The organism is Paenibacillus sp. FW101-FHT12H11 (assembly GCF_058790355.1).
Genome location: NZ_JBYTCO010000016.1, coordinates 11,863 through 69,533 on the forward strand (window position 1 = coordinate 11,863; position 57,671 = coordinate 69,533).

The window sequence follows — 57,671 nt, forward strand, 5'->3', positions numbered from 1 at the left end:
GGGCTGCCCTGACACGAGACGGCCTTTTCGGCTCGCTCGCGGGTGGCTCGGCGCACTTTCGCCGACTTTCCAGCACGAGGCTGCCTTTTCGGCTCGCTCAGTCGGGCTCGGCGGGCTGCCCTGACACGAGACGGCCTTTTCGGCTCGCTCGCGGGTGGCTCGGCGCACTTTCGCCGACTTTCCAGCACGAGACGGTCTTTTCGGCTCGCTCAGCCAGGTTCGGCAGGCTGCCCTGACACGAGACGGCCTTTTCGGCTCGCTCGACCTGAATCAGGAGAGCTCACGGTCGTGAGACGCCCTTTTCGGGCATTTCCGCCAGCTCACTTTTTCGCATATGCCTCATTATATTCGCCAATGATCTGGTCGCCGCCGCTACGTTTCCAGCGCTCAATCTCCTGCGCAAAGGCTGCTTTGTCGAGTTTCCCCAGCATATAATTGTACGTCGCGTCGGAGATAACTTTGTACAGCTCGACGCCACGCTCGTCGTAGGTTTTCGACTCTAACCCTAGCGTCGGGTCCTTAACGATATATTTCTCGTTGTCCAAGCTGAGCTTATCCGCCAGCTGTGACAGGGACTCGCTCTCCGCGACCTGCTTCACCTGCGGATTGTTCAAGTCCGCGATCATGAGCGCATACAGCGCATTCACTTCGTTCACGCGAATCTTGGATGTCTCCTCCAGCAGCTGGACTTTGTCCCCAATGGTGGTGTAATGACGTCCCTCCAATCCATACTTCATCAGGTTCGCGACATCTTTATCCATCGACCGGTCAAAAAATTGCAGCACCTGCTTCAATTCCGCCTCCGTGCGAATCGCTTTTTTGGAGAACAGGTACAGCGCGCTGTAGTTCGGAATCGACCAGATCTTGAATCCCGTCGGGCCTTCAATATGGTTCACGAGGGTGAATTTTGCCGAAGGATTCACAAGCTGCACCTCGTCCGAAAGGCGCTGCACATCCTGCATGCTGCCAATATAGACGCCCGCAATGCCGCGAATCAGCTTATCACGCTGAACTTCTTTACTGGTGACGGCAAAATCCGAGTTAATGAGCTTTTCATCGTACAGCTTTTTCATGAAATTCATCGTATCCACATAAGCCTGCGTTTCGAACTCCGGCACCAGCTTCCCATTCGCAACGCCCCAATTATTCGGAGTGCCGAAGTAGGAGCTAAGCGTTTTGAAGGCGCCAAAAACCAAGTCATTTCGGTCCGTCAGCCCGATGGTATCATCCTTGCCGTTGCGATCGGGATCGCCATACGTGAAAGCTTTTAACACTTGATACAGCTCATCAACCGTCGTAGGCTTGGCCAGCTTCACATTGTTCAGCCAGTCCTCGCGAATAATAATCCCTTGCCGGGAGGACGGCCGCTCGGTATACAAGCCATAGATTTTGCCATCGACAGCCGCCTGTCCCAAAATCTCCTTATTCAACTGCTTCAAATTCGGATAAGCCGACAAATACGGTCCGATATCCCAAAAGGCGCCGGAGCGGATCGAATTTTTCATCAACATGTAATCCGTATATTTCACATAGGTTGCTTTTTTCAGCGAGTTCGTGGTGAGGGCTGTGTTCATTTTATCGGTGTATATGCCATCCGGAACCCAATTCAATTCCAGCTTTGTATTCGTAAGCTTTTCGATCTCCTGAACGAGCTCGGGGATAGGCGGATGCGGAAAATGAAGCGGTGCCATTATCGAAATAACAGGACGATCACTGCTCGCCTCATTGGCTCCCGTAGTGCTTCCTTTCGTGCAACCACTGATCAAAACAACCATCAGCAGACCATAGATAAAGAGACGACCGCGCTTAATACCTTTCCTGTTTACCTGTGTGTTCATGACCCTTCCCCCTTGATGCAGCAGCGTTTTGCGGTCATAATCAGAGAAAATGATTATCCGCCAGACAGATGATTATTGCTCTTAACGACAGACTTGACTACAATACATAGATACAGAACTTAGATACAGAAGTGATCATCCTAAGATAAGGTGTTGGCTGCGATGCCCAATTTAAGTTTTCTCAGCAAAATGACCATGTTCGGGTTCTTGCTCAGCACGCTCCCTGTTATTTTTATCGGCGCTTTTGCCTTCATGACCTCGTCGAATGAGATCCAAAAAAATGTCAACGAAGGAAAAATGCAGTTAATCACCCAAATCAACTCCAATGTAGAGCAGAAATTAACGACTGTCAACCATACACTTAATCAGGTCATCAACTCCACCGTGCTCAAAAAGGCGATGGATATGCCGCTAACTGTAAACGATTTCATGATGTATGACGATCTGCGCAGCGAAATTCGGTATATGCAATCTTTTGACACGAAGCTGGAAGATGTCATCTTGATCAATGCCCGCGAGAACTGGATGATTAAGAACTCGGGGTTGTACCGTTTTGACGGCTACCCCTTTTACGATAAATTGCTGAACCTGATGAACACGCAGGAGAACAGCACCTGGATTTTGAACCCGTCGAAGTGGTTTTTTACGGAGGAGAACGCTCGGAGCGTTACCTGCGATTACAGTATTTCACTGGTCAAAAAGCTGCCAACCACCGGTCTGGAGAAATACGGCTTGGCGATGGCCAACATTCCAGCCTGTTCCCTGCAGGATTTGATTCAAAGCGATACCAAACATCTGGAAGATATTCTGATTATGGACGAGCATAACCAGATTCTCATGCATCCGGACGCCAGTCTGATTGGCAAACCTATTGCGGAGGCCGGCCTGAAGGACCTGAGCCAGCTCAAGGCGCCTACGGGTCAATTCACAGCGGATATCAACGACAAGCGTTATTCGGTCAGCTATCTGCACTCGAACTTGAATAATTGGACTTATTTGTCCTTAACCTCCATCGACAGCTTGACCACAGAATCGCGTAAAATCGGAGTCTACACGATCTATATCTGCATTCTGATGCTGCTTCTGTCCATGCTGCTCGCTTGGCTCGGTTCGCGCAAAATGTACTCGCCCATTCAGCTCCTGCTCAATCAAATCGGGGGCCTCGTTACCGTGAACCAGAAGCGGAAAGCCAATGAGTTCCAGATGATCAGCGAGCACGTCCATACGTTGTTCCAATCCAAGTCCCAGCTGGAACGAGAGGTTCATCAGCATATTGGCCAGGTGCGGACCTTTTTCTTGATCAAAGCGTTCCAGGGCCATATCAAAACGAGCGAGCTGCCCGATAAATTAGCCCAATTCGGCTATACGAAACATATGGACGAATGGAAAACAATGTCCGTTATTACCCTGCAGATCGACTCCATCGACAATACACGTTATGAAAAAAGAGACATGGAGCTGCTGCTTTTCGCCGCGCACAATATGATTGAGGAGCTTATTCCTTCCGACCAACGTCTAGCTCCCGTCATTATCGATCAGACGGTGGTGACCTTGATTGGAAGCCCAGACAGCGAAGCTGCCGCTTTCCGCAATAAGGTCTACGCCCTCACGGAGCAGATGCAGCAGCACATCTTCAGCTATCTGAATCTGCATGTCAGCATTGGGATGAGCCTTCCCATCCATGCTTTTTCGCAAATGTCGATCGCCTACAAAGAAGGGCTGGAAGCTCTGAAGCATCGGATCAAGCTTGGCGAAGGGATCATCATTCAGTACGAGAATATTAACTCGGGCAAACATTTCTTAAATTTGAACTATCCGAAGCCGCTCGAAAATGAATTGATGGACGCCGTCAAGGTTGCCGAAAAGGATAAGTCCAAAGAGCTGCTGCGGCAGCTCCTGCAAGCCGTATTCGCTGCTCCGCTTTCGCCGCAGGAATATCAGATTCCGCTGGCTCGGCTGCTGAACAACCTGCTGATGGTGATGCAGGAATCCGGCATTTCCTTGAATCAGATTCATCCGAACAAGGGCTCGCTTTTCGAGGAACTGCTGAATTTGCATATGACAGCGGAAATCGAAGATTGGTTCTGGACAGAGGTCATCCACCCGCTGATCCGCATCTACCGAGACCGGCAGGATGCGCAGTATCACAATATTTCAGAGAAAATTATCGATCTTGTGCAAAAATATTACGATACCGACCTCACACTGGAGGACTGCGCATCCAGACTGCATTACAATGCGAATTATCTAAGCAGCATTTTCCGCAAAGAAACGAATTGCTCCTTCAGCGACTATTTGTCCGCCTACCGGTTCAACATGGCGAAGAAATGGCTGTCGGAGACGGATATGCCTATCAAGGATATTTCGTCCAAGCTGCGTTATAATAACTCGCAAAACTTCATTCGGTCCTTCCGCAAGCAAGAGGGGATTACCCCGGGGCAATACCGCGATAAGCAAAAAGAAGGCGCTGCTCTATAACTCCGAGCAGCACCCAACGCCAAAAGCCTCCGGAGCCACCAAACATCGTTGGTGGTTTCGGAGGCTTTTGCCTCTTCGTTAAACTAGGTGAGCTAGCTGGCTGTCCAGCTTTCTACTCGCTTGGATCTACAGCTGCCTTAAGCGCGGCACGGTTGTTCCATAAGAACGACACAACGCTGTTGCGTTCCTCAAAGAACGCTTCTTTTTCATCCAAGTAGTCTTTACCGCGACCATGTACGCTGAAACGATCATCGTTGTAATTCATCAGCGTCCACTGCCCCCCACGCTTGTTATCAGCGAAAACAAGGTATAGTTTCTGGCCCGAAGGATCCCACTTCGCATACGACGAAAAGTTGTCCAAAATCAAGCCAATGTCATCCTTCTTTTTAATTTGCATGATCTTATCTCCTTTTCATTTTGATTTAGGCATATTTAGTAGAACAGGAACATAGTAAACGAGAATGCCTGAAAATGTTGTCGGACTGTGTGGATGGTTCATGGGAACCTTTGTCGAATGGCAATCTTTCTGGCATTTCGTGAGACTGTCAGGCCTGTAAAAAGCGAAAAAAGCCGAGGACATTACGTCCTCCGGCTCATCATTCTTGCATTGCCCAGCTCCGCTTGGGGCTAACCGCGCAAAAGCCTACAGCCCCGCCGCCGCATAAACTTTATCAAAGCCCGCTTTGGAACGCTGCACCAAACTCTCCGGGGAATCCGTCGGCGGCGTCGCCGTCAAAATCTCCTGCGAAACAGCGCCTTTATAGCCGATTTTCGCCAAGCCTTGCAGGAAGCCTGCCAAGTCGATTACACCTTCGCCTGGGTACACACGTCCGTTATCCAGCACTTCCTCTACCGGAACGTCCGGCGCGTCGTTGATGTGGACGTGGACGATCTGCTCAGGGCGCAGCTTCTCGATGTCAGCTACTGTTAACCCGTTCGTGTACCAGTGGTACGCATCGAACAGCAAACCGACGTTGCTCTCACCGATCGCATCAATCCAATCCAGCGTCTCTTCGAGCGTCCAGATGAACGGATGTTTCCAGCGTGTGCGCAAGTGGTGCGGCCCCACGAACTCTAGGCCAAGACGGATGCCGTATGCGCCTAGGATTTGCGCGCAAGTGCGCAATCTGCGCGTAGCCAGCGCCATGAAATGCGCAGCATTCAGATCCGTCGATGGCAGAACGTACGTGCAGCAGCTCGTGCAGCCAAGCGCTGCAGCCGCTGCGGCTGCTTGAGTCAGCTTCGGCAGGTCGGCGCGGAAACGCTCCTCGGACCCGCGCCATTCCACCGGTAGACCGATGGAGCCAATAACAAGGCCATGCTTGTTCAGCAGCTCGCGCGCACCGTCTACGCTGTGGCTCTCCACTAGGGCAAGCGCGTCGATATCGACGGCTGCAAAGCCGTATTTTGCCGCTAGCTCGATGAACTGCTCATTACTCTCCAACTTGCCAAGTCCTGCTCCCGTTAACCCTCTAAGCATCGTGTTTCCCTCCCGAATTAGATGTCCCAGTTTAGTTTAACTTCATTCCCTGTGCGGGAAGATTCATAGATGGCATCAAGAATTAAATTGTTCGTGTAGCCGGATAAAGCGGATGTAATCGGTTGTTTGCCTTCCCGAATGCACGTTAGGAAATGTCTGCTCAGACGCAGGCGCTCTCCTTCGTCATTCTCAGGCTTTTTCAAATCGGTCTCGATAGCCCGATTGAACTTCTCTGTCAGCAGTTTGCCGGATGCTCCTTTATAACTTGCGCCGCCGTCAGAGCCCATCAGATGAATGAAAGGCGTGTTATCCGTATCCATATGAACCGCCCAGCTAACTTCCAACGTCAAGGTGCTGCCGTCTTCCATGCGGATGAGGGCCGTGGCCAAATCTTCCACATCATACGTGCCGTTCCAGTTTGGCGTCCCCCATGTACCAATCCCCTTCTTGCGAGGGCCGAATTCGGCATAAGTAGCGCCAAAGACGGAGACAGGCTTCGGATTGCCCATCAAGTAGAGCGCAAGATCCAACATGTGAACCCCAATATCAATCAACGGGCCGCCGCCCGATTCGTTCATTTTCGTAAACCATGTGCCCCAGCCCGGAATCCCTTTGCGGCGGAACCAGCCTGTTTTGGCTGTGTAAATTTTACCGAGCTCACCTGCTTCAACCTGCTCTTTGATCAGCTGCGGGACAGCTTCCCAGCGCATTTGGTGGCCGATCATGACCACTTTATCCGAAGCCTCGCTGGCTTTCAGGATCTGCTTAGCTGCTGCGGCATTAATGCCCATCGGCTTTTCAATCAGCACGTGCTTGCCGGCTTCAATAGCTTGTACAGCAAGGGAAGCATGATGCTGGTTAGGCACACCAATAATGACAGCGTCTACATTACTGCTCTGAATAAGCTCTTCAGGGCTAGCTGCAACGTGAGCAATGCCGTATTCTTGAGCTTTTGCTTGAGCTAAAGGCAAATAGGCGTCCGTAATCTCTGTAATTTCACAGGAATCCGCCAATTTCGAAAACTCGCGTATATGCACGCCGCCGATGTTACCGGCACCAATAATACCAATTCTAATTTTATTGCTTCCCACGTTCTGTTCCTCCTCATAAGTACATCCTGTACGACCTGCTTTTATGATAAAATAAAGGCAGTAGAAAAACGCACCTATATTTCGGAAAACGTCCCATTTCTTCGAAGGAGATTAGCTGAGTATGACGTATTTTCCCGACTATTTGAAAACGTACCCAAACATGCACTCATCCTTCCCTTTTCATATCAGCAAAAATACGCTGGGGCACGGCTTTCGCGCACACCGCCACGATTTCCTCGAGTTCTCCTATGTCATCGAAGGCACCGGGTCGGAAAGCATTAATGATGTCAACCATGAGATGAGGGCGGGCACTTTCACGTTCGTGCTGCCTTATCAGGTGCATGAAATTTTTACGGACCCCGGACAAAATCTGGTCCTGTATAACTGCATGTTCAGCATGGATTTGTTGATGGAATCAGGGAGCGATCCCGGTCTGTCGGGGCTTTTGGGTGAGATGACGGCCTTGCCCGCCTATGTCCAGCTGCATGGACAAGATCAGCAGCAGATGCTTGCTCTCCTTGAGGAGATGTACCAGGAATATAACGGCACGGAACGATACAGACAGACACTGTTAAAAGGCAAGCTGAAAGAAATTCTCATCCGCTTCGACCGCCATCGTTGGAAGCAAGCTCCCCTTGCGGAGGCAGCAGCGATCCCGCTCCACGGTGCGAAGACGCATCACTCCGTTTGGCCTATCATTCATTATATCCACCGCAACTATCAGGAGGAGCTGGCCTTATCGGACCTCGCGGCGAAGTTCGCGATGAGCGCCTCGCGGATCTCTGAAGTGATTAAGCAAACGACCGGCCAAACGTTCGTTCACTTCTTGCACGACCTGCGCTTGCGTCATGCTTGCAGCCTGCTCGTGTCCACGGAGATGAGCGTAACGGAAATTGCGCTTGAGGTTGGATACGGCTCGTACAAGACATTCTCCCGCATTTTCCGTGAAAGCAAAGGCATTGTGCCCAAAGATTATCGCAAGGCGGAGCATCATCGCCGGGTAACGTGAGCTAACGTGAGCAGGGAGTCGTCCAGTTAGGCCGGAAATGGTCTATCTTCTCCTCCAGGCGATTATACTTAACATAGTATATTTGAGTGCGAGGAGAGTGCTGATCTTGTCCAATGCGTTTGTAGCACGTTCTTTGGAAGAAGTGCGATTCTGGTCCCGAATTATGAAAGAACATTCCCTTTTTCTGAAGCTGGGTTTCCGCTGCGAAGATACGCAGCTCATTCAGGAAGCGAATCAATTTTACAGTATTTTTGAGCAAATTGAAGCTAGAGCCCATTCGTATACCGAAGCGACGGATCCCTCGCAAATACAGCGTTTTAACCTGGAAGCACACTCAGCCGCAACGCACATTTGGGCTTTTAAAAGAAAAGTTCTTGGACTGATCATTCAATGCAAGCTGCCAGGGGGCAATAATTTCCCCTTACTCGTTGATCATACGAGCCGAGAAGCCAACTATTTCAGGAATCGGCTGGAGGAATTAAACACGGGAAGACTGGATCCGTTACCTGACGCGATTATTCATGAAAATGTTTTCTTCCTGCGCATTATGGCGGATCATGCCAAGTTCATCGGACATCTGCTTGACCCGTCAGAGCGTCAATTAGTCGAGCAAGCCCGCAATTTCAGCCACGATTTTGATCAGCTGCTGTTTCAAGCTATCGACCTGAGCGGCATGAAGCCGCAATCGCAGACAGAGCCGCTTCTGGATCAATTCCTGGATCAGAACCGCGTTTCCGTCGTCTCGCTCCGCGACTTCAAGAAGACGGCCAGAGATTTAATCGAGGCCTGCAAAATCAAAAGCATCATCCATCCGCTGCTCGCGGACCATGTGTTTCGGGAGGCTGAGCGGTTTTTGTTTATCATTGATGCTTTTGAAGTGGCGCTCACGGGGAAACAACCAGGTGCCTAAAATAATACGGCCGCCATGGAAGGTAGGTATACCTTACCTTGGCGGCCTTTTGAATTTGGCGCGTGAGGGGCGGCGAAGGGGAACTGTGAGCCTTTATTTCAGCCAAATTAGCTGTTTTTCCGATCGAAGGGATCTGTGAGCCTCTATTTTTCCATAATCAGGTCATTTGGCTCTGTATCAGCTGAAATAAGATCCCCCAGTTCCCCCAAACTGCCATCCCCGACTCATCGGGTTTAAATAAGGTCCTGTAGTTCCCTCCCTCACACCCGTTCGAACATTACTCATCCCCCACACACGGGCCTCGCCGAAATAAACCGCCACGCATCAGGCCATACTACTCCAGTCCCCTAAGCTTTCTATATATTCCTTGACAGGAATATTCCAACCCAAGTATATTTAGAGTATGAATTCGACGATGCAGAGCTCTCGCCGAGCCCAACCGTTTACACATGGTCGAACTCTTGGTTGACGGTCCCCTCACCGTAGGGGAAATCGCCAATCGACCTGGGCTTAACCAACCCCAGGTTTCCAAGCATCTCCGCGTCCTCAGCGAGGCCTGAATCGTGGAGGTTCAACCGATCGAGATACTATTTTTAACTTATGGAGGTACTCACCCATGTCCGAAACTACAAACGCCCGCTCGTTAGTTATTACACGCACGTTCAACGCTCCTCGCGAGCTCGTTTTCCAATGTTGGACGAAACCCGAACATCTCAGTCACTGGTGGGGACCGACAGGGATGCAACTGGAAGTATCCACGTGTGATGTTCGCCCCGGCGGCATGTTCCATTTCAGCATGAAATCCCCTGAAGGCTTTCAAATGTGGGGTAAATTTGTATATAGCGAAGTTTCCCCTTCGGATAAACTTGTCTACACGAACTCGTTCTCCGATGCGGACGCGAACACGATCCGTGCTCCGTTCAGCCCGGTTTTCCCGCTTGAAATTTTGAATATCGTAGCCTTCGAAGAGCAAGATGGTAAAACGGTTGTTACCATTAGCGGCGGCCCCGTTAACCCAACCGAAGAAGAAGCTGCTTTCTACACGTCTATGATTGAGAACATGGAACAAGGCTTTGGCGGTACGTTCAATCAACTCGACGAATACTTGGCGAAACTTGCTTAATTCCCCATGCACCGGCTCACTTGAGCCGGTGTTTTCTTTTACCTGCACCTTTGGTTGGCGCCTTTGCCCACACCGCCGCCTGCCCCTTTACCAACCATCCCCTCCTCCTGGAATGTCCGCCAGACGTCACAAAAAAGCCCATCTCAACCGAATAATATAGTAAGCCGGATATTTTTCGGCAGCATTCGACTGAACCCAAAGGAGACTGCCTCATGTTTCGCCATAAAATCATGAAACCCAGTGCGGCGCTTCTGCTGACAGCTGCACTTTTTGCCGGCGCAACACCGGCGTCCGCGCTATATTCCCCTTCGGTGAACGCCGTGACCAAGCAAGTAACCGCTCAAGGCAAAACCTATAACGTAAGTGTCGTTACGGTCGATTTGACCGACCCGACCCTGGAGCTTGCTCCCGCCTTGGCTGACGGAGGAATTGGCCATGACGCTCCATTACAAGCGATCGCCGAGCGCGAAGGGGCTGTTGCCGCGATTAACGGTACATTTTTCAATGCCTATGAGTCTAACCCTTATATCCGCTACCCGAACGGGACGATGGTAGAAGCCGGTGAAGCTCTTCACTCCGGGGAAAATCAGACCTTTATTCTGAATCGGGATAAAGTGCCGGATATTCAGTTCGTGGACCTCGACATCGCCGTGCGGGTCAGTGAAGGGAACGGGACTTACCCCATTACCCCTTGGGGGGTTAACAAGTATTACGGTGAAGGCAGCACCGACCAAGTGATCTGGTATACGCCGGACTTTGGCAGCTGGATCAACTTCCCGAACGGGACCAAGGTCGTCATCGAGGATGGGCTCATCACTCGCATCACGAACGATTCCGTGCAGGTTCCTGCCGGCGGTTACGTGCTGTTTGTCGGGGGCAGCGCCAACAACCGGCAGCACATCCTGCCGAATCTGGATGTCGGAGATCGCGTCACGAAGGAGCTGCTGGCCAAAGGCGAAGGCGGCAGCTCTCTGAACGCCAAGTCGTGGCTCGCGGCGATCGGGGTCGGACCGAAGCTGGTCACCGGCGGCGTAGTCGATCTCGACGTCGCACGGGACGGCTTCTCCGACCCGAAGGTGACGCAATCTGCCGCAGCGCGCAGCTTCATCGGCATCGACGCGTCTGATCGTCTCGTGATGGGCACCGTGCCGAGCGCAACGCTTTCCCAGCTCGCCGCCATCACCCTTCAGCTTGGGCTGAAGGAAGCCATGAATATGGACGGCGGGTCCAGCTCCGGTCTGTACGCCAACGGCACCATGCTGACCTATCCCGGCCGCGAACTGAGCAATGCGCTCGTCGTGCGTAAGCTCGACAAGCCGAAGGTGCAAATCGATATCAACGGGCAGCCTGAGTATGACTATAGCGGCTTCATCGTCAATGAGACGACCATTGTCCCGATCCGACCCTTCATCACCGCGATGAATGCCGGTTTTCAGTGGGACGCCGCAACCCGGACGGCGACCATTACGAGCGGAGGCGTGACGATGAAGCTGAAGGACGGGAGCTCCACAGCGACGGTGAATGGCAAGTCGGTCTCCGTGCCGGTCCCGCTCCAGATTATGGGGGACAGCCGCATGTACGTCCCGCTCCGCCTCGTCGCGGAGTCGCTGAATAGCAAAGTGGACTGGAACAGCAGCTTATACAGGGCATCCGTGCGCCTGCCATAAGGAAGACACCATAAGACCTGAGGGCAAACAACCCTCAGGTCTTTTCCATCCCCACCACGTTTAACCCTTCCCAATCAGGCAAAAATAGGAAAGATCACTGAGATGCTACCAAATCGGGGGAAGAATTTCGCAATCTGAATTTTGCACAGTACAGCGAGCAGATTTTAGGGCGTTTCTTCGGAAAATCGGCAGCTCGCCTGATCGTCCGATGCCGAGCTCTCTAATGATAATGTCGCTGCTTTCCCCTAGAGTCTCGACAAGCTGCGCTATATTTTCAGGCAGATGAGGGGTTAACGATGGAGCGGCTGTCGTAGACATAGGATCACCCTGTTTGTGGTTTAGCTATTTGTACCCTTCCCTTATTTTGGATGCATTATGTATCCCATCAAGTCACATTTTTGCTCGCTGATTCATTGAGTTTTCCATCCCATAACGCTTATAATAAAACGAGAAAAAGTTTAAAAGAAAAGGTGTCATTTCATGAGCATATTAAATGTAGAAAGATTAAGTCACGGCTTTGGAGACCGCGCCATCTTCAACGACGTCTCGTTCCGCCTGCTCAAAGGGGAGCACATCGGACTCATCGGTGCTAACGGAGAAGGTAAATCTACTTTCATGAACATCATTACAGGCAAGCTTCAGCCGGATGATGGCAAGGTTGAATGGTCCAAGCGCATGCGCGTTGGCTACCTGGATCAACATGCTGTTCTGAGCAAAGGCATGAGCATCCGCGATGTCCTGAAGGGAGCCTTCCAATATCTGTTCGACATGGAACAAGAAATGAATGACATGTACGGCCGGATGGGCGATGTGACGCCGGAAGAGCTTGAACAGATGCTCGAGGATGTCGGTACGATTCAGGATACATTGACGAATCAAGACTTTTACATGATCGATGCCAAAATCGAAGAAACCGCTCGCGGGCTGGGCCTCACCGATATTGGTTTGGACAAAGATGTGAACGATTTGAGCGGTGGTCAACGGACGAAGGTGCTTCTGGCGAAGCTTTTGCTGGAGAAACCGGACATTCTGCTCCTTGATGAGCCTACCAACTATTTGGATGAGCAGCACATTGAATGGTTGAAACGTTATTTGCAAGAATATGAGAATGCCTTCATTCTTATCTCTCACGATATTCCGTTCCTGAACAGCGTAATCAACTTGATCTACCACATGGAAAATCAAGCTTTAAACCGCTATGTCGGAGATTACAATCACTTCCAGCAAGTACACGAAATGAAGAAACAGCAGCTTGAGTCAGCTTACAAACGCCAACAACAAGAAATTTCCGAGTTGAAGGATTTCGTTGCCCGTAACAAAGCGAGCGTGGCGACGCGGAATATGGCGATGTCCAGACAAAAGAAACTCGACAAGATGGAAGTTATTGAAATTGCGAAGGAAAAACCGAAGCCGCAGTTTAATTTCAAAGAGGGCCGTACGTCAGGCAAGCTCATTTTTGAAACGACGGATCTCGTGATCGGCTACGATCAACCGCTATCCAGACCGCTTAACTTGCGCATGGAACGTGGTCAGAAGATTGCGCTGGTCGGTGCCAACGGTATCGGGAAAACGACGTTGCTGCGGAGTATTTTGGGCGAAATCCAGCCGGTAACCGGCTCCGTTCAAAAAGGCGATAACCAGCAAATCGGTTACTTCCAACAGGAAATCAAAGACTCCAACAACAACACTTGTATCGAGGAAGTATGGAACGAGTTCCCTTCTTTCACACAATTTGAGGTGCGTGCAGCACTAGCGAAATGCGGTCTCACCACGAAGCACATTGAGAGTAAAGTTGTCGTCCTGAGCGGCGGCGAGAAGGCGAAAGTCCGTCTCTGTAAGCTGATCAACCGCGAAACGAACTTACTGGTGCTCGATGAGCCGACCAACCATTTGGACGTAGATGCCAAGGATGAGCTCAAACGTGCGCTGCAAGCCTACAAGGGCAGCATTCTTCTGATTTCCCACGAACCGGAATTTTACCGTGATGTTGTGACGGAAACTTGGAATTGCGAGTCTTGGACAACGAAAGTGTTCTAATCGAGCAAGAGGCCGTCTTCGAGTAGATTTTTCTACTTGAGGATGGCCTCTTTTGTATTATTTTGCTTCCGAATCTGCCACCGCTGCTTCCGAACCCGCCAAGCCATGCTTAGCATCCGCGTTTGCATATAACTCAGGTGAATAAGTATGCAGCGAAGGAAACGGCTCGCTCCAAGGCTCAGCGTACGATGTATCGAATACATCCAACGCAAGAAGAGCGAGCGCACCCGCCTGTTCAACCCATCTCGCAGCTTCCTCACCCTCTCTCCGTTACCGTTATCTATCTCGCATTCATTGTAGAAGAGATCCGTCGTTGGGTAATCAGTCCTCAGGCGGAATTCCGTCTCCGCTTTCAGCTTGATTTTGCGCTAAAGTCCCGGTCAAGTCGTAGGTTGCTTTCGTATGATACAAAGTGTATCATAAATATAAACTTACACATTCATGCGACGAAAGCGAGGACATCCAGCCTATGCCTGTCATCCGCCGTTTCTTCCAGAGCAAACTTCTCCTTTGGCTGCTATTTTTATGCTTAAGTGATGCTGTATTCACGGACATCGGCATGCATCTGTCCTTTATTGAAGAACTGAATCCTCTGATACGAAGTGTATATGAATGGCATGTCGCCGGGTATTACTTCCTTAAACTCATACTTCCCTTGATTCTCATGGCCTTCTACCCTTATATCCGGAAACGCTCCTGGGTCAAGCCCTGCCTATCCCTCACGGTGATCATCTACGGCGCCGTCAATGTGTATCACTTCGTCTGGTTATCCTATGGACTCACATACCTTGCTACCAACTAACGGCAACGAAAAGAACCCAGCAATCACTTCTGCCGGGTTCTTTTTTGGTCTTTTGCCTTATATCGTTGCGATGATTCGGTCAATCTCCAGCTGCACGCGCACAATCCCCTCTTTACATGTCTCCAAGTTGATTTCTTGCTCCATCTCTTTCTCGAGCACCAAGACAGCCGCTAACAAGGATTCGGCATAGAAATTCGCGGCCACTCCTTTCAGCGTATGCACCATGCGGCGAGCAACAGCATCTTCTTGATGGATGATAGGCGGAAGTAAATTCTCCGTGAAACAAGCATAATCTTGTTTAAACTTCTCAATCATGTATTGAAAGATATGGATCTTCTGATCGATATTCCGCAGCACACGCTCTGCATCCATCCCCTTAATCTGCAATAACCACTGCAAATCATGCCATTTCTCGAGCATATCGGCCAATTGTTTCTCATTGACGGGTTTAACCAAAATGCCATTAAGTCCAAGCTTTAGCATTTGCATCGTGTCTTTCACGAAACCGTTTGCAGTAAGCGCAATGATTGGAATCCGCTGCATTGGCTTAAGTTGTCTCAGCTTTTGCGTTGCCTCATAGCCATCCATCTCCGGCATATGAATATCCATAAGGATAAGCTTCCAGGCTTGCTCACCCACCCGTTCCAGAACCTCATAGCCATTCTGCGCAATTACCACCTCATAGCCCAGTTGCTGCAGAAGCTGCGTAATGACCAGTTGATTGATTTCATTATCTTCCGCCACCAAAATGTGCCCCTTGGACTGGAAAAGTGCCCCTCCTGCCATAGCCTCCTCTTTATCGCGATCACACCTCTTACGGGATGGCTTCTGCCCGCTCAGTACCTGCAGAACTTTGCGCAGTGACAACCTGCTTACCGGTTTCACCAGAACGGAATCCGCCTTCAACGCTTCAGGCAGCTCGCACATTTCTTCTCTGCCTTCCAGTGTCGTGAGCGCGATTACATGGGTTCGAGAGCGGTCCACCGCATTCAGCACACGCTGCCAAATCGCTTGATGCTGCATGGGATCCATTTGCATATCCAAGAAAATATAGCGGAACGCAGCATGTCCAGATCCTCCCTCTCCTTGTTCCAACGCCGCTAATAAGTCGGATACCGAGAGAACCGTCTTCGCCTCAAGCTGGAAGGAGCTCAGTAAATCGGATACATGCCGAGCCGCAATGGGATGATCCTCGGCAACGAGCACATGCTTGTTTTCTTGAGGCGGAACAAGCTGCCTGTAAGGAAGGTACATGTCATCCTCCGTCTGTTGATTTCGTCCGAACAACAGACTGAAGTAGAAACGACTTCCCGCCCCTAAAGTAGTCTCAACCCTGAGCACACCTCCCATGGACTGCACCAAATGCTGGCAGATCACAAGCCCAAGCCCTGTGCCTCCGTATCTCCGGCTAGTCGATGTATCCGCTTGCGAGAAGGGCAAGAATAGCTGTGACAACTGCTCCTTCGAAATTCCAATCCCCGTGTCCTCTACGGCAAAAGATATAATAATGCCTTCCTCCGCATATTCCTCAAGCTGCACTTGAAGCCGGATGTGGCCTTGCTCCGTAAATTTGATTGCATTATTCGATAAATTGATAAGTACTTGCTCTAACCGAAAAGAGTCGCCGCTGACGATATCCGGCAAATCCTCGGAAGTATCCAGCAAGATCTCGATTCGCTTGTTGCCGAGGGAGACGCTCGCCAGGTCGGCGACCTTTTGGAGTGACTCTTCCAAGGAGAAATCAACTTTCTCCAAAATTAATTTCCCCGCTTCAATTTTTGAAAAATCCAGAATATCGTTAATCGTCGCCAGCAGAACACTCGAAGAGGCGTCCATTTTACTCAAATAATCTTTCTGTAGAGGTGTTAACTCCGTTCGCTGCAGCAGAAGAGACAGCCCCAGAATACCGTTAAGCGGCGTACGAATTTCGTGGCTCATCCTCGCCAGAAACTGGCTTTTAGCCCGATTGGATTCATCCGCCTCTTCGCGCTTCTTGAGATCCGTAATATCGTGAACGGTCCCGGTGACCGCAATAATTTCCGTTCTTGTTTCATTGAAAAGGGGGGATAACGTGACATTATAGGTATGCTCAGTACCATCCGGCAGCAGAAAATTAATGGCGAATTGCTGCGTTTTGCCGTTGATGATCGATTGAGTGAAGGAGCGCTCCCATTTCGAAGGATTGTCCATGTGAATGACTTCGGTCAATTGCTTTCCTTTTACCTGATCAGACGTAAGTTGGTAGGTTTGATACATTTTAGAATTAGCAGAGGCAACGCTTCCATCCAGTCGAAATCGGAGAATAAAGTCCTCTGAATTTTCCACCAAAGTCCGGAACTGCTCGTCTCTAACCCTAACTTTCATCTGGGCTGCACGATGCTCCGACACATCCACCGCTGATCCGATGACCTCACTAACCGCGCCAAACTTAAAGATAGGCTGTAAAGTAACGAGGATCGTGAAGCCTTGACAATCATATTCATAGATGACTCTTTCGCCCGACCAAGCCTGTTCATAATAGGGCTGCAGAAATTCCGGAAACTTAGTCCCTAATATGCTGATTTCATGAGCCCTTTTCCCAATAAACTGACTCGGTCGCAAACCTAGCTGATAAAGTAATTGACCCTCAATCAATATATAGACAAAATGGCCCCTGTGCTTATGAAATTTAAACGTAAACCCCGGCTGTAAGCGAAGCATATCAATAAGTTCCTGCTCAACCTGCCGGATCAACAGCTTGTACTCCCGGGCGCGAATCAGATACCCCAGAAAACATGCTACAACCACTACACACACCATTTGGTAGGTGAGGTATGTTCCTATGACTTGAAGCGATGTATGGTACACGACCCACATCATCCCATAGTAGAACACATATAGAAAAGCTCCTCCAAATAACCATTTGGACCAATAAGTACGCATTTTTGAAAAAGTAAAGTTAGTCCCTATAACGGCCGCCAGTCCAATAAGGAAAATCGGCAGCTGGATAGAGTGCTCTATCGCAAAGCGCCATATCGATAGGATGAAAAAGGTAATGAGGATTGAAGGATATCCTCCCAAATAGGCGGCAAGCAGGAAACCTACACCGCGAAAATTAAGACCTATATGGCCATCAACCGTAATGCCAAAACTAACCAGAATCACAACCAGGATGCCATGGGTAAGACCCACATAAACTTTGTAGTACCACGTCGGCTTCTGATCCAATTTCGTCATAATGAAAAACTGTTCGACGAATAAGACAAACACGGTAATAATCGCAAAATTGGTAATCAAATCGCGCAGCAGAACAATCACCAGCCTATATTTAAATAACGATCTTGTTTGGTTTGTTTCGCGTATTAGAGTTCAGCATGTGCCCAATGCTTTCCGCTAGCACCGGCTTGCTGAAATAGTAGCCCTGCACGAAACGGCAGCCGCAGTCCCTCAGCACTTGAAGCTCCTCTTCGGTCTCCAGCCCCTCGGCCACTACGAGCAGATTTAAGTTCTTGGCCATTGTAATGACGGTGTTCACGATAGCCGCATTCACTTCCCGATGTTTCAATCCCTTAATAAACGACTGATCTATCTTCAACTTATCGATCGGAAAATCCTTTAAATAACCAAGCGAGCTATATCCGGTTCCAAAATCATCCATCGCAACGCGCACACCCAGCCTTTTCAGTTGACCCAGCGCATCTGCCGCCAAATTAACATCCATGCTCATGCTCTCCGTGATCTCGAGTTCCAGGTACTTCGGTTGTAAGCCTGTCTCCTCTAAAATCTTCTGAATCATCGCGCTGAGCCCGTTATCATTGAACTGTCGTCTGGATAGGTTGACGGCCATGAACAAACGGGGAAGACCCTCTTGCTGCCATTTCACGCTCTGTGTGCAAGCCTCTCTCAGCACCCATTCTCCGATCTCATGAATCAGGCCGCTTTCCTCCGCTACTGGGATAAAATCGCAAGGCGGCACCTGCCCCAAAGACGCACTGTGCCAGCGAATTAAGCTCTCTAAACCTACAATCCGGTTCGTATATACATCAACAACGGGTTGATATACGAGATGAAATTCCTCATTCGTAATCGCCTTACGCAAATGAAATTCAATATCCATTCGTCTTTGAAACTGGTCGTGCTTCGCCTGCAGCGAGCCAGAGAGCGCAGTTTCTACGATTCCTAAGGATTTGACTGGAGACTCATGCACGCTCTGAATGCCGTTTCGTATGGCCATTTTACAGCGTTCCAGGAAATAGATGACCATCGTTTCATGGGACATTGGCCCAGTAAGCATTTCTATATGAAAATAATCCGCAGCGCCTATCCTCATAGCCTGAATGGTCTGCATGGCACCTTCGGATGTATGTGTACTAAGCACTACAATAGGAATTGGACGATGATTCATAATGAGTTGAAGCGCATGAATCCCTGCCATGTCTGCCATTGCTAAATCGATGACCACCAAATCCGGCCTTCCAGCAAGCATACAATCCAATGCGGCATTCCCGTGTTTCGCCGTACCTGTCATGATGAACTGTTCATCTTTCTGAAAGATGGGCAGCAAGCTCTCGCTCAACTCATTAGAATCACTTACAATCAGGACTCCATACCTATTTAAAAGACCCACTTCATTTACACCTCCTACAAGCAATTTCACAATAAACCGTATTATCTCCTATTGTACTTTCCACTTATTAGGTAACTTACCTAAATGGTACGTTTTCTCATCCCTATTCGCTAACAATTTGCTAACAAATTCCCGATAAAAAGTGTATAAGAGCGATTTACACTTAATTTTCGACACCTTATAATAGGTTGAGCAAGTAAATTGTTAGGACTTTTGATCCCTCTGTTCATTCAGGAAAGAAATTAGAAAATAAACTTAGTTTGGGGGAGTTTATACTTGGACAGAGTGCTTTTAATTGAGGACGATGATATTATAGGTGAAATGGTCTGTATGTATCTGACAGAAGAGAACTTCTTAGTGCTTAGAGCCCATAATGGCCAGGAAGGCCTTGCCGCCCTTCGCGAATTCGAGCCGGATCTTATTCTATTGGACCTCATGCTTCCTGACTTTGAAGGCACGGACTTATGCAACTCCTTGCGAAGCTTAACGCCCGTTCCCATCATCATCATCTCTTCCAATTCCAAAGTCAGCGAGAAAGTTGAAGCGTTTACAGTAGGAGCTGATGACTACTTATGCAAGCCCTTCAGCATGCATGAGATGAAGGCCCGCATACAAGCCCTTCTGCGTCGATTCAAACAAGCTCATCCACCCGAAGAGCAGCTTGTCCAGCAAGTTGTTCCCGTACCGTCTGTTGATATGAACATTAATTTGGAAAAAAGAACGCTTTATGTGCGAGGCGAACCCATCGACATGACATTCTCCGAATTCGAGCTTATTCGGCTGCTGTACGAGCACCCTGAACGCGTGTACCGCCGGGAGGATTTGATTAACGCTTTGCGTGGCTTCGACTCCTATGTCAACGATCGTGCTATCGATGTACATATTACAAATTTACGCAGGAAAATTGAAGTCAACCCCAAAGAACCCAAATACATAAAAACAGTCTGGGGTGTAGGCTACAAATTTGTTTTATAAGCAAGAGGCTGTCTCCACGGTCCGAAACGACCTGGAGATAGCCTCTTATTTGATTTCCTTCAAATTTCCGGAGAGCCCAATTTGTCGGATAACCATGCAATCTGTTGAAATATGAATGCCATGAAACTTTTCCCATATTTTTAACATAAATTGGTTGACATAGAAATCATTAATCATTTATTATTGGATTTCTGAGACCTTTATTTGCTAGGAATAGTCAGATATACATCAGATGGCAACTAACTAAACAGGGATTCACAGTGCGATAACCATTACTAAAGGGAGTAACAGGTGAACTCTTATGAATAGTGATAAATTAATTTTGGATTTGGGCAGTCATAGCGCCAAAGTATTCAAGAAATCAGAGATTGGTATCGAACAAGTGGATGTCCTCACATGGGAGCTTTTGGAGAGCGAAGTCTGCCTTCCATCCATTGAAGATAAGCTCAAGTCCTTATTGTCCACACAAGGCTCCTTCTTGGAAGGCGCCCCCCTCGGAAACATTGAGGCCTTCGGGACGGAAGCGATGCGAAGGTCGCCGCACCTCTCTGAACATATGGAGGAGATTTGCAGAAATCTGCGAATTGCCTATCGGACGATCAGTCAGAAAGAAGAAGCGGAGCTGCTGCGCAAAGCGATAAGCGAATCGGATATCCCCAGCCACCTTGACGTCATCAATGCCGGAGGCGGCAGCATCCAGATTATTACCAAGGAGTGCGAAGCGCCTTATCTCATTCCTTTCGGCATTTCGGATCTTAATCAAGAATTCCAGTTACTTGGAGCGCCGCATCAAAGGCAAATAACGACCTGCATCAAATGGCTCTCCTCCCGCTTACCCGCATCACTGGGGCCGTTCGCTTACACCGGCGGAGAGAAAACGTATCTGCGCCATTTCGAGATCGAGCTTGAACAGGATCTCTACTGCTCAAGGAGCGACTTTACTCAACTTACCAGACAACTGGCTCATCTCGAGCTTTCAGCTTTAGAAAACAATTCCCCTTTCGATCCGAAATGGATGCGCGGCGCCATTGCCTCGAATTGTGTCGTCCTTGCCGGGCTAATTAAATCTGGCGCCAGCAAATTCATGCCCTCCGACCTGAATATCGCCCACGGTTTCATGAATCAATTATAATCGCGCTGCACGGTCCCTTTTTGACCAAATCTTTGTGTAAATTTGATGTTATCAAAACCTACCCGTTCACTGCGTATTATATAATACAGTGTACATTAACTAGTTATAATTACATCTACTGATAGGTGGGTACTTCCATATGGCACAAACGATGAAAGCAGCGCTGATTAAGACATACAGCGGGGTTTCAGGCATTGAATTCGGCGAAACGTTAATTCCCCAAATAGACAGTAACGAAGTACTCATCAAAGTGCATGCGGCCTCTATTAACCCCGCTGACTTATTATTTCTTTCCGGTAATTATGGCATTAAACGCGCATTGCCGTCGGTTGGCGGAATGGAAGGTTGCGGAACGGTCATTGCAACGGGCAATAGCCTCGTAGCCCGCATGTTGAAAGGAAAACGCGTAGCTTTCGTATCCGAAGTCTATGGTTCCTGGTCGGAGTATACGAAAGCAAGCGCCATGACCTGCATGGTTCTGCCCGACCACGTATCGGACGAGCAGGGCGCTGTCTTCTTCGTCAATCCGGCAAGCGCCATGGCTATGGTGAAGATTGCCAAACAGCATAAGTCCAAGGCCATCGTACAAACGGCAGGAGCCAGCGCACTCGGCAGAATCCTGGTGAAGCTCGGCAGAGAGAACGGCCTGGCCGTCATCAGTGTTGTCCGCAAGGATGAGCATGCGCAGCTCCTTAGAGAGATAGGCGGACAGCATGTCGTGAACAGCAGCTCCCCCGCCTTCGAAGACGAACTCAGACGGAAGTCTCATGACCTTGGAGCTACCGTATGCTTCGATGCCATTGGCGGAGACCTGACGGGGACCGTACTCTCGGCGCTGCCGGACGGCTCCACGTTGTTTCAATACGGCCTCCTGGGAGGCAGCACAACAACGATTAACGCAGATGATCTGGTTTTCCGCCGCAAGCGGATCACAGGCTTCTGGGCTTCCGACTGGGTGAAGACCCAATCTATCTTTGAGCTGCTCTCCCTGCAGGGCTCTATGAAGAAATCGGTCGGATCGCAGATCCAGACCGAGATTAGCCAAACGTTCTCGCTCTGTCAAACGGTAGATGCCATCCAACAGTACGCGGCTAACATGACCTCAGGCAAAGTGCTGCTGCGGCCTGTATAGAATTGCAAAGACTGTCCGTTGAGTAGAGTGATCTACTTGATGGACAGTCTTTTTCGTTGGGTGAGGTGCCGCGTGCCTATTCGCGTAGAATTGAGGAACTGCGGAGGCTGGCGGGCCAACTTAGAGGAACTACAGTCCGCTATTTCTGCAAATAGCGGGGATGCTTGGCCTGGAGGGGAACCACAGGGCGTTATTTCTCCACATTGGGCTAGGTTTCAGCCAAATGTGAAGAAATAACGGACCCTAGTTCCCCCTCCGCGGCCAAAAGGGCGCATTTCGTAGAAATAGCGCCCTGTAGTTCCGATTCGTTGGGGTGCTTAGTTGCCGCCCCCTCCCGCTAAAACTCCGTAATGATCGTGAGAATCACAGGTCTGCGGCCGGTTTTCTCATAAAAGAAACGTCCGAGCACTTCTTTCACATTAATTTTCAGCACATTCCATTGGTTTGGCGGGTCCTGCCCTGTCTGCAGCCTGTTCACCGTATCCGCGGCCAAAATGCTCGCTCGATCTATGAGATCCTCAGACTCACGCACATAGACGAACCCGCGCGAAATAATATCGGGTCCGGCTAAAATTTTGCCATCCGTTTTGCTGAGAAGGAGAACCACAATAAGGATCCCATCCTCCGAAAGCTGCTTCCGGTCACGTAAAACAATATTCCCCACATCGCCCAATCCATCGACCAGAGTGTTGCCCGCCGTGACCTTGCGGCTTTGCGTCGCCGCTTCATCCTTGATATCTACAACATCCCCATTGTTCAGGATGAAAATGTTAGCAGGCTCGACGCCAACGGACTCAGCCAAAATCCGGTGCTGATGAAGCATCCGATATTCGCCGTGAATCGGAATAAAATACTTCGGCTTCATGAGCGTCAGCATTAACTTGAGTTCTTCCTGGCTGCCATGGCCGGAGACATGCATGCCGGTCACTGAGCTTGAGCCGTAGATGACCTCCGCGCCAAGGCTAAACAAATTGTCTACCGTCTTGGAGACATTGCGCTCATTCCCAGGAATCGGCGATGAGGACAGGATGACCGTGTCCCCCCGATGGATTTCTACATTCCTGTAGTTTGAGCGAGATAGCCGGGATAACGCGGCCATCGGCTCCCCCTGGCTGCCCGTGCAGAGAATGGCGATCCGCTCGGAAGCCAAGCTGCCGATCTCTGCCGCCTCCACCAGCATCCCGTCGGGAACCGTCAAATAGCCCAGCTCGGAAGCTATTTTCACGACGTTGACCATACTGCGGCCCAGCAAGGCTAATTGACGATTCGTCGCTTGCGCGGCATCGATCACCTGCTGAAGCCTGTGGACATTGGAAGCGAAGGTGGCGATGAACACTTTTTGCTTCGCTTTATGAAAGGCCTCCTCGAGATGCTTTCCGACATGGCTTTCCGAAGGCGTATAACCCGGACGCTCCGCATTCGTGCTTTCGGATAAAAGCAGCATAACCCCCTTCGAGCCAATGTCCGCCATTTTATGAATATCCGGATATTGATTATTGACCGGTGTAAGGTCAAATTTGAAATCTCCCGTATGAACAACCGCTCCCTCGGGCGTATGAAAAACAACCCCAAGACAATCGGGGATGCTGTGATTGGTTTTGAAGAAAGTGGACGTGATGCTGCCAAGGTCCACCGTGGAATCGGAGGTGATCTCGAACAGCTTGGTATCTGCTAGCAAACCGGCCTCTCTCAGCTTCACTTCAATGAGCCCAATCGTTAAGCGTGTTGCATAGATCGGCACATTGATTTGTTTGCGGATGTATGGAATGCCCCCGATGTGATCCTCATGTCCATGCGTAATAACCAGAGCACGGACTTTATCGCTATTTTCAAGCAAATAAGTAATATCAGGAACAATGAGATCAACGCCCAGCAAAGTTTCGTCCGGGAATTTAGAGCCGCAGTCGATAACGACAATGTCATTGGCATATTGGACAACGTACATATTTTTACCGATTTCATTAATACCGCCTAAGGAGAAGACCGATAATTGCTGATCCAGCTTGGTCACCTTACTTACCCCCTGTGTCGCTTTCATTTGCGTTAATTTCCCACAAGTGATGTAAGGCTATACAAGAAGGTGTTATTCCTGCCAAGCAAAACGGTAACCAATCCCCGGCTCCGTCAAAATATAACGGGGTCTTGTCGAATCTTCTTCGATTTTCTTCCTCAAATGGCCGACGTATACCCGTAGGTATTGGCTGTCGGATTCATACTGCGAACCGCCCCATACTTGCTTGAGCAATTGGCGATGCGTCATTACGCGACCGTTGTTGAGGGCCAGCACTTTTAGCAAATCATATTCCGTAGGCGTCAATTTGAGCTTCTCTCCATGGAGTTCAACGATTCGTTGGGATAAATCAATCACCAGATCCCCTAATTTCAACACAGGTTCATCTTGCGTCTTCGCGATATGGCGCAGAGCAACCCGCATACGTGCCATAAACTCGCCCATGCCAAAGGGCTTAGTCACATAATCATCGGCCCCTCGGTCCAAGGCAGCCACTTTATCCTGCTCCTGGTCTTGCGCGGTAAGAATAATGATCGGGACCTGCGACCATTCACGAATATGCTGCAGCACGTCCATCCCTGTCATATCGGGTAATCCGAGGTCCAACACGATGAGATCCGGCCGAACCATCGTGGCCTGCAATAAACCCTCTTGGCCCGTTGCTGCTTCCGTTACATCGAAGCCATGCGCGTTTAACGTTACTCTTAGCAGCTTGCGAATTTGCGCCTCATCATCAATAATTAAAATTTTCGCCCCGGTTGCTGTCATGCTCATCCCCCTGTTTCTCAGCGAATTGTAACGGCAAACTGATATGAATAGCCGTTCCTTTGGGCTCATTTCTTTGGGCTACGATCTGCCCGCCATGGGCTTCCACGATGCTTTTACAGATCGCAAGCCCGAGTCCGGTACCGGGGATATGTTTCGTTAATTGTCCCCGATAAAACTTTTCAAAAATCCGATCCAAGTCCTCTGCCGCGATGCCCGCTCCCTCATCCCTGATGGTCAATTCAAGCGTTTCCCGGCGCTGCGCCGCTTCGATCACAATTTCGCTGCCCTCCGGCGAATACTTGATGGCATTGCTGATCACATTAATCAGCACCTGCTCGATCAGCACATCATCCAACGGGACGGAAGGTAGCTCCGGAGCAAGCCGAATGCTCACCTTCCTATGCTGCAAAGCATCCTTCAGCTGAGCGAGCGCGACTCCGACAATATCCTCGATCCCGCACCACATCTTATTCAACCGCAGCATGCCGCTTTCAATTCGAACCATGCCGAGCAAATTCCCTACTAGCCTATTCATCCTTGTTGACCCTTCACGAATCGTTAGCAGCAGCTCACGCCGGTCTTCAGGACTAAATACAGCTTCGCTTTCTAACAGCCCCGTCACAGAGCCTATGATGGTAGCTAGCGGTGTGCGCAGCTCATGAGAGAGCGAGTCAAGCAGCGCCGTTCGCAGCTTCTCAGACTCGGCAGTCAATTGCGCCACCTTCGCTTCATTCGCCAGCTTGACGCGGGAAATCGCAACAGCCACCAGATCCGAGAGTGCTTCTATGAAGCGAATTAGCTCCGGCATCTCCGTTAACGGCCGCTCACCGACATACACAGCTAATACGCCGTGAACTTGATGATCTGTTTCAAGCGGGACATAGAGTGTTGAGGACTCCCTCAACGAGTGTGTGCCACGCCCCGCGCTCGCATGATGATTGTAAACCCACGCCGCGATAGACAAGTGGGATTCATCTGTCACCCATTCCATCCCATCCTTGGAATAGGCCCCTACTTGCTGTTCACCCAATGGATTGGGTAATAGAATAGCAGCTCTTGCGCTTAATGCTTCGGAAACATGCTGTACAATCTGATTAAGAAGTCCTTCTAAATCGGAAATGGCCGTAATTTTACGGCTTAACGCATACAGGGCAGCCGTACTGGCTTCACTCTGCTGAGCTTGATGAATCTGATTGCGAAGCTTCGAAGCCAAGCTCGCCGTGAGAGCAGCAACCGATATAAAGACAATAAATGAGATCAAATAACGCAAATCCGCAACTGTAAGGCTAAATACAGGAGGGACAAATAAGAAATCTAAAGATAATACGCCGATTGCCGCTGCAAAAAAGGAAGGCCCCCTTCCCCAACGCACAGCACTAAAAAGAACGGGAAGCAGATAGAAAAGAGAGACATTCACCAAGCCTAAAAAGTCGCTAAAAGCTTTTAAAAATAAAGTGACCACAGCAATAAAAAGAGCTGTCATCACGTAGGATTTCCATCTGATCCAACTATTTGTTTTATTCATCATGCTCTCATTTTACCTTATTTTCTGCGGATTGCCATAGATCGTAATCGGCGACAATGAGCACATCCATTTGGGAAGCAAGCGGCAGCAGTTTCTTCACTGTAGCGTCTTTCCACACAATGATTTGCGTGGCCCCCGCCACACTTGCTTGAGAGGCAAACATAGCCGGGATGGCTTTACGGGTCATCACTTCTTGATACACAAACTCGCCCCCAAGCCTAACCGTCAGCTTCTCCAGCGTTTCCAGCTTAAGCTTCCATTGCTCGCCACTCCCCACTGCAATAAAACTTACGTACCAAGCTGCTTTCAGCCGGTGTGCGATTCGAAATCCCCGGCGAATGAGGCGGTCCGCTTGTGATATCTCCGTGATGCAGACGTAAATAACCTCTTTTCTCCGCCATGGGCCTCGAAGGGAGTTCTTGCGCTCCATAGATTCCAGACGTTCATCTACATCATCAGCAATTTCACGTAAAGCCAGTTCGCGTAGAGCAATCAGATTACCCGTTTTAAAAAAGTTGTTCAACGCTTGATCCACTTTGATCATCGCATAAATCTTGCCTTCCCTCATGCGAAGCTGTAAAGCTTCAGGAGCCACGTCGATTAATTGCACTTCATCGGCCGCCCGAAGAATGCTGTCAGGCACCGTTTCGCGAACCCGGATTCCGGTAATTTGCTCGACGGCATCGTTTAAGCTTTCCAAGTGCTGAACGTTAACCGTAGCGATGACGGATATGCCTGCTTCCAAAAGTTCCAGCACATCTTCGTATCTTTTTTTGTGTTTACTGCCGGGGACATTCGAATGGGCTAATTCATCAACTAAAATGACTTCAGGCCGCGCCTTAATAATGGCTTCCGTATCCATCTCCTCAAGCCTTACGCCTTGATAGGCAATTTCCGCCCGAGGCATAATGGCTAGTTCCCCGATCTGCTCAACCGTCTCTTTTCTCCCATGCGTTTCGAGCAGCCCGACCTTCACATCGATGCCCTTCTTGAGCAAATCATTGCCCTCCCGCAGCATGGTATATGTTTTCCCTACACCCGGGGCGGCGCCAATATACACTTTGAACCTTCCCCGTTTGATTTTCTCGATCTTGGCTTGAACCTCTTGCCTGCTCAGACGCTTATATTTGTACGGCTCCTTCGATACCTGCATGTGGGCAGGAAGAATGCGCTCCCCATCCCGTGCGGCACGATCAGCAACCAGGAACACATCGATATTCTTAACTCTTTTTAAAATGCCATTGATCACAGATCCTTGCCAAAAGGTTTGCCACTTGGTTTGTTTGGAATGCCCCAAGACAATACGGGTTACTTTATGATGGATGGCATAATCAACCAAGGCTTTAGGAATACAACGGCGAAATCTTAGCGGAAGCTCCTCGAACTTGCCGCCGACTTTCTCGACAAGCTTCATAATCGACCTGCGAAAAGCAGAGGCTTCCTTCGAAAGCGGTTTATTGAACTTACGCAGTGTCACAACATGAAGATCACCGTTCAACCGCTTCGCGATCTGTTGGCCTCGCCGCACATAAATGGAACCGTTCCAATGATATTGGGCGGTTACCAGGATGCGCTCTGTGGCGCCTGAAGGCCCCAGAATCCCCATCTGTTCGCGATGCGCTTCCAGCGAATCGTTAACGTCCTCTGCAACGAGACGCAAGGCTAATTCTCTTAATACGCCTAAGTTGCCTCTTTTGAATAAAGCGGTGTCTTTATTTCCCTTGAGATGCCCTTCTTCCAGTCGATTCAGAATCATTTCTGGCGTTGCATCAATTAAGCGAACCTCATCGGCCAGCTCCAGCGTATCTGCGGGCACACAGTGCCCCACTTCAATCCCCGTCAACTTATGTGCGACTTCCATCGCGGCTGCCAGCTCATACACATTCACAGTGGTTATCACACTAATATTGTTAGCTAGCAGATACTTGATATCATCCAGGCGCGTAGGAAAACGGGCATCCGGCCGATTCAGATGAGCCAGCCCGTCTACAAGCACAACTTCCGGATTTCTCTCCATTAAAGCGTCCAGATTTAAATCCTTTTGCTCGGTGCCGTCCTTCATCCAATGAATGCTCGGTACTCTTTCCAAATCTCCTAATTGTTCCACGGTTTCTGGCCTTTGGAGCGTAGATACCGCGCAGATGACCACATCAATCCCCTGCTGCCTGAGATTATGCCCTTCCCGCAGCATATGGTACGTCTTTCCTGAGCCGCTGACTGCGCCAATATAGATTTTCAAACTCCCGCGATGCAATTTGGAGATGGATAATAGAATTTCTTCCGGCGTTTTCCTTTTAAAACCATCCAATCCAGCATCCTCTCCTTTCTCCTCAAAATGACGCAGAAACCACTCTCGACCTATCGAGAGTGGTTGTCAGCCCCTTACAACTTCACTTGTTTAAGCAGCTCTATATTCAGTTCTGTTACATTCACCCTTGGCTCACCGAGAAAACCGAGCTGTCTGGTTTTTGTAAACTGATCAACGAGACCGTTAAGCACGTTCTCCGCAATTCCTGTTTCTTTACTAATTCTAGGCACTTGGGCTTTGGCCCCTTCCGGTGACAAATCCGGATCAAAGCCGGAGCCGGACAGCGTGACTAAATCAGCTGGAATGTCGGTTAGGCTAGGATTTTCCTTTTTCAAAGCATCTATCTTTTCTGCCAATGCCGCTGCATAATCGCTTGAAGCTACCGCCATGTTGGAACCGGAAGAAGCTTTGGGATCATACTTCGCCGTAGATTCCCTTGGGTGGAACAGCTTAGGGGACTCGAAGCTCTGAGCCAGCAATTCCGACCCGATTACCGTTCCGTCGGATTCAATCAGGCTGCCATCCGCTTGCTTGGGGAATAAGACTTGAGCCACGCCGGTCGTAACCAGCGGATAAATGAGCCCGCAAACGATCATGAACAATATAGATACACGAATTGCTATAAAAACCGATTTCATGACGCTATCTCCTCGTTTCTCTTTCTCTTTAAACGATATTTAATCCGTGAAGTATCATATCGATGATTTTAATCCCGATGAACGGTACGATGACCCCGCCAATCCCATACAGCAGCACATTGCGCGACAATAAGCGATCCGCTGACATTGCGCGATACTTAACGCCCTTCATCGCAATTGGAATCAGCAGCGGAATGATGATGGCATTGAAAATTAAAGCGGATAAAATAGCCGATTCCGGCGAGGCCAGATTCATAATATTCAAGGCCTGCAGCTGCGGCATCGCCAGGATAAACATCGCTGGAATGATCGCGAAATACTTGGCGATATCATTCGCGATGGAGAAGGTCGTTAAAGCTCCACGCGTGATCAGCAGCTGCTTCCCAATGGAAATAACGGAAAGCAGTTTGGTTGGATCCGAGTCCAGATCGATCATGTTAGCGGCTTCCTTCGCCGCCATGGTGCCTGAATTCATCGCCAAACCTACATCCGCTTGCGCCAGAGCAGGAGCATCATTCGTCCCGTCGCCTGTCATCGCTACGAGCTTGCCTTCTTGCTGTTCCTTTTTAATGGCAGCGATTTTATCTTCCGGTTTCGCCTCTGCAATAAACTCATCTACACCGGCTTCAAGAGCAATTGTTGCAGCTGTCAGCGGGTTATCGCCCGTACACATGACCGTTTTGATCCCCATCGAGCGCAGCTCGGCAAACCGCTCCTTCAAGCCCGGTTTTACGGTATCTTTGAGGTAAATAACACCGTAAATTCGCTCATTAATCGCTACAGCAAGCGGAGTGCCTCCAGCCTTAGCAATCCGGTTCGTAATGGTCTCCAGATCATTAGGGATTTTACCGCCTAAAGCTGTTACATATTTTTTGATCGCGTCAACAGCGCCCTTACGTACTTTAGAGCCTCCTACGAGATTAAGCCCCGACATACGTGTCTCAGCCGTGAACTCGACAACTTCCGCACCTTCATAAGCATTTGTTTGCCAGGATTCGCCAAGTTTATTGGCAAGCTCAACAATGGAGCGCCCTTCCGGTGTTTCATCTTTGACCGAAGCTTGAAGAGAAGCAAACGTGATGTCTTTGGCTGTCACGCCACTTACAGGAACGAATTCAGACGCCATACGATTCCCGAAGGTGATGGTTCCCGTTTTATCTAAAATCATCGTATCGATGTCGCCTGCGGCTTCAACCGCTTTACCGGACATCGCAAGCACGTTAAACTGCGTTACACGGTCCATACCTGCGATACCGATCGCGGATAAGAGACCGCCGATGGTTGTGGGAATCAGACAGACCAGCAGCGCAATAAGTGTGGAAATCTCCAGTTTTACATTTAAATATTGGGCCATTGGCACCATGGTCATAATGACGATCAAGAAGATCAGCGTTAATACAGCAAGCAGTGTTGTTAAAGCAATTTCATTCGGCGTTTTTTGCCGTTTCGCGCCTTCAACGAGTGCAATCATACGGTCTAAGAAAGATTCGCCTGGATCAGTCGTCACTTTGACAACGATATAGTCGGATGCTACCCGTGTACCGCCGGTTACGGACGAGAAGTCGCCTCCCGCTTCCTTAATAACAGGCGCCGATTCACCAGTAATGGCGGATTCGTCAATGGAAGCCAAGCCTTCAATAATTTCCCCATCGGAAGGAATGATCTCACCGATTTCAATACGAACGATATCACCCTTACGTAGTGTCGTAGAAGACACTTCCTTATAAGAGCCGTCCTTTTGAACCAGACGAGCTTTCGTATCGGACTTCGTTTTCCGCAGGGAATCTGCCTGAGCCTTACCGCGCCCTTCCGCCAGTGCTTCCGCAAAGTTAGCGAAAAGCAGTGTAAAGAGCAGAATCAGGAAGACCGCGATATTATAAGCCCTGCCTACTTCCGTCGAGCCGAATAGATCAGGTACAAGGGATAGCAGCAAGGTAATGACGGTTCCTACCTCAACCACGAACATCACCGGATTTTTAATCATTACCGCTGGATTCAGTTTCTTGAATGAATCCACGATAGCTTGATTGACAATTTCTTTTGATAAAGTTTTTTTACGTTCCACAGCCATGTAAATCCTCCCTCTCTATTACGTCTATCCTTAACGCGCTGCCAAATGTTCAGCAATCGGCCCCAATGCCAGCGCCGGGAAGAACGTTAGAGCACCGATAACTAAAATAATCATGATTAAAATCCCCATAAATAATGGTGTATTCGTCCGAAGCGTACCTGTTGTAACGGGCACAACACGCTTAGTAGCAAGTGAGCCTGCTATTGCGAGCATGGCGATAATGGAAATATATCGTCCAACCAGCATGACAAGACCAATGCTCATCGCATAAAAGTTCGTTCCAGCGCTCAAACCGCCAAAGGCAGATCCGTTATTGGCTGCACCGGAGGTAAAAGCATACAGAACTTCAGACAGGCCATGCATCCCTTGATTCGCTATGGACGTGACCGATTCAGGACGAATCAACGCCCAAGCTGTCGGTGCCAAAATAATGAGCGGATGCGTCAGAATCGCGATCGCAGCCAGCTTCACTTCTTTGCCATCAATTTTTTTGCCCATAAATTCTGGTGTACGTCCAACCATTAGTCCGCAAATGAATACGGACAAGATCAGATAAAGCAGTCCGTTTAATAAGCCGACCCCTTTGCCTCCAAACACGTTATTTAACATCATTTCCGCAAAAGGAACAATGCTTCCCAGCGGTGTAAGCGATTCATGCATCGCATTAACAGAGCCTGTTGTAGCTGCTGTAGTAACGGTTGTGAAAAGCGCCGTTTCGGATAATCCGAATCGAACTTCCTTGCCTTCCATATTGCCATGTACACCAAGCGCATCTACGGCAGAAATCCCTTTATACTCCGCGTAGAACACCGTGGAAAGCATGACTAGGAAGATGATTCCCATAGCAGCGAAGACGGTCCAGCCTTGCTTTTTGTTTTTGATCATTAATCCGAATGCGTAGACGAGTGAAGTAGGCAGCAGCATCATACAAATGATATGGATCATATTCGTAAATGGCGTTGGATTTTCAAAGGGATGCGCAGCATTCGTCCCGAACCATCCGCCACCGTTGGTGCCGATATGTTTAATTGATTCGAAAGAAGCAACTAAACCGCGAGTAATCGTTTGTTCTGCCCCTTCAATTGTTGTCGCTTGAACAGCGCCCAGCAAGGTTTGAGGCACACCTTGAAAAACTAGAACTAAAGCAACAATGAAGCTAAGCGGCAGAAATACGCGAGTAATCGCCCTTGTCATATCTACGTAAAAGTTTCCGAGATTGTCTTGACGGCCAACTAATCCGCGGATAAAAGCTACAGCTACGGCGAAACCGGTTGCCGCCGACGTAAACATCGGAAACGTTAGCCCTACCATCTGTGAGAGATAGGACAGTGTATTTTCACCGCTGTATGCTTGCCAGTTCGTGTTTGTAATAAAAGAAATAGCCGTATTAAAAGCGATTGTTGGTGATACATTACCTAGCCCATCGGGATTAAGCGGTAAAAAACTTTGAAGCCGAAATACCGCGTACATAAGGATCATCATGACAAAGTTGACGATTAATACAGCTCCTAAGTACTTCTTCCAGCCCATCGCTTCCTCTTCTTTAACACCCATTAGGCGATAGGACACACGCTCGAAGGGGCCGAACACACGATCCAAGCCACTCTTTTCATAACCAAACACTTTCACCAAGTAGCTGCCCACCGGCTTCACCAAAAGCATGATAATCACCAGCGTGATGACTACTTGCAACAATCCCATACCCATAGTAGGTTCTCCCCCTGCTTTACATAAGTTCTGATTTATCCATTAAAATTTCTCCGGCTTCACTAAAACAAAACCGAGATACACCATGATCGCTAGCGCAATTAGTCCAATGACAATCATTTGGTTGCCTCCTATAAGTTTTCATTCAAAAACTCGCATTGAAAGCATCATCCTGCCTACGCTTTTTCGCAAAATTTCATAAATCCCCAAAACCCCACAAAGGTTAATGCCATTAATAAGACCATTGTTACATCGTTGTACATCGCGCACCTCCTCCACACTCAGACAGATCCTAATTTATTGGTTTGTAATAGAGATGATAGAAGGAACTTCACATCACCGTTTTTGGAATAAATAACATAGTCAGCGCCTAGCCCTTTATAAATCAATCTTGGATTTACACTTTGGGTAATCACATACACCGGTCCTGACGTCCAACTGCGGCATATCTGAATGTAGCGGCAGCATAGCGTCAAACTTTCTTCGAACAGAATAATGCCCCCGATCGGATAATCGGGAATATGGGTGGATCCCGGTAATGACGTATCCACCTGGATGATTCTTTTTACTCCCTGCCCTTCTAGCTTGAGTTTTTCCATCTTGTTGTTCGTTAATGCAACATAAGGAAAACCATGCAACCTAATGTGTTTCATAAAGTCCTCGCCTGCCTTGGTTGGCGCAGCTATTAGCAGCAAATCGCTTTGCATGGCTTTCATCGCTTCCTTTCCTGACTCATTGTAACGCCGAACGGTATAAAAATGAGGTAAAGAATCCTTAGCCTGCATATAAAAAAACCATAAAAATGCGCATGGTTAGAAAGAAACATAAGCCTCTGAATGGTCAAAGATATAAGAACGATTCGATAGAACATCCAATTCTTTGTTGCCTATCGATTTATGTTGAAGCTTCTCTGACAGGTCTGTTAATGCCGACTCGATCACATGAGTCCGTACTTCTCCCCATGCCTCTTTTTTCTGACGGACATAGTGCAAACCATCCTCAAGGGAAAGCCCTTTGAGCTTCTGAAAGACAACAGCCCATTGAACGAAGTCTCCCTTCAGATTGACGCACGGAATTTCATAATCTCCTAAACCGCTTGTACCCAGGCTTGTTGAGATGGAAACCATGCCGCAATGGCAGTCGCGGCCGTGTCCAGGCAGAAGTTTGTCGGATAACTCATCATCAAAGCGATAGCATTCAATTCGGGTAATCTTGCATTCGGGAACCATGTGTAGATTCACTCTCCTCATTTGATGCTCTGAATCTTACGCCTTGGAGATCCGCCTTGTAAAACGTGCCGTGGCCTTCTTTTTGCCGTATAGAAGAATGGATACGCTTTCAAATAATTCATACATGAATTTTCGCTATTCAATCTTCGGTTTTCTTCTATTTACGCCATTTTTATCGTTTTTTTATGGGTTTCCCCACGTTTCTTTACCCCATTTTTATTCCTCTCAGCCTTACAATTAAGGAGCAAAACACACACATTATTGCTGTAGGTCTTACGTGCAAAGGAGAAATGACGATGGTTTCCGCTCCCCGTTATTATTTAGGGTTAATCCCCCAAATGTTAAATCCGATCCCCTTAACTTACGAGTGGTTCGGTGTCTTATGGTTAGAAGAGGCTAACCGTTTCCCTGTTATTGTCGGGTACTGGTTCTCCAAGGAGAAGTCAGACATTATTCAAAAAGCACAGCGAGCGGGTTATGCCAATTGGACCGAAATGTCGGAGCACTACGTGATCATGAACATGTACAGGTCCATACGAAATAAACAAAAAGAACAGGACTGGGAGAAGCGCTCCAGACTGTCTATTCGCATGAATTTCACAGCACCTTGGAAGAGTGTTCCCTCTGGCCTGTATGTTGTCAAATCAAGAGATACCTTTCCGCTGCATGCTTCCGCCATATGTAAAAAAAGATTTTTCCTTTGGTTAGAACACGCGGCGGTATGTGAAACCGAACAGGAGCTTCAAGCGTTCATCCGGAGGGTGCAAAGAGAGCACCACCTTGGGAAAAGAATCGAAACGGGGAGTCCTACGATGTAGGGAAGCCTGACATACAAAAAACGTACAGAAATGGCGTAATACCGCCAATTCCTGTACGTTTAGGAACAACTACTTTTTCAAATGATACGGTACCGTCGTCACAATGAGATCCCGCCTGTACAGCAGGAACGCGCGGATCAGCAAGCTGGACTGATTATGGAGTATGTGCTGCCAGTTTCGTTTCGGTATAAACTGGGGGATCAAGACGGTTACCCGGAAATTCGACTCGTTTGCCTTATGCTCTACGGTATCGATGAACTTCGTCAACGGCTGAATAATGCTACGATAGTGAGAATGCAGGGTGACTAACCGCACATCCGGCTGCCAACACTCCCATTTCTCTTGGAACTGCTTCTCCGCCTCCCGATCAAAGGCCACATACACCGCAATAATCTGGTCTGGCGCCAGCGATTTCGCGTAATTCATGGAATTTTCCACGACATGGGTAATTCCCGCGACAGGTACGATCATCACATTCCCCTTGATCGGGATAGAAGGCTCACATGTCGTGATCCGCAGCTGTTCACTCACGGCCTCGTAGTGCTTTTTGATTTTATGGAACGTATAAACAATCAAGGGGAGGAAAATAAATACCGGCCATACCTGCCCCAGCTTCGTGATAAAAAAGATCAGCATGACGGTGAAGCTAATCAAAGCGCCAATCAAATTGATCGTCAGTTTAACAATCCAGCCCTTGGGCTTTTCGCGCACCCATTTGACCAGCATCCCTGTTTGCGCAAGTGTAAAGGGAATAAATACACCCACAGCATATAGTGGAATAAGATGCTCTGTTCGCCCTTTAAACGCAATGATCAGAATGATCGACATAATTGCCAGAAAAATAATCCCGTTCGAATACCCTAATCGATCCCCTCGGATCGTGAACATTCTAGCGATATATTTGTCCCTGGCCAAATTAACGGCGAGTAAAGGAAAAGCCGAGTACCCGGTATTCGCGGCAAGCACAAGGATCAACGCGGTCGTGCCTTGGATGAAATAGTACATGTAATTTCTCCCAAAGGTTTGAGAGGCGATCTGCGAGACGACGGTTTCCTCCGCTTTAGGGGCAATGCCGTAGGCATAAGCCAAATACACGATGCCCGAGAACAAAATGGCAAGCAGCAATCCCATGGCCGCTAAGGTTTTGGAGGCATTCTTCGGTCCCGGGTCTTTAAAGTTCGGAATCGCGTTCGAAATTGCTTCCACACCTGTTAAGGCCGAGCTGCCCGATGCGAAAGCTTTCAATAACAAGAACAGGGTAATCCCGGCAACCGGCGTCCCTATTGGAGCATGCATCTCAGGTGTAACTGTGCCTGTCACCCCTTTATACAAGCCTACACAGATTAAAATAATCAGCGCCAAAATAAATAAATAGACAGGATAGGCCAAGATGGAGGCAGATTCGGTAATTCCTCTTAGATTCAAAATTGTTATGGCGACAACGAGCAAAGTAGCAATATCCACATTGTAGGGGTGGAGCGACGGGAAGGCAGACGTAATCGCATCGGTCCCCGCCGATATGCTGACCGCCACCGTGAGGATGTAATCCACCAGCAAGGATCCTCCTGCGAGAAGGCCTGCGTTCACACCCAAATTTTCCTTCGAAACGACATAGGCCCCACCCCCATGGGGATAGGCGAAAATAATTTGCCGATAAGACAAAATGAGAGCCAATAATAGAATGAGAACACCCACGCCGATCGGTACCGAGTACCAAAGAGCCGCGGTGCTTATGGTGATAAGCACAATCAGTATCTGTTCAGGTCCGTATGCGACTGATGATAGAGCGTCAGAAGACAGGATCGCTAGCGCCTTTGTTTTGTTCAGCTTTTGCTCCCCTAATTCGGCTGATTTCAAAGGCTGACCGATGAGTAACCTTTTCAATGCAGAAAACATCATACCACCGCCAAATGTTTTGAGTTCATCCTCCCTTAAATTACCCCCTAAGATAGAATAAGAACCACAAAACCTACTGCCAAGTTTCTACAAAAGTCGAACAAGCTATGTGATAAAATGGTACAGAGTGACTACCCAGTCTATCCATTGGATGGTGATGACATTGACAGGCATCTCCCCGATTCGGCATACCACTTATCGTGATTTGGCGCCCAGCGTCCATTGGGCCCAATTGCACCAAAGAACGCCTCAATTCAAATGGGCGCGGCGCATTTACGATTTTCAGTTTCTCTATGTCATTCAAGGCGAGCTGCAGGCCACTTTATCCGGAAAGTCGATGTTGGTTCCTGCGGGGAGGCTGCTCCTTATACCAGCCAATGTGTATCACACCATCGAAGTATTAACAGCACCGCATGTTCATCTATTGGGGATTCATTTCGATTTCTTTAGCGACCTGCGCGTGAAGCAAGGGGATCTTGTCGTGGATGAAAGCCATCCTCTCATGGATTGTTTTTGCGCGATGCCTTATATCGACGGGGCACCTCTGTTTCCGTACGGTTATTCCATCTCGCTGCCTCCGGCTGTCGTTTCCTTGATGGAAGCAACCATCCATGAAATGACCGAGCAGAAACAAGGCTTCGAAATGGTCTCCAAGGGGCTGATGCTCCAAATGCTCACGCTGCTCATCCGTCATCAAGCTGAGACGAACCGCACCCTTCATCCGAAATATCAAGAAAGCTTACTGCATTTAGCTCATGAACTCAAAACGAGTTACCGAAAAAAGTGGACCAATGTCGAAATGGCCGCTTTCATCAACGTTCATGAAGACTATATGAGTAAGCTTTTTAAAGATATGCTGGGCATGAGCCCTAATAAATACCTGCAATCCGTCCGGCATCAGCAGGCTAAGCGTCTATTGCGCGAAACAGATGATAAAATCGAGCGAATCTCGCTCGAAGTCGGCTATGATGACTTTCATTATTTCAGCCGTATTTTTAAAAAATGGGAAGGCATGTCGGCACAGCAGTATCGCAGGTTCTCTCAATTTATTTGATTAAGCGTGACTCTTCCGGTAATCCGAGGGATAGCTGGAACAGTTCTCGACAAACAGTTTGGTAAAATGCCGCGTGCTGTAGTAGCCGACCTTCTCCGCGATTTGCTTCACTTGCAAATTCGTATTCAACAGCAGCTCTTTGGCCTTCAGCATGCGAATATTCGTTAAGTATTTAACGAATGGCGTTCCGGTTTTTTTATTAAAGAGCATGCTTAAATAATTGGCAGACACATTGAGCTGCTGGGCAATTGAACCTATGCCGATATCGTCCATATAATGCTGTTCGAGATATTGAACGACCTGTTCGACCAGATCCGCCGTGACCGGCTCCCGGGGCTTGATCTCCCGCAGCTTGCTTTCCCCGATCTTCCGAAGCTCCCTGATCACTTCAGCCTCTGAGCGTGGGGCATCATCTGCCTCTAGGGCGCCCAATGCCTGCACCATATACAGGTGAACAGCTTGACGTGTTTGCTCGTTCGAACTTCGTTTGCCCGCTAGCAGCAATCCCTCCAGCTCACCCACCGCCGTTTGGTAATTCAAATACGCCCTGAAATACATATGCTGCTTAATAGCGCAAAATAGTTGACTGATTTTCGAGCTTTCAGGAACCTGAACCTCTGCCTCCAGCTCCATGTACCTGATGCGCTGGCCGATGCCGCGAACCACACGCAGATGGCTCCATTCCCCAAGCTGAGCGAGCTGGGCATTCAATTGATCGAAGCCGCGGCATTCGCTAGTCTGCAGAATCGTTATAGCCAAGCCATCTTGGCGATACGGTTCAGCAACACCTGCCAGCTCGTCAAAAAATTGCTGTACCTGCTCCCTGCAGTCGAAACCTTTGGCCGGGTCCCAGGAACCGATCACCGCACACTCACCATCAGGCAGCGACACCATGGCGAAATTCATGCCATACACGAGCAAGCTTGTCATACGCTTACGCAAGTCAACATAGAAAGCGCAGGTCATGTCCGATAAAGATTTTCCGGTTTTGGTCGTGTCAAAGATACAAACAGCCCCGATGAACCAGCCTTGCACATAGACGCTGTCCAGCTCCTCAAACTTCAAGGTTGTGAGCCCATTGCAAAGGGCAAATAAACTATTTTCGAATTGCTGGTTAAGCATTTGAATGAATTCCTTGTTGTGCTTGGCGGTATTCGTCAGCGCCCGCTCCAAATCCAGCGGATTCACCGGCTTCAGCAAATAATCAGACGCCCCGAGCTGCAGAGCCTCCTGCACATAAGCAAAATCTGAAAATCCGCTCAAAATGATCCATTTGGTGCGAGGCGAGATCGCTTTGCCCAGACGCATCGCCTCCAGCCCATTCATACGAGGCATCCGGATATCAATAATCGCAACATTCGGCTTATGTTCGCTGACCAGCTCAAGGAGTTCCTCGCCATTGGCTCCCTCGCCAACAATGTGCCAGGAGGATTCTACATCCTGAACCATACTGCGAATGCTCGCCCGAATCAGATTCTCGTCATCAGCAATGATTAACTTCATCCTCGCCTCACATCCTTTAAAGGTATTAGGATTTGAACACTGGTTCCTTGATCCTTAGCACTATGAATACTCATGGATGCTCCTTCGAAAGACAGCTGCAACCGTTCCCTAACATTCCGAATGCCTAAACCCTCCTGCACCTTGCTGGACTCAAATCCCACCCCGTTATCGCTGATATGTATCGCTAATATGTCTTCCTTCTCGCCAGGGACCGACTGCATCTGGATGTCCATCCTCAGCTCGCAGCTATGATCGCATGGCTCAATGCCGTGAATGATCGCATTCTCAATAATCGGCTGCAGCAGCAGCTTCGGAATTAAGAGCGACAGAGCATCCGGATCACAGCTAATGTGCACCTGAATTTTCTCGGCGAAACGAACCAGTTGAAGCCCGCAATACTTGTTGATAAAATCGATTTCCTCCTGCAGCTGCGCCCAATCGTTATGCTCTAGGGTGTAGCGCAGCATCCCGCTTAACGATAATATAGCCCGCTCCAGCTGCATGCTCTGGCCCGTTCGATTGAGGCCGATGAAGCCATTTAACGTGTTGTACAGAAAATGCGGCTGGATTTGCGATTGCAAAGCCCGGTACTCCGCGTTCCGCTTCCCGAGCACAGCCTTGTATTCCCGGTCGATCAGCTCATCAAGCTTGTAGATCATCGTATTCAAATTGCTGCCTAACTGGGAAATTTCATCGTTCCCCTTCACCCGATACAACGTATTCATATCCCCGCGCTGGACGCGCTTCATCACTTGAATCATCTGTTTGAAAGGCGTGACAATCCAGTGGGATACTGTGAAATACAAAATCAACGCGATCAGCAAGCCGCTGGCCGCAAAAGCCGTGCCAATCCAATATACCCGCTTCAAATGGGCTTGGATAAAAGCCTCCGGCGACAGGATCGCAATCACCCAATTCGAACGGGAGATCGTTTCGCGAACAACCGTGTAGGAATCCTTCACGTCCATGACCGTCCGGCTTCCTGAAGCAATTTGGCGCTGCATGTCGCCCGAAATGGGCTGATTCGAATAGATCAATTGTTGATTATCATCAAGGATGACCACCTTAGCCCCTTTGCTGAGCCGAATGCCTTTCATCATTTGATCCAAAAGCACCGTGTCGGCATCCGCCATAATAATACCCAGCGGCCGACCTGAATCCGGGTCCTTGATCAGACGTGTAACCGAGAAAACCTCACTATCGGCGTTATTCAGATAATCCTGCTTATGCACACCGGTGAACGCTACGTTCCCGTCCGCCTTCATCGCCTTGATATACCAATCCTGCTCTTTAAAAGGAAAACCTTTCACCGCTTGATCCGAGAAACTAAGGGGCGGTGTAATGTAAACAGAACCATCCATCGGCAGAAGAATGGTTCCGAGTATATCCTTTCGCATATTTTTCAAATAGCTGGGGAGGGTCTTATTCAGGACTTCCTCAGCCTCGTATTGCTCATACGGGGTAAGGAGCTTCCACTGTGAAGTCGATTTCAATTTCAAAGCAAGCATAACTTCATTGTTCAAATAAGGGGTGACGGTCATGCGTTCCAAATCGTCCAAATACGTTTGAATATCGAACGTGAGAGCAGTTAAAGTCCCCTCTAGCAGAGAGGACTCTTGTTCTTTTATTAAATCGAGGTAATAGGAAGGTAATTTCACGACAATACCGACAATCGGGATGACAATGGTAATGAAAAATAGCAGAGATAACCGGAATCGAATCGATTGTCTGATTGTATCAACCTCCTGGCGATTAACCTTTGATCGCGCCGGAAGCAAGTCCCGAGACAAAATAGCGCTGCAAAAATAAATACACAATCGTCATCGGAATCGCGCCCATGAAGGACCCGGCAGCCACCCAACCTACATTGCTCGTGTACTGGCCAAAGAATGATGAAAGCGCTACCGTGATGGTCCGCATCTCTGGTTTTTGCAAGAAAAAGATCGAGAATTGATAGTCGTTCCATACCGCAACACCGGACAAAATAATGACGGTCGCCGTTACAGGCTTCAGCAGCGGCAAGATCACCGTGAAAAACAGCTGGAACCGGCCCGCGCCATCAATCATCGCCGCTTCATCCAAATCCCGCGGAATCGTGGAGATAAACCCGGTGTACAAGAAAATCGTCATTGGCAGATTGAAGGTAATGAACAATAAAATAATACCCCAGTACTGATTCATGCCGCCGATATCTACCATAAATTTATACAACGGAACCAGAATAGTCAATGGGGGAACGATCAAAGCGGATACGAAAAGCGCATAAATGAACTTATTCCAGCTCGTTTGGCGCCGGGCAAGCGGATAAGCGGCAAGGGAGCCGATCACGACAATCAGGACGACCGAAATGACAGTCACGATGAAGTTGCTCCGGAAAGCATCCGCCAGATGCGCTTCCTTCCAAGCATCTCGAAAGTTATCGAAGTACAGATAGCCTGGAAACATCCATTTGGAGCTTAGATCGTCGAATGCTTTGAGTGAAGTCGTAATCAAAATATAGAAGGGCAAAATATGAGCCAAGCAGATGACAAGGGAGAGCAGCGTTAACAGACTTTTTCGTTTGTTCTTCATGCGTTAACCTCCCTCTTTCTAAGAAACAGCAAGGCTGTAATACTCACGATGGAGATCATGATGAACATCAGAATACCGATCGTAGCGGCATATCCGGCATCTTCCCTGCCAAAATAGAGCAAGTACATGATCGAGGACAACGACGCGGAGGCATAACCTGGACCGCTGTTGGTCAATGCGACGATGACGTCGAACAATTTCAGACCGCCAATCAGATTGAGCACCATGCTGACCGTAAAGGCCGGTGCAATCAGCGGCCATGTCACGTGAGCGAAACGCTGCAAGGGACCCGCTCCGTCAATCGTCGCCGCCTCGTAATAATCTCTTGGAATGGACTGCAATCCGGCCAAATAGAGCACCATCGCGATCCCCAAGTACTGATACGTGTTGACGAAGGTAATAATCCATACATTTAGATTCGGATCTCCCAGCAAATTAGAGGGCTGATCATGGAACAATAAAATAATGTCATTGATCGCGCCGCCTTGATACTGGAAGAAGAAATACCAGATATACCCCATAATCAAGGAGGAGATAATGACCGGTAAATAAATGACCGTACGGACAAGTCCTCGGGTTCGGATATTCAGATTTAAGAATAAGGCGTATAACAAGCCGATCACATTTTGAAAAACAGCGCTGCCGATACCATAGATCGCCGTATTGCGGATTACCTTAAGGATCTCGGGATCCGTGAACATCCGGCTATAATTGGTGAAACCGATCCATTTGTAGTCTTGATTGTAGCCGTCCCAATTCGTAAATGAAATTTTGATCCCTTTAAAAAACGGATAAAAAATAAAAATGAAAAACAAAAGAAGCGCCGGAATATAGAGCAAATTCAGCAAAGCCCCGCTGCGCACGAGGCGGCTAAAGGTTGTTTCCGTTTTTTTACCGGAACGGGTCTGCGCAAGCACTGTCCTTGATTCAGCCATAAATTCACCTTCCTCCTTCATGATCATAGACAAAAAGGGAGGGTGGCTGTCACCCTCCCTTTCCACGACTACTGATTGCGCAGACGTAAATATTCGGATTTCATTTTGTCAGAGAATTGCTGAGGAGAAACCGTTCCGGCAAGCAAGGCAACGCCTGTTTTACACATCACGTCCCACATGCCGTTTGGCAGATACACACGGTCGAAATAAGGGAACACACGGATATTTTCAAATTGCTTGTAGTATTCGGAGAATTCATGCTTGGATTCGATGTTTTTCAGACCTGCAGGCAGCTTGGTCGCATTGGCGATTTTGGACATATTGTCTGCTTTGGCAAAGAAAGCGATCAGCTTCTTGGACTCTGCCAAGTGCTTGCCGTCTTTCCAAGCGCCCATCGTGTACCGCTCGCCACCCGAGAAGGATTGGCTGTCTCCAGCGACCATCGAGGTTAGCGGGGCAATACCGATTTTGGCAGCTTTATTGTATTTGTACACTTCGTCCGCGAAGGAAGGTGCACCGAATACGAAAGCTACTTTGCCCTGTGCAAACAGTTGCGGCATGTCACTGTATTTGGCCGTCAGCACATCTTTGTTGATGTACCCCTTCTTGCTCATATCCTGCAGCTTTTGCGCAAGCGGTGTCCATTTATTCCAGTCAAAGGTCCCATCGAGCAGGGTCTTGGCATCGTTCGTCGCCGGGGAGATAAACATCGATGTCGCGTACAGATCGGAGAAGCCGCCGATCATCCCGTTATCCACACCGGACATGAAGAACGGTGTCACCGCTCCGTTGCTGGATGATTTGATTTTCTCGGCTGCCGCCATCAGCTCATCAAATGTTTTTGGCGGGGTGATGCTGTATTTTTCAAGAATTTCAGCGTTATAGGAGATTCCGTCTTTGGCTTCGCTCATGACAAGCGCTTCTACTTTGCCGTCTTTATCCGTAACAACAGGTTTGATTGTGTCCGTCATATCTTTTGCCCATGGCTCATTGCGTAGATCCGCTAGATACTTGCCATAACGGATAATCGCCCAACCATGCGTATCGAAGACGTCCGGCAAATCGTTTGCCGCCATTTTAACCTTCAGAATGTTCTCGTATTCGGCGCCGGGGAATTGGAATTCAACGGCCACGTTCGGATTTTCCTTCGTAAAATCAGCCGCAATGCCCTTCATCATTTCTTGGTTCGGCAGTTCGGAGATCGTACTGTACACCGTAAGTTTGATCTTATCCCCACTAGGTTTGGCATCCGGGGTACTTGCCGCCGTCGTCGTTGTCGGTTTCGTAGTCGCCGCCGCCGGACTTTCCGTCGTAGATGTTCCCGAGCTTGGTCGGCTGGAACAGCCCATGAAAACCACGGAAACGGTTAGCATCATGGCAGCAACGCTTAAAAATGTTTTTTTCATTTTTACGAATCCTCCCTTTGCATGATTGAAGTGATGACTTGCCCTCTGTGAATACGAAAATGTTTCACACCTTAATCATATCAATTTTGGTTGCGCTTACAAGTGTGCTAAATCTACAGTGGAAGCGCTATTTTCCATGGGAGGAATTCGGATTGGATTAGCTTGCTTTAAGCGAGATGTTTAAATTGAGGCAGCCACTCTTTATTCGCTGCGAACATGCGATCAACCATTTCCTGAATCTCGGCCAGGCTAAGAACGGCGGACGTTAAGGGATCGAAGCAAATGGCGTGATAAATCATGCGCGGGTCCCCCGTGAGCGCCCCTTGCACCGCTAATTCCTCGCAGCGCGCGCTTGTATTGACCAGAATAGCCAAGTGATCCGGCAGCGCCCCGACGTGAATCGGGCTTAGCCGTCCTTTGGAGGCCAGAACAGGGACCTCAACACAGCAGCCCTGCGGCAAATTATCGATGTATCCCAAGTTCCGTACATTTCCGTTGAATTCAAAGAGAGTGCCGTCACCGATTGTCGCGTTGAAGATATAAGACGCATATTCCTCGCCGCGCTTCAAATCGATAGGACTGTCCCGCCACTCTTCCATCTGCTTATGCCAGCCTCCGCGCAGCTTCTCCGCATAGTTGATGATCTCTCCATAATGCCCGGGATTCCAACCTGTACCATGGGTACAGTATTTCTCGATTAAATCCGGTCGCTTGCGGAACCAAGCATTATATTCCGAATTATGGCCACTCGATTCCGTCACGTAGTAATCCAGATGGAGAAACATTTCGTTGCGGACCTGCTCCTCATTGTAGATCTCAGGCCGCTTCATCACCGCTTCGCGAATAAGCGGGTAAGCGTCCTTACAGTTCCATTTGTAATCCAAATAGAAAGCTTGATGATTGATCCCCGCACACCGGTAGGTAATCTCCTCCATTGGCGCCCCGATCCAACCGGCCAGCATCGAAGCCGTCCCTTGCACGCTATGGCACAAGCCCGTGACTTGCACGTTGCTTTGGCCTTGCATTGCTCTGATCAGCATCGCCATCGGATTCGAATAGTTCAGGAAAATCGCGTCGGGACAGTAGCGCTCAATATCCCTGCAAATCTCCAGCATCACCGGAATCGTGCGCAAAAAGCGGAAAATACCCGATGGACCTCGGGTATCGCCAATATTGATATCGACGCCGTAAGCTTTGGGAATCTCGATATCCGTACGCCAGATCTCCAAGTCGCCGACCAGGATCGTACAGACCACGCCGTCCGCACCAGTTAGCGCTTGCGCCCTGTCCGTCGTTGCCTCTACCTTCACCTTGTATCCTCCTGCGGCGATGATGTTATCAACCGCTGTCTTGGCGTAAGCCAGCCGCTCCTCCGAAATATCCATTAAGGCGATGGTACACGCCTCAAAGGCGGGAAAGGTCAGTAAATCTCGAACCAGATTTTTCGTAAACACCAAACTGCCTGCACCGATAAAAGCAATTTTCGTCATCGTCACGATCACTCCTCGCTCATTTATCCGGATTACAAACCAAGTCCACCATCAACGGTAAGCTGCTGGCCCGTAATTTGTCCTGCCTGATCAGAGGTGATAAAAAGAACGGCGGATGCAATATCTTGGCCATTTTGCATTCGCCCCATAGGCATGCGTTGGGTTGCTTTCTCCAAAGACTTCTCGTCTTCCCCCGTCGAAGCAAGGCGAGCCATCTCCCCTTCGGAAGCGACCCAGCCAGGATGTATGCAGTTCACACGGATCCGGTGTTTGGCTAAAGATCCTGCCAAATTCAGCGTCAGCGTGACGATACCTCCTTTTGAAATCGAATAAGCCAATGTATCCGGCGATCCCTTCCTTGCATGGAGCGAGCCAATATTAATGATATTGCCTCCCCCTCGGCGGATCATGCCAGGCACCGCCGCTTGGCAGGTCAAATAAGCTCCCTTGAGGTTAACCCCCATCACAAGATCCCAGAACGCTTCATCCGTCTGGAATAAGTCGGCTCTGGGGAAGATGCCGGCATTATTCACCACGATGTCCAAGCCCCCGAACGATGTCTCTGCGAAGGCCACCATCTGCTCCACCTCTGCGCCTTTGGATACATCGCACCGGAAAAATTGCGCTGGGCGGCCTTCCTTCCGCCATGCAGCAGCAACTTCTTCCCCATGCTCATCTACGTCAGCGATCACAACGTTCGCTCCGGACAGCAGGAACTGCTCGGCTATGGCAGCGCCGATCCCTTTGGCTGCTCCGGTGACGAGCACGGTTGTGCCATTATATTGAAAGCTAGCTGTATCCTTCATCGTACTCCTCCTTCGTCGCTAGAACCTGAACGCCTTCTAGAACTCGTAAGCACCCTCGGCCGCCGCTTTCTCATAAGCCATCCGCGGGATTTGTGTGGCCAGCTTCCCGCCGCTGATATCCATCAGCGTGCCGGTGATATAACCGGCATAGTCAGAAGCGAGGAAGCAAATCAGGTTAGCAACATCTGACTTTTCTCCCCAGCGGCGCAGCGTCAAGGTGTCGAGCAAGCGCTGCTGCTGGGGCTCCTGAAGCTCCGCGAAATGGTTCATGTCCGTCGGAATCATCCCGGGAGCGTAACAGTTCACCGTAATGTTCCACGGACCCAGCTCACCGGCCAGCACACGGGTGAATTGCTCCACACCGGCTTTGGAGGAGGCATAGGCTGCACTGCCATAGCTCGGCACGATGGCGGCGAACGAGGCGGCGTTCATGATCCGGCCTGATCCTTGCTTTTTCATTACCGGCGCAACCGCCTTACACATCAGAAAAGTCCCTTTCAAATTAATATCAAGGTTCAAGTCCCAAACCTCTTCGGAAAGGATATCCACAGGTGCTCCTCCGGCGACCCCGGCATTATTCACTAAAATATCAATACGGCCATACTCATCCAGGACATGTTGCACGACTTCTTGAATCTGCGCATAGTTGCGCACATCACATTGGTACGTACTCCCTTTGCAACCGCTGCGATCAAACTCCTTCTGAACGTCCCCCAAATTCGACTCATTGATATCGGTGACAACGGTCGTCACGCCTTCCTTGGCCAGCGCCAGAGCGATCACTTTCCCGATCCCCCGGCCGGCACCGGTAACGATTGCCACTTTTCCAGATAGATCAATATGCATCCTGATCCCTCTCCTTCCCGTTACATCGTCTGCGAGGCGGTATTATGCATTTGCAGCAAATTTTGCAAATAAGACAAGCTCGTCAGGAACTGCCTCTGTTCATAGGCGATAATGTCTTCTTCCGATGCACCCTTTTCAAAAGGGGTTCGCCAATCTCCAGTGGGTCTGGCATTGGCCTGTGCAAAACGCAACAGGTTGGCAAGCTGCGCTGCTGACCGCTGCGGGTAGTCCTGCCAGTAATCCTCACAGAGTACTCTCGTATGGCGCGCTTCAAGCGCTCCGAGCTCCATCGACATATGGACCTTCGGACAATACTCTTCAAACACCTGAAGCAGCGCAGCGAAATCCACGACGCCTTGGCCTAATGGAGAACGTACGAGGCGATAGCCGTCATCGCTCATGTAGATCCAATAATCCTTCATGTGCACATGCTTAAGATGCGGTCCTATCCTCCTTGCAAAATCTACCGGCTCCTCCGCCGTCGCCAACGGATTGCCGGTATCCAGCGTAATACCGAAGTAGGGCGAACCGATCTCCTGACAGAGCCATAACAGTTCTTCAGAAGCCAGATCTTGATGATTCTCCACCGCCAGTACCACGCCTTCTTGCTCCGCAGCTCTCGCCGCCTCTCCCAACCCGGATAACACTTCCTGCAAAAAAGACGGCCACCGCCCGGCCATTCTGCGCCGGTCACCGCCAAAATCCGCACCGCCTACGACCGTGCGAACGGTTGGCGCGCCTAGCCTCGCAGCTGCTTCTATAGCTTCCTTAAGCGGTTTCGGGTCGTAGCCACCTGAGGCTACTGCGAGATACTGCCCTCTAGCTTTAGCTTGGCGAGTTAACCCAGCTGCATTTTCGCCCTCAAGCAGAGACAGCGGAAGCTCAATGCCCTGGAGACCATACCCGGTCGCCTGCTCAAGCAATTGAGATGCCGTAATACGCGGGCGTGTCGAACGAGGGTGGATGCCCATCATAAACGTAGTTCCGTACACAGCAAGTCCGAGTTTCATCCGAATTCACCTTTCCCTTCTATCTCGCCGTCCAACCGCCATCCACAACCATGGAAGTCCCTGTCATAAAGCTGGACGCTTCCGATGCCATGTAAATAATAGCCCCGATGATTTCCTCAGGCCTGCCCCAACGTCCCAAAGCAATATTTTCGATAAAAAAGCGATTCGCTTCCGGATTATTCATCACCACCGTGTTCAGCTCCGTCGCAATCGGCCCAGGGCAAAGCGCGTTCACCGTAATGTTATAAGGCGCCCATTCCAAGGCCAGCACCTTCGTTAGCTGAATAAGGCCGCCTTTACTGGAACAATAGGCGCCTCTTTCCGGCAGTGCGATACTCCCCAGCATGGAGGACAGGTTGATGACTCTGCCGTAACGCTGGCTTTTCATCGTTTTGGCGACTGCGCGGGCGCATAGATACGGCGCTTTTAAGTTCGTGTTCTGAACGAGATCCCAGCTCGCTTCATCAAAATCTTCAATCGGCTTCCGCACATTAATCCCAGCATTGTTGATCAAAATATCAATCCGTCCGAACGCCTGGACGGAATCCGCAACCATCGCCTCAACCTGCTCGGCTAACGTAACATCCACCGCTAAGCCAAGCGCCCGTCTGCCGGTTGACTCGGCAATCGCGCGTGCTGCCGCTTCCGCCTTCTCCTTCTCGCGGCTCGTCACAATCACATCAGCCCCAGCTTCTGCCAACGCCTGAGCCATCACATAGCCCAGCCCCCGTGTCCCGCCTGTAATTAAAGCAACACGGCCATCTAGTTTGAAGAGCTCCAAACTCATTGAACAGATTCCCCTTTCTCATCCAGTGTCATAAGTATCTTCGCGATCTTCCCCGGATTCTTGATGAGCATCTCAAAACAAGCACTTCCGCTTTCAAGCGGAGCCAGCTTTGTCCATGGCGACAAGCTGACACGTCCCTCGCTAATCCACTGCAGCGCTGTCTCGAAATCGTCCGAATGGTACGCGAAAGCTCCCGTCATCTGAATCTCGCTGCGGATAATTTTATTAATCGGCAGGCGGCTTGTTTCCTCATGCAGACCCGTGAAAATGACCCGGCCCCCCGGACGCACCGACTCCACGCAAGTTTGGCGGGTCAGCTCCATGCCGACGGCATCAATGGCCGCATCGAAGGAATGCCCCTCCACAAGGCTGCTTACGCGAGTTACGGTTACAGCTCCAAGTTCCTTGGCAATTTCGAGTCGTTGTTCATTGATATCAACGACTACGACCTGCTGCAAGCCGTACACCTTCGCTGCCTGTAGAGCCAGAAGACCGATTGGCCCCGCTCCCATAATCAAAAGGCGGTCGGTTGGCAGCGGTCTGAGCAGCTTGCAAATATGCACGGCACAGGCGAACGGCTCCGCGAAAGCGCCTTCATCAAAAGAAACGTGATCGTCCAGCCGGTACACGTTCTTCTCCGCAATCGCGACATATTCAGCGAATGCTCCTGGTCGGTGAGCGCCAATTAATTGGCGCTCCGGGCACAGCTGGGCTGCCCCTGTCGTGCAGGCGCGGCAGCGACCGCAGGACACGAGCGGGTTGGCCGTCACGCGATCCCCTCGGCGGAATCTAGGCTCCCCGTCTCCGCCACTTCCAACTTGTTCCACGACGCCGGAGAACTCGTGTCCCATGATGAGCGGCGGCTTGCGAAGCGAATTGTGCCCCAAAAAGCCGCTCAATTCGGAGCCGCAAATGCCCACCCGCTCCACACGAATCAGCACCTCATTCGGTCCAGGGACCGGCTTCGCCACTTCCCTTATGTTCATCGTGCTGGGCCCTTCATACACCAAAGCTTTCATGGGCTATCCTCCTTCGGGCAACATGCTTCGCCTCGCTTAGTCAATGCTTCTCGCGTTTTTCCCACCCTTGCTTGAACAAGGGGAGCCAGTGACCGGGATCATACGGATGCTTCGCAATCTCCTCCAGATTAAGGTCAATGCCCAAACCCGGCCCCTCAGGCGGGAGCAGATAACCGCGGTCCACTTTCAGCGGAGGTGTGAGCAGCTGCTCTTCCCACGGCTCATTAAATTCGTCGAAAATTTCATGGATGAAGAAATTCGGCGTCGCCATATTCAAATGCGCGCAAACTACCGAGCAGATCGGCCCCTGAGCGCTATGCGGAGCAGTAACCCCGCCATGCGCATGAACCATGCCGCATATTTGCTTAGAAGCGGAGATGCCGAGATATTGCGGCTCCAGTTGCACGATATGGACCGCATCATGCTGCAGCAGCTCGGCGAACTGTTCGCGATTGTAATAGTCTTCGCCGCAGGCAATCGGCACGGGACTGCGCTTCGCTACCTCGACCATGGAGGAGATCCGCTGCGGAGGCACCGGCGCCTCGAACCACGTAGGCTCATAAGGCAGCATGGCTTCTGCGAATTGCAGAGCTGTATGTACACTGAAGCGGTTATGGCCTTCAATGAGAAGGTCAACATCTGGACCTACCGCTTCTCGAACCGCCGCGATAATGTCAAGCCCCATGCGAAAATCCTTCCTATCCACGGTACGCCATGCGTTACCAAAAGGATCAAATTTTAGCGCCGTGTAACCTCTTGCGACAACGTCCTTGGCCTTCTCGTGAAAGCTTTGCGGATCGCGCGGCCCCCGATACCACCCGTTCGCATAGCAGCGCAGCTTTTCGTGACATTTGCCGCCCAATAGCTTATACAGCGGCAGCCCCGCCTCTTTGCCGATGATATCCCAGCAAGCGGTTTCAATCGCAGCCAGCGCCGAACCTTGGATTTGGCCGCCATCCGAATATACGTCGCGCGTCATCTTGAGTGCGATCGTTTCCACATCATGAACGTCCATCCCGATATACAAATGCTTCAGCTCATGAATCGCTGCTTCCACCGTTTTGGCGAACCCATTGAGGGTTCCCTCACCGATACCATAAATACCTTCCATCGTATGCAGTTTGACGAAAAGCCAATTTTTCCATGAGTTCCCGACGATGAATGTCTCCACATTGGTAATGATCATTCCGCAACCTGTCCTTTCACTTTCCATATTAGAGAAATGAGCGCCATTACAAGCTTTCATATGCATTGTAACAAATCCATTTGCCCTGATATTTGCCTAAAGGAGAAAACATGTTGGACTTTTCCGATAAACGACAAAGAAGAGGGCAGCTGGATGCGCTAGCCCTCTTGCGTTATGATTGTTTAATCAATTAATAGTGTTGAAAAAATCTTATTATTTTTTTATCATCAAATCGGGCATATCCAGTGCCAAGGAAACGTTGCACAGCATCCCCCGTGCCAAAAAGTTCGTCGTCCGCTCTTCAGCCTCTTGGAGTCCTGCCTCCTCAAAAGCCTGCATCACGAACTGCTTCACCTCATTCATCCCCCGCTTCATGACAGCTCGGATGGGTGCTTCCTGGATCGTCTGCGCTTGCATCTGCAGCAAAATCTCATTTCTGTGCGATTCCGTAATCTCTTCGTAAGCGCGGATGAAGCCAAGTTCCAGCAGCTCTGGCGATGTCGTTTCCTTCACGCGCTGGAAAGCTTGAAGGATACGTTGCCATGAGAGTTCCAGTGCAGCTTCCAGGAGCGACTCCTTGGTGAAGAATCGATACACATAAGGCTGTGAAATGGAAGCGCGTTCTGCCACTTGCGCAGTTGTCGCACGATAATAACCGAATTCGGCAAATACTTCGACAGCGGAATGAATAATATCATTGCGTCGATCGGTAGACGTGACACCCTTCACCATTTGCCGCGACCTCCTCATCTGTTAAAAAGTCCGATTAGTGATTGGTCAATCACTAATCGGACCTAGTATATCCCACATCGTTGGAGATTGCAACTCTAACTTGCCGCTTTTACACCATGCCTCCGTTAATCCGGATGGTTTGGCCTGTGATCCAACGCGACTCTTCGCTGGCCAAGAAAAGCACGGCGCCTGCGATATCTTCCGGTTCTCCCAAACGGCCAAAGGCATTTAAATTCGCGATCCCTTGAATCTGCTCCTCTGACTTACCGACGGTGAACAGTTCGGTATTTACGGGTCCTGGTGCTACCGCGTTAATCGTGATGCCCGCCGGTCCCAATTCTTTGGTGAGCTGGCGTGTAATCTGCTCAACGGCCCCCTTTGTGCCTGCATAGGCACTATAGGTAGGAAACATCATCCCGGCAACGGATGTTGAGAAATTAATAATGCGGCCGCCTTTATTCATATGCTTAAGCGCCTGCTGGATCGCAAAATAAGTGCCTTTTACATTGATGGCATACTGCTTGTCGAAGTCTTCTTCCGTCATAACAGCCAGCGGTTTTGTGATCATAATGCCTGCATTATTGACGAGAATATCGATTTGTCCGTACGCGGCTAATGTTGTCTGAAAAAGCTGCTCAATATCGGATACGCGGCTAATATCCGCCTGGACAGGCAAAGCTTCTCCGCCGTTTTGCTTAATGCTCGCCACCACTTCTTCTGCCTTAGCAGGATTGCTGGCGAAATTAATGACCACCTTCGCGCCATGCTTGGCGAGAAGCTCAGCTATTTCTCTTCCGATCCCTCTGGATGCTCCTGTTACGATGGCTACTTTCCCGGATAAGTTAGACATGCGATGATTCCTCCTCGTTACCTTCATTGTTTGGCTTATGAGTCTATTATATGCCCGCAGATAACAAATTACAACTGACAAAATTATATATTTGTCATTATGTACTCACATCGGTTCGCCCTCGCCCCTTTATGCAAAAAAAAGACCCAGCGGAAAATCGAAATCACCGCCAGGCCTTTCTATCAGTTGCGAATCCCCGAAAGGATTAATTCCCACACCAAATCAAACTCTTGCTCAATCGTTGAAGTGGACCACTCATAGGCATGAGCGGGATGATGGAATCTCGTTGTCGCGAAAAAAATCGCCCTTGCCATAGCCTCAGGTTCGCCAGAACGAAACTCCTTCGCGTTCACACCATCTGCGATGATACCCGTCATCTGACCGATTAGGTGTTGGACATGCTCCGCAATCATTTCAACGGCATCCAAAGTCACCGCCGAGTACATGCCGAACATTTCCGGATCCTCGATCACATGCTTCCGTTTACTCTGGATCAGCGCCTGAAGCCATGTCCGCAACCGCTCTGCCGCACTGCCATCCAATTGATTCACAAGCTCCTGCAGAGGCTCCGCAATCCTGTGCAGCCAACGTTCAGTCACGGCTCCGCGCAAAGCAGCTTTGCTCGGGAAGTGTCGATACAAGGTCCCGTGACTGACTTGCAGTGCTTTCGCAACATCGACGACAGATGTTTTCTCTGGGCCATAGCGTCGCAGAACTTGCTCCGCGGCTTCCAGAATTGCTTCCTTTGTTAAAGGTTGATCATTCGCCATATCGGTCTTCTCCCTAAGTATGATTCTCATCATAGCACAAGGAATAAACAAACTTAAAGTATCAACTATGGTTTTCTGTCATTTGTTCTATTGAATCCCTCAATCGAGCATGGATAACGTTGTATCTACGATGCCCTGCAGTTTCTCTGCATCTTCCGTCGTTTTCACCAGAACCCGCAATCCAAGCAATGTATTATTTAAAAACTGCGCAAGCTTTCGAGCATCCTGCCTAGCGTCTATTTCTCCCGATTTGATGCCGAGTTCAACAAGCTCTTGCAAGCGTGCCTCCGTCTTGGTAAAGCTCTCATTGACCTTAGCCGCGGCTTCCTCATCATGGATGGCGAGCTCCACAGCAGTGTTGACCATTAAACATCCTCGGGGTTTATCTTCCTTTTTACCAATCACTCGTTCAAAAATTTCTCTGATCGCCTTTTTCGGTGATAAATGCCCATCAGCATGGTAGATTCGTGTACCTACCACTTCTTCGTAACGGTCAATCACTTTCATAAAGAGATCATGCTTGTCTCCGAATGTATCATAGATGCTTCTTCGATGGACGCCCATTTCCGTAACCAGGTCCTGCATAGATGTTTTTTCATAACCTTTTTCCCAGAAAACGCCCATCGCTTTGCCCAGTACGGTATTCACTTCAAACTCTCTGTTCCTAGCCATACGCTCCCCCCTTCATACAGAGATTAGTATAGCATTTAGGTCCGTTTGACACCTACATCAGGTCTTTCAGACGATCCGCTGTGTACGGAATAAGCTCGTTGTCGCGACCTTCGCGAATCTTTGCCGCCCAGGCCGGATCTGCCAACATGGCGCGGCCAATGGCAGCCAGATCAAATTCCTTACGGTCAAGCCGCTCCACCAACTCGTCGATCATTTCGTGCTCATCCTTCTGATCAAACGGCTCGGATTCAAGCCCCACCGATCCGACGGTGATGGTCGGCTTGCCGGTCAGCTTCTTGGTCCAGCCTGCAAGGTTCAGCTCTGAACCAGGGAACTCCGGCTCCCAGAAATGCCGGCTCGAGCAGTCGAATACATCCACACCCGCTTCCACGAGCGGTGCCAGAAACTGCGCCAACTCCTCCGGAGATTTTGCCAATTTGGCGCCGTAGGAACCTATTTTCCACTGCGAGATGCGCAAAATGATGGGAAAGTCAGGTCCGACCGCCTGCCGGCAGGCTTCGATAATCTCAACTGCAAAACGCGTCCGCGCCAAGAGGCTGCCGCCATAACGATCCGTTCGTTGATTCGTTTTTTCCCAGAAAAACTGGTCAATTAAATAACCATGACCACCGTGCAGCTCAATGCCATCAAAGCCAATCCGCATGGCATTCGCGGCGCCATCCGCATGAGCCTTAATGACGTCGGCAATCTCTGATTCCGTCATCGGCTCGCCTGCTTTTTCCCCCATCAAATCAATGCCTGAGGGGGAGATGGAAGCGGCCTCCAGATTCGGCTCTGAGCGAGTCCTCCTGGTAATCCCCACATGCCAAAGCTGGGAAATAATTTTCCCGCCTGCCGCATGCACTTCCTTCACAACATGAGCCCAGCCGTTTAGCGCATCTTCCCCATGCATGTGCGGGATGTTCGGGTCGCCTGTCGCAGCAGGATGGTCGATGACCGCTCCCTCCGTCACGATTAAGCCCACTCCGTTCTCTGCGCGTCTACGGTAATAAGCAGCCACATCAATCCCCGGTACGCCATTCGGAGAAAAGCTTCTTGTCATAGGAGCCATAACAATACGATTAGCTAAGGTAAGTTGGTTAAGTGTGAAAGGTTGAAATAACGGTTGAATGGATTGCTTTTGTCCAATACTCATGGGATCCCTCCATCTGTCGTGTTTCATCACGATCGTCACTGTTACCTTTTCCTTCGTTTGTCTTAATTATTTGTTAAGCTGCTGCTACAGCAGCCGCTTTTCTGCTGCGAATTCTTAGCGCTACAATCGCTGCAAGCAGACAGACGAAACCAGCGGTAACAAACGGCACCGTGTAGCTGCCAAGAAGTTCACGCAGGAAACCTGCGCCATAAGCTGCTGTAGAAGCGCCCGCTTGGTGAGCAACCAATATCCAACCAAACACCATACCTGCTTTCTCTTTGCCAAAGGCATCAGAGGTCAATTTCACTGTCGGTGGAACCGTTGCGATCCAGTCCAGCCCATAAAATACCGCGAATACCGTAAGCTGCGTATAACCAGTACCAAGTGCATAGGGCAGGAAGATTAGGGATAAGCCGCGCAAGCCATAATACCAGAACAGCAGCCATCTGCTATCGAAACGGTCAGATAACCAACCCGAAAACGTAGTACCGACAAGATCAAAGATTCCCATCAATGCGAGTAGGCTTGCAGCGGTAACAATCGGAATATTGCTGTCTCCGCAGGCTGCGATTAAATGTGTACCAATCAGTCCATTGGTTGAGAATCCGCAAAAGAAGAAAGTCCCAGCCAGCATCCAAAAGGTCAGATTCTTTGTCACGGAGAAAAGCGTACGGATCGGGGTAAGCAGCAAGTTCCCTTGGAATGGCGTTGGCTTCACAATTTCCGTAGTACCAAGCGGAGCTAAACCTTTATCATAGGGATGATTTCTCATCCAGATCCCAACGATTGGCAGCAGGATAAGAAGTGCCGCCATAATGACATAAACGGCATTGCGCCAACCGCTGTCACTCGTAATCTTGGCTAGCAAAGGTAGGAAAAGCAATTGACCAGTTGCGGCGCTCGCTGTAAGCATGCCGATTACCAACCCTTTGTGCTTCACAAACCAGCGATTTGCAACTGTGATTCCCAAGACATTGGCCAAAGCACCCGTACTAATACCGCCGAGTACCCCCCACAGCAAAATGAGCTGCCATACTGCAGTAATGAATGGTGTGAGTCCTAATGAAATAAGCATTAGAATAATGGCGAAGACCATGGTTCGGCGAACTCCGAATTTAGCAAGCATCGCGGCTGAGAACGGACCAATTAGCCCATATAATAAAATACGAATGGAGATAACTCCTGATATTGATGCTCGTGTCCAACCAAATTCTGTCTCGAGTGACTGTATTAATACACTCGGAAAGGAACTGATGCCTGCCGAGACGAGCAACGATAGAAACACAATACCTATAACAACCCAGCCATAATAAAACTTGGAGAGTCTATTTTCCTTCAACATCTCACTCACCCCTTCTGCTTTTTGAGAATGTTCATTCTCAAAAATATAATCTGTATGTTACACTACAGGTTTCCATGTTGTCAATGAAAAAAACATCCTGACGAATGGCTGCTTCATCAGGATGTTTTATGGTCAACCAGCAGCCTTAGCGGTTAGTTCCGCACTGTCATACTTAGCTTCGTCCATTTGTAATAATCCGTCTTTCGGCAGTAATCTTCTAACTAGACCTACAAATCCTCGTATGGTGAATAGCGTAAAGTTGAGGGATGCAAAAGTATGCAAAAC

Annotated in this window: 49 protein-coding genes and 1 pseudogene (1 of these 50 running past the window's edge); 13 read left to right on the forward strand and 37 right to left on the reverse strand. The window is 49.4% G+C overall.

The features are described from left to right. Positions 1-320 precede the first annotated feature (320 nt). On the reverse strand, positions 321-1,838 hold the full coding sequence (locus tag AC3WTJ_RS35110) for an extracellular solute-binding protein (protein ID WP_492526190.1): 1,518 nt from the start codon (positions 1,836-1,838) through the stop codon (positions 321-323). A 162-nt stretch (positions 1,839-2,000) separates the two neighbouring features. Here AC3WTJ_RS35110 and AC3WTJ_RS35115 point away from each other — a divergent pair, with 162 nt between their 5' ends. Further along, positions 2,001-4,316, forward strand: coding sequence for a helix-turn-helix domain-containing protein (locus AC3WTJ_RS35115; RefSeq protein WP_492526192.1), 2,316 nt, complete (start codon positions 2,001-2,003; stop codon positions 4,314-4,316). A gap of 112 nt (positions 4,317-4,428) precedes the next feature. Here the strand turns inward: AC3WTJ_RS35115 and AC3WTJ_RS35120 are convergent, their stop codons facing one another. From AC3WTJ_RS35120 to AC3WTJ_RS35130, 3 genes are all read right to left on the reverse strand, one after another. Next, positions 4,429-4,713 (reverse strand): hypothetical protein, encoded by a 285-nt coding sequence (locus tag AC3WTJ_RS35120; RefSeq protein ID WP_127456634.1) that lies wholly within the window; start codon positions 4,711-4,713, stop codon positions 4,429-4,431. A 246-nt stretch (positions 4,714-4,959) separates the two neighbouring features. Continuing rightward, positions 4,960-5,796 carry a sugar phosphate isomerase/epimerase family protein gene (locus AC3WTJ_RS35125; protein WP_492526194.1) on the reverse strand — a complete coding sequence of 279 codons (837 nt, stop codon included), beginning with the start codon at positions 5,794-5,796 and terminating at the stop codon, positions 4,960-4,962. Positions 5,797-5,813: 17 nt separating this feature from the next. After that, positions 5,814-6,887: a Gfo/Idh/MocA family protein gene (locus AC3WTJ_RS35130; protein WP_326063506.1), complete on the reverse strand. Its 1,074-nt coding sequence runs from the start codon at positions 6,885-6,887 to the stop codon at positions 5,814-5,816. Between the two features lie 121 nt (positions 6,888-7,008). On the opposite strand from AC3WTJ_RS35130, the gene AC3WTJ_RS35135 reads away from it, so the two are divergent. The 5 genes and pseudogenes from AC3WTJ_RS35135 (at position 7,009) to AC3WTJ_RS35155 (ending at position 11,596) form a co-directional block, all read left to right on the forward strand. Continuing rightward, positions 7,009-7,896, forward strand: coding sequence for an AraC family transcriptional regulator (locus AC3WTJ_RS35135; protein ID WP_157324192.1), 888 nt, complete (start codon positions 7,009-7,011; stop codon positions 7,894-7,896). Between the two features lie 106 nt (positions 7,897-8,002). Next, entirely contained in the window at positions 8,003-8,806 is an 804-nt protein-coding gene (locus AC3WTJ_RS35140; protein ID WP_181646377.1) for a DUF2935 domain-containing protein, read from the forward strand. Between the two features lie 407 nt (positions 8,807-9,213). Next, a pseudogene (locus tag AC3WTJ_RS35145) lies at positions 9,214-9,363 on the forward strand (ArsR/SmtB family transcription factor); the annotation flags it as partial. Positions 9,364-9,422: 59 nt separating this feature from the next. Continuing rightward, positions 9,423-9,929: an SRPBCC family protein gene (locus AC3WTJ_RS35150; RefSeq protein WP_492526197.1), complete on the forward strand. Its 507-nt coding sequence runs from the start codon at positions 9,423-9,425 to the stop codon at positions 9,927-9,929. A gap of 212 nt (positions 9,930-10,141) precedes the next feature. After that, entirely contained in the window at positions 10,142-11,596 is a 1,455-nt protein-coding gene (locus tag AC3WTJ_RS35155; RefSeq protein ID WP_492526199.1) for a stalk domain-containing protein, read from the forward strand. Positions 11,597-11,701: 105 nt separating this feature from the next. Here AC3WTJ_RS35155 and AC3WTJ_RS35160 read toward each other — a convergent pair whose 3' ends face one another. Continuing rightward, positions 11,702-11,914 carry a hypothetical protein gene (locus tag AC3WTJ_RS35160; RefSeq protein WP_492526201.1) on the reverse strand — a complete coding sequence of 71 codons (213 nt, stop codon included), beginning with the start codon at positions 11,912-11,914 and terminating at the stop codon, positions 11,702-11,704. 162 nt (positions 11,915-12,076) lie between these two features. Here AC3WTJ_RS35160 and AC3WTJ_RS35165 point away from each other — a divergent pair, with 162 nt between their 5' ends. Both AC3WTJ_RS35165 and AC3WTJ_RS35170 read left to right on the forward strand, forming a co-directional pair. Beyond that, on the forward strand, positions 12,077-13,633 hold the full coding sequence (locus AC3WTJ_RS35165; RefSeq protein ID WP_492526203.1) for an ABC-F family ATP-binding cassette domain-containing protein: 1,557 nt from the start codon (positions 12,077-12,079) through the stop codon (positions 13,631-13,633). Between the two features lie 469 nt (positions 13,634-14,102). Next, positions 14,103-14,435 (forward strand): DUF5658 family protein, encoded by a 333-nt coding sequence (locus AC3WTJ_RS35170; RefSeq protein WP_492526205.1) that lies wholly within the window; start codon positions 14,103-14,105, stop codon positions 14,433-14,435. 57 nt (positions 14,436-14,492) lie between these two features. Here the strand turns inward: AC3WTJ_RS35170 and AC3WTJ_RS35175 are convergent, their stop codons facing one another. Together AC3WTJ_RS35175 and AC3WTJ_RS35180 are read right to left on the reverse strand one after the other, a co-directional pair. Further along, positions 14,493-17,732, reverse strand: a complete 3,240-nt coding sequence (locus AC3WTJ_RS35175) for a response regulator (protein ID WP_492526207.1) — start codon at positions 17,730-17,732, stop codon at positions 14,493-14,495. A 10-nt stretch (positions 17,733-17,742) separates the two neighbouring features. Continuing rightward, positions 17,743-19,041, reverse strand: coding sequence for an EAL domain-containing protein (locus AC3WTJ_RS35180; protein ID WP_492526209.1), 1,299 nt, complete (start codon positions 19,039-19,041; stop codon positions 17,743-17,745). 285 nt (positions 19,042-19,326) lie between these two features. Between AC3WTJ_RS35180 and AC3WTJ_RS35185 the strand changes: the two genes are divergently transcribed. The 3 genes from AC3WTJ_RS35185 (at position 19,327) to AC3WTJ_RS35195 (ending at position 22,280) form a co-directional block, all read left to right on the forward strand. Continuing rightward, a complete protein-coding gene (locus AC3WTJ_RS35185) occupies positions 19,327-20,016 on the forward strand; it encodes a response regulator transcription factor (protein WP_307719948.1) in 690 nt (229 codons plus the stop codon). Between the two features lie 301 nt (positions 20,017-20,317). After that, entirely contained in the window at positions 20,318-21,148 is an 831-nt protein-coding gene (locus AC3WTJ_RS35190) for a Ppx/GppA phosphatase family protein (RefSeq protein WP_492526211.1), read from the forward strand. A 139-nt stretch (positions 21,149-21,287) separates the two neighbouring features. Beyond that, on the forward strand, positions 21,288-22,280 hold the full coding sequence (locus AC3WTJ_RS35195) for a zinc-binding dehydrogenase (protein ID WP_492526213.1): 993 nt from the start codon (positions 21,288-21,290) through the stop codon (positions 22,278-22,280). Between the two features lie 337 nt (positions 22,281-22,617). Here AC3WTJ_RS35195 and AC3WTJ_RS35200 read toward each other — a convergent pair whose 3' ends face one another. The 10 genes from AC3WTJ_RS35200 to AC3WTJ_RS35245 form a co-directional block, all read right to left on the reverse strand. After that, positions 22,618-24,291 carry a ribonuclease J gene (locus tag AC3WTJ_RS35200; RefSeq protein ID WP_492526215.1) on the reverse strand — a complete coding sequence of 558 codons (1,674 nt, stop codon included), beginning with the start codon at positions 24,289-24,291 and terminating at the stop codon, positions 22,618-22,620. A gap of 72 nt (positions 24,292-24,363) precedes the next feature. Continuing rightward, positions 24,364-25,059, reverse strand: a complete 696-nt coding sequence (locus AC3WTJ_RS35205; RefSeq protein WP_492526217.1) for a response regulator — start codon at positions 25,057-25,059, stop codon at positions 24,364-24,366. Beyond that, complete coding sequence (locus tag AC3WTJ_RS35210; protein WP_492526219.1) at positions 25,025-26,587, reverse strand: ATP-binding protein; 1,563 nt, start codon at positions 26,585-26,587, stop codon at positions 25,025-25,027. The genes AC3WTJ_RS35205 and AC3WTJ_RS35210 overlap by 35 nt, the downstream gene beginning before the upstream one ends. 4 nt (positions 26,588-26,591) lie before the next feature. Next, positions 26,592-28,892: a histidine kinase gene (locus tag AC3WTJ_RS35215; protein ID WP_492526221.1), complete on the reverse strand. Its 2,301-nt coding sequence runs from the start codon at positions 28,890-28,892 to the stop codon at positions 26,592-26,594. Positions 28,893-28,966: 74 nt separating this feature from the next. Next, positions 28,967-29,530: a potassium-transporting ATPase subunit KdpC gene (gene kdpC, locus AC3WTJ_RS35220; protein ID WP_492526223.1), complete on the reverse strand. Its 564-nt coding sequence runs from the start codon at positions 29,528-29,530 to the stop codon at positions 28,967-28,969. 28 nt (positions 29,531-29,558) lie between these two features. Continuing rightward, a complete protein-coding gene (gene kdpB, locus AC3WTJ_RS35225; protein ID WP_492526225.1) occupies positions 29,559-31,601 on the reverse strand; it encodes a potassium-transporting ATPase subunit KdpB in 2,043 nt (680 codons plus the stop codon). A 30-nt stretch (positions 31,602-31,631) separates the two neighbouring features. Continuing rightward, positions 31,632-33,302 carry a potassium-transporting ATPase subunit KdpA gene (gene kdpA, locus AC3WTJ_RS35230; protein WP_492526282.1) on the reverse strand — a complete coding sequence of 557 codons (1,671 nt, stop codon included), beginning with the start codon at positions 33,300-33,302 and terminating at the stop codon, positions 31,632-31,634. Positions 33,303-33,350: 48 nt separating this feature from the next. Then, on the reverse strand, positions 33,351-33,428 hold the full coding sequence (locus tag AC3WTJ_RS35235) for a potassium-transporting ATPase subunit F (protein WP_379171775.1): 78 nt from the start codon (positions 33,426-33,428) through the stop codon (positions 33,351-33,353). Positions 33,429-33,589: 161 nt separating this feature from the next. Next, positions 33,590-34,024, reverse strand: a complete 435-nt coding sequence (locus tag AC3WTJ_RS35240) for a hypothetical protein (RefSeq protein WP_492526227.1) — start codon at positions 34,022-34,024, stop codon at positions 33,590-33,592. Positions 34,025-34,120: 96 nt separating this feature from the next. After that, complete coding sequence (locus tag AC3WTJ_RS35245; RefSeq protein WP_492526229.1) at positions 34,121-34,537, reverse strand: hypothetical protein; 417 nt, start codon at positions 34,535-34,537, stop codon at positions 34,121-34,123. A 296-nt stretch (positions 34,538-34,833) separates the two neighbouring features. Here AC3WTJ_RS35245 and AC3WTJ_RS35250 point away from each other — a divergent pair, with 296 nt between their 5' ends. Continuing rightward, positions 34,834-35,355, forward strand: a complete 522-nt coding sequence (locus AC3WTJ_RS35250; protein ID WP_492526231.1) for a hypothetical protein — start codon at positions 34,834-34,836, stop codon at positions 35,353-35,355. 69 nt (positions 35,356-35,424) lie between these two features. Here AC3WTJ_RS35250 and AC3WTJ_RS35255 read toward each other — a convergent pair whose 3' ends face one another. Next, positions 35,425-37,251: an APC family permease gene (locus tag AC3WTJ_RS35255; RefSeq protein ID WP_492526284.1), complete on the reverse strand. Its 1,827-nt coding sequence runs from the start codon at positions 37,249-37,251 to the stop codon at positions 35,425-35,427. 163 nt (positions 37,252-37,414) lie between these two features. Here AC3WTJ_RS35255 and AC3WTJ_RS35260 point away from each other — a divergent pair, with 163 nt between their 5' ends. Next, positions 37,415-38,305, forward strand: coding sequence for a helix-turn-helix transcriptional regulator (locus tag AC3WTJ_RS35260; protein ID WP_407869803.1), 891 nt, complete (start codon positions 37,415-37,417; stop codon positions 38,303-38,305). Here AC3WTJ_RS35260 and AC3WTJ_RS35265 read toward each other — a convergent pair whose 3' ends face one another. The 19 genes from AC3WTJ_RS35265 to AC3WTJ_RS35355 all read right to left on the reverse strand — a co-directional run. Further along, positions 38,306-39,808, reverse strand: a complete 1,503-nt coding sequence (locus AC3WTJ_RS35265) for a response regulator transcription factor (protein ID WP_492526233.1) — start codon at positions 39,806-39,808, stop codon at positions 38,306-38,308. Further along, positions 39,805-41,598 carry a cache domain-containing sensor histidine kinase gene (locus AC3WTJ_RS35270; RefSeq protein WP_492526235.1) on the reverse strand — a complete coding sequence of 598 codons (1,794 nt, stop codon included), beginning with the start codon at positions 41,596-41,598 and terminating at the stop codon, positions 39,805-39,807. The genes AC3WTJ_RS35265 and AC3WTJ_RS35270 overlap by 4 nt, the downstream gene beginning before the upstream one ends. Further along, positions 41,561-42,379, reverse strand: a complete 819-nt coding sequence (locus tag AC3WTJ_RS35275) for a carbohydrate ABC transporter permease (RefSeq protein WP_407869806.1) — start codon at positions 42,377-42,379, stop codon at positions 41,561-41,563. Before AC3WTJ_RS35275 ends, AC3WTJ_RS35270 begins: the two co-directional genes overlap by 38 nt. Then, the gene (locus AC3WTJ_RS35280; protein ID WP_492526237.1) at positions 42,376-43,314 is read right to left on the reverse strand and encodes a carbohydrate ABC transporter permease; all 939 of its coding nucleotides are present in this window, start codon (positions 43,312-43,314) and stop codon (positions 42,376-42,378) included. Before AC3WTJ_RS35280 ends, AC3WTJ_RS35275 begins: the two co-directional genes overlap by 4 nt. 68 nt (positions 43,315-43,382) lie before the next feature. Continuing rightward, complete coding sequence (locus tag AC3WTJ_RS35285; RefSeq protein WP_127456667.1) at positions 43,383-44,720, reverse strand: ABC transporter substrate-binding protein; 1,338 nt, start codon at positions 44,718-44,720, stop codon at positions 43,383-43,385. A gap of 167 nt (positions 44,721-44,887) precedes the next feature. After that, positions 44,888-46,210 (reverse strand): alpha-galactosidase, encoded by a 1,323-nt coding sequence (gene melA, locus AC3WTJ_RS35290; protein ID WP_492526240.1) that lies wholly within the window; start codon positions 46,208-46,210, stop codon positions 44,888-44,890. 32 nt (positions 46,211-46,242) lie between these two features. After that, positions 46,243-47,016: an SDR family NAD(P)-dependent oxidoreductase gene (locus AC3WTJ_RS35295; protein WP_492526242.1), complete on the reverse strand. Its 774-nt coding sequence runs from the start codon at positions 47,014-47,016 to the stop codon at positions 46,243-46,245. 36 nt (positions 47,017-47,052) lie between these two features. Continuing rightward, on the reverse strand, positions 47,053-47,862 hold the full coding sequence (locus AC3WTJ_RS35300; protein ID WP_492526244.1) for an SDR family NAD(P)-dependent oxidoreductase: 810 nt from the start codon (positions 47,860-47,862) through the stop codon (positions 47,053-47,055). A gap of 20 nt (positions 47,863-47,882) precedes the next feature. Next, the gene (locus tag AC3WTJ_RS35305) at positions 47,883-48,872 is read right to left on the reverse strand and encodes a sugar phosphate isomerase/epimerase family protein (protein ID WP_492526246.1); all 990 of its coding nucleotides are present in this window, start codon (positions 48,870-48,872) and stop codon (positions 47,883-47,885) included. A gap of 19 nt (positions 48,873-48,891) precedes the next feature. Continuing rightward, positions 48,892-49,659, reverse strand: a complete 768-nt coding sequence (locus tag AC3WTJ_RS35310; RefSeq protein WP_492526248.1) for an SDR family NAD(P)-dependent oxidoreductase — start codon at positions 49,657-49,659, stop codon at positions 48,892-48,894. Further along, positions 49,656-50,678, reverse strand: coding sequence for a galactitol-1-phosphate 5-dehydrogenase (locus AC3WTJ_RS35315; RefSeq protein ID WP_492526250.1), 1,023 nt, complete (start codon positions 50,676-50,678; stop codon positions 49,656-49,658). The genes AC3WTJ_RS35310 and AC3WTJ_RS35315 overlap by 4 nt, the downstream gene beginning before the upstream one ends. 40 nt (positions 50,679-50,718) lie before the next feature. After that, positions 50,719-51,864, reverse strand: coding sequence for a mandelate racemase/muconate lactonizing enzyme family protein (locus AC3WTJ_RS35320; RefSeq protein WP_492526252.1), 1,146 nt, complete (start codon positions 51,862-51,864; stop codon positions 50,719-50,721). A gap of 213 nt (positions 51,865-52,077) precedes the next feature. Further along, positions 52,078-52,596 (reverse strand): TetR/AcrR family transcriptional regulator, encoded by a 519-nt coding sequence (locus tag AC3WTJ_RS35325; protein ID WP_407869815.1) that lies wholly within the window; start codon positions 52,594-52,596, stop codon positions 52,078-52,080. A gap of 109 nt (positions 52,597-52,705) precedes the next feature. Continuing rightward, positions 52,706-53,446 (reverse strand): SDR family oxidoreductase, encoded by a 741-nt coding sequence (locus tag AC3WTJ_RS35330; protein WP_407869816.1) that lies wholly within the window; start codon positions 53,444-53,446, stop codon positions 52,706-52,708. Positions 53,447-53,628: 182 nt separating this feature from the next. After that, positions 53,629-54,216 (reverse strand): TetR/AcrR family transcriptional regulator, encoded by a 588-nt coding sequence (locus tag AC3WTJ_RS35335; protein WP_492526255.1) that lies wholly within the window; start codon positions 54,214-54,216, stop codon positions 53,629-53,631. 99 nt (positions 54,217-54,315) lie between these two features. Continuing rightward, on the reverse strand, positions 54,316-54,888 hold the full coding sequence (locus AC3WTJ_RS35340; RefSeq protein WP_492526257.1) for a TetR/AcrR family transcriptional regulator: 573 nt from the start codon (positions 54,886-54,888) through the stop codon (positions 54,316-54,318). A 52-nt stretch (positions 54,889-54,940) separates the two neighbouring features. Continuing rightward, the gene (locus AC3WTJ_RS35345; RefSeq protein ID WP_492526259.1) at positions 54,941-56,044 is read right to left on the reverse strand and encodes an NADH:flavin oxidoreductase; all 1,104 of its coding nucleotides are present in this window, start codon (positions 56,042-56,044) and stop codon (positions 54,941-54,943) included. Between the two features lie 73 nt (positions 56,045-56,117). Then, positions 56,118-57,386, reverse strand: a complete 1,269-nt coding sequence (locus tag AC3WTJ_RS35350) for an MFS transporter (protein ID WP_492526261.1) — start codon at positions 57,384-57,386, stop codon at positions 56,118-56,120. A 132-nt stretch (positions 57,387-57,518) separates the two neighbouring features. Then, positions 57,519-57,671, reverse strand: the 3' end of a protein-coding gene (locus tag AC3WTJ_RS35355; RefSeq protein ID WP_492526263.1) for a CBO0543 family protein. Its footprint extends 375 nt past the window's final position; 153 of the gene's 528 nt are visible here — the last part of the coding sequence; the start codon falls outside the window, past its right edge; it ends in the stop codon at positions 57,519-57,521.

What these genes read in the sequence shown, in the direction of transcription:
- AC3WTJ_RS35160 (WP_492526201.1), bottom strand. Translation starts at nt 11,914, where the DNA reads ATGTCTACGACAGCCGCTCCATCGTTAACCCCTCATCTGCCTGAAAAT.
- melA (WP_492526240.1), bottom strand. Translation starts at nt 46,210, where the DNA reads ATGACGAAAATTGCTTTTATCGGTGCAGGCAGTTTGGTGTTTACGAAA.
- AC3WTJ_RS35280 (WP_492526237.1), bottom strand. Translation starts at nt 43,314, where the DNA reads ATGGCTGAATCAAGGACAGTGCTTGCGCAGACCCGTTCCGGTAAAAAA.
- AC3WTJ_RS35235 (WP_379171775.1), bottom strand. Translation starts at nt 33,428, where the DNA reads ATGATTGTCATTGGACTAATTGCGCTAGCGATCATGGTGTATCTCGGT.
- AC3WTJ_RS35125 (WP_492526194.1), bottom strand. Translation starts at nt 5,796, where the DNA reads ATGCTTAGAGGGTTAACGGGAGCAGGACTTGGCAAGTTGGAGAGTAAT.
- AC3WTJ_RS35340 (WP_492526257.1), bottom strand. Translation starts at nt 54,888, where the DNA reads ATGGCTAGGAACAGAGAGTTTGAAGTGAATACCGTACTGGGCAAAGCG.
- AC3WTJ_RS35305 (WP_492526246.1), bottom strand. Translation starts at nt 48,872, where the DNA reads ATGAAACTCGGACTTGCTGTGTACGGAACTACGTTTATGATGGGCATC.
- AC3WTJ_RS35255 (WP_492526284.1), bottom strand. Translation starts at nt 37,251, where the DNA reads ATGTTTTCTGCATTGAAAAGGTTACTCATCGGTCAGCCTTTGAAATCA.
- AC3WTJ_RS35265 (WP_492526233.1), bottom strand. Translation starts at nt 39,808, where the DNA reads ATGAAGTTAATCATTGCTGATGACGAGAATCTGATTCGGGCGAGCATT.
- AC3WTJ_RS35120 (WP_127456634.1), bottom strand. Translation starts at nt 4,713, where the DNA reads ATGCAAATTAAAAAGAAGGATGACATTGGCTTGATTTTGGACAACTTT.
- AC3WTJ_RS35350 (WP_492526261.1), bottom strand. Translation starts at nt 57,386, where the DNA reads ATGTTGAAGGAAAATAGACTCTCCAAGTTTTATTATGGCTGGGTTGTT.
- AC3WTJ_RS35190 (WP_492526211.1), top strand. Translation starts at nt 20,318, where the DNA reads ATGAATAGTGATAAATTAATTTTGGATTTGGGCAGTCATAGCGCCAAA.
- kdpC (WP_492526223.1), bottom strand. Translation starts at nt 29,530, where the DNA reads ATGAAATCGGTTTTTATAGCAATTCGTGTATCTATATTGTTCATGATC.
- AC3WTJ_RS35165 (WP_492526203.1), top strand. Translation starts at nt 12,077, where the DNA reads ATGAGCATATTAAATGTAGAAAGATTAAGTCACGGCTTTGGAGACCGC.
- AC3WTJ_RS35320 (WP_492526252.1), bottom strand. Translation starts at nt 51,864, where the DNA reads ATGATCATTACCAATGTGGAGACATTCATCGTCGGGAACTCATGGAAA.
- kdpA (WP_492526282.1), bottom strand. Translation starts at nt 33,302, where the DNA reads ATGGGATTGTTGCAAGTAGTCATCACGCTGGTGATTATCATGCTTTTG.
- AC3WTJ_RS35245 (WP_492526229.1), bottom strand. Translation starts at nt 34,537, where the DNA reads ATGGTTCCCGAATGCAAGATTACCCGAATTGAATGCTATCGCTTTGAT.
- AC3WTJ_RS35300 (WP_492526244.1), bottom strand. Translation starts at nt 47,862, where the DNA reads ATGCATATTGATCTATCTGGAAAAGTGGCAATCGTTACCGGTGCCGGC.
- AC3WTJ_RS35285 (WP_127456667.1), bottom strand. Translation starts at nt 44,720, where the DNA reads ATGAAAAAAACATTTTTAAGCGTTGCTGCCATGATGCTAACCGTTTCC.
- AC3WTJ_RS35250 (WP_492526231.1), top strand. Translation starts at nt 34,834, where the DNA reads ATGGTTTCCGCTCCCCGTTATTATTTAGGGTTAATCCCCCAAATGTTA.
- kdpB (WP_492526225.1), bottom strand. Translation starts at nt 31,601, where the DNA reads ATGGCTGTGGAACGTAAAAAAACTTTATCAAAAGAAATTGTCAATCAA.
- AC3WTJ_RS35210 (WP_492526219.1), bottom strand. Translation starts at nt 26,587, where the DNA reads ATGATGAATAAAACAAATAGTTGGATCAGATGGAAATCCTACGTGATG.
- AC3WTJ_RS35315 (WP_492526250.1), bottom strand. Translation starts at nt 50,678, where the DNA reads ATGAAAGCTTTGGTGTATGAAGGGCCCAGCACGATGAACATAAGGGAA.
- AC3WTJ_RS35240 (WP_492526227.1), bottom strand. Translation starts at nt 34,024, where the DNA reads ATGAAAGCCATGCAAAGCGATTTGCTGCTAATAGCTGCGCCAACCAAG.
- AC3WTJ_RS35330 (WP_407869816.1), bottom strand. Translation starts at nt 53,446, where the DNA reads ATGTCTAACTTATCCGGGAAAGTAGCCATCGTAACAGGAGCATCCAGA.
- AC3WTJ_RS35170 (WP_492526205.1), top strand. Translation starts at nt 14,103, where the DNA reads ATGCCTGTCATCCGCCGTTTCTTCCAGAGCAAACTTCTCCTTTGGCTG.
- AC3WTJ_RS35275 (WP_407869806.1), bottom strand. Translation starts at nt 42,379, where the DNA reads ATGAAGAACAAACGAAAAAGTCTGTTAACGCTGCTCTCCCTTGTCATC.
- AC3WTJ_RS35150 (WP_492526197.1), top strand. Translation starts at nt 9,423, where the DNA reads ATGTCCGAAACTACAAACGCCCGCTCGTTAGTTATTACACGCACGTTC.
- AC3WTJ_RS35345 (WP_492526259.1), bottom strand. Translation starts at nt 56,044, where the DNA reads ATGAGTATTGGACAAAAGCAATCCATTCAACCGTTATTTCAACCTTTC.
- AC3WTJ_RS35110 (WP_492526190.1), bottom strand. Translation starts at nt 1,838, where the DNA reads ATGAACACACAGGTAAACAGGAAAGGTATTAAGCGCGGTCGTCTCTTT.
- AC3WTJ_RS35325 (WP_407869815.1), bottom strand. Translation starts at nt 52,596, where the DNA reads ATGGTGAAGGGTGTCACGTCTACCGATCGACGCAATGATATTATTCAT.
- AC3WTJ_RS35295 (WP_492526242.1), bottom strand. Translation starts at nt 47,016, where the DNA reads ATGAAGGATACAGCTAGCTTTCAATATAATGGCACAACCGTGCTCGTC.
- AC3WTJ_RS35155 (WP_492526199.1), top strand. Translation starts at nt 10,142, where the DNA reads ATGTTTCGCCATAAAATCATGAAACCCAGTGCGGCGCTTCTGCTGACA.
- AC3WTJ_RS35310 (WP_492526248.1), bottom strand. Translation starts at nt 49,659, where the DNA reads ATGAGTTTGGAGCTCTTCAAACTAGATGGCCGTGTTGCTTTAATTACA.
- AC3WTJ_RS35335 (WP_492526255.1), bottom strand. Translation starts at nt 54,216, where the DNA reads ATGGCGAATGATCAACCTTTAACAAAGGAAGCAATTCTGGAAGCCGCG.
- AC3WTJ_RS35115 (WP_492526192.1), top strand. Translation starts at nt 2,001, where the DNA reads ATGCCCAATTTAAGTTTTCTCAGCAAAATGACCATGTTCGGGTTCTTG.
- AC3WTJ_RS35195 (WP_492526213.1), top strand. Translation starts at nt 21,288, where the DNA reads ATGGCACAAACGATGAAAGCAGCGCTGATTAAGACATACAGCGGGGTT.
- AC3WTJ_RS35205 (WP_492526217.1), bottom strand. Translation starts at nt 25,059, where the DNA reads ATGACAGCAACCGGGGCGAAAATTTTAATTATTGATGATGAGGCGCAA.
- AC3WTJ_RS35135 (WP_157324192.1), top strand. Translation starts at nt 7,009, where the DNA reads ATGACGTATTTTCCCGACTATTTGAAAACGTACCCAAACATGCACTCA.